General features: G+C 45.2%; 41 protein-coding genes, 1 tRNA gene, 1 pseudogene and 1 other annotated feature (1 of these 44 running past the window's edge). Of the genes and pseudogenes, 16 read left to right on the forward strand and 27 right to left on the reverse strand.

All coding sequences use genetic code 11. The annotated features are described in order from the left end of the window. Positions 1-578 (forward strand): annotated as a pseudogene (locus QUB44_RS00995) (CopG family transcriptional regulator); the annotation flags it as partial. 178 nt (positions 579-756) lie between these two features. Further along, a complete protein-coding gene (crtD, locus tag QUB44_RS01000) occupies positions 757-2373 on the forward strand; it encodes a C-3',4' desaturase CrtD (protein WP_333361986.1) in 1617 nt (538 codons plus the stop codon). Between the two features lie 263 nt (positions 2374-2636). Here the strand turns inward: crtD and rplL are convergent, their stop codons facing one another. The 9 genes from rplL to rplS form a co-directional block, all read right to left on the reverse strand. Next, complete coding sequence (rplL, locus tag QUB44_RS01005; protein ID WP_333361989.1) at positions 2637-3029, reverse strand: 50S ribosomal protein L7/L12; 393 nt, start codon at positions 3027-3029, stop codon at positions 2637-2639. 138 nt (positions 3030-3167) lie between these two features. Next, entirely contained in the window at positions 3168-3764 is a 597-nt protein-coding gene (gene rplJ / locus QUB44_RS01010) for a 50S ribosomal protein L10 (RefSeq protein ID WP_333361992.1), read from the reverse strand. A 29-nt stretch (positions 3765-3793) separates the two neighbouring features. Then, positions 3794-3966 (reverse strand) — a sequence feature (ribosomal protein L10 leader region). Positions 3967-4074: 108 nt separating this feature from the next. Further along, the gene (gene rplA, locus QUB44_RS01015; RefSeq protein WP_333361995.1) at positions 4075-4788 is read right to left on the reverse strand and encodes a 50S ribosomal protein L1; all 714 of its coding nucleotides are present in this window, start codon (positions 4786-4788) and stop codon (positions 4075-4077) included. Between the two features lie 220 nt (positions 4789-5008). Beyond that, positions 5009-5434: a 50S ribosomal protein L11 gene (gene rplK / locus QUB44_RS01020; RefSeq protein ID WP_006635588.1), complete on the reverse strand. Its 426-nt coding sequence runs from the start codon at positions 5432-5434 to the stop codon at positions 5009-5011. A gap of 3 nt (positions 5435-5437) precedes the next feature. Next, on the reverse strand, positions 5438-6076 hold the full coding sequence (nusG, locus tag QUB44_RS01025) for a transcription termination/antitermination protein NusG (RefSeq protein WP_015174942.1): 639 nt from the start codon (positions 6074-6076) through the stop codon (positions 5438-5440). Beyond that, on the reverse strand, positions 6073-6306 hold the full coding sequence (gene secE / locus QUB44_RS01030) for a preprotein translocase subunit SecE (RefSeq protein ID WP_333361998.1): 234 nt from the start codon (positions 6304-6306) through the stop codon (positions 6073-6075). Before secE ends, nusG begins: the two co-directional genes overlap by 4 nt. Positions 6307-6449: 143 nt before the next feature. Next, complete coding sequence (locus QUB44_RS01035) at positions 6450-6659, reverse strand: hypothetical protein (RefSeq protein ID WP_333362001.1); 210 nt, start codon at positions 6657-6659, stop codon at positions 6450-6452. Beyond that, positions 6630-6702, reverse strand: a tRNA-Trp gene (locus QUB44_RS01040). Before QUB44_RS01040 ends, QUB44_RS01035 begins: the two co-directional genes overlap by 30 nt. 134 nt (positions 6703-6836) lie before the next feature. Then, a complete protein-coding gene (gene rplS, locus QUB44_RS01045) occupies positions 6837-7220 on the reverse strand; it encodes a 50S ribosomal protein L19 (protein ID WP_333130053.1) in 384 nt (127 codons plus the stop codon). A gap of 40 nt (positions 7221-7260) precedes the next feature. Between rplS and QUB44_RS01050 the strand changes: the two genes are divergently transcribed. Then, positions 7261-8697, forward strand: a complete 1437-nt coding sequence (locus QUB44_RS01050) for an inorganic phosphate transporter (RefSeq protein ID WP_445299852.1) — start codon at positions 7261-7263, stop codon at positions 8695-8697. Between the two features lie 32 nt (positions 8698-8729). On the opposite strand, the gene QUB44_RS01055 is transcribed toward QUB44_RS01050, so the two are convergent. Next, a complete protein-coding gene (locus QUB44_RS01055) occupies positions 8730-12839 on the reverse strand; it encodes an amino acid adenylation domain-containing protein (RefSeq protein WP_333362006.1) in 4110 nt (1369 codons plus the stop codon). 2 nt (positions 12840-12841) lie between these two features. Continuing rightward, the gene (locus QUB44_RS01060; RefSeq protein ID WP_333362009.1) at positions 12842-17803 is read right to left on the reverse strand and encodes an amino acid adenylation domain-containing protein; all 4962 of its coding nucleotides are present in this window, start codon (positions 17801-17803) and stop codon (positions 12842-12844) included. A 310-nt stretch (positions 17804-18113) separates the two neighbouring features. On the opposite strand from QUB44_RS01060, the gene QUB44_RS01065 reads away from it, so the two are divergent. Together QUB44_RS01065 and QUB44_RS01070 are read left to right on the forward strand one after the other, a co-directional pair. Then, positions 18114-19223, forward strand: a complete 1110-nt coding sequence (locus QUB44_RS01065; protein ID WP_333362012.1) for an alpha/beta hydrolase — start codon at positions 18114-18116, stop codon at positions 19221-19223. A gap of 1194 nt (positions 19224-20417) precedes the next feature. Next, positions 20418-22028 (forward strand): AAA family ATPase, encoded by a 1611-nt coding sequence (locus QUB44_RS01070; protein WP_333362015.1) that lies wholly within the window; start codon positions 20418-20420, stop codon positions 22026-22028. Positions 22029-22551: 523 nt separating this feature from the next. Here the strand turns inward: QUB44_RS01070 and QUB44_RS01075 are convergent. The 3 genes from QUB44_RS01075 to QUB44_RS01085 form a co-directional block, all read right to left on the reverse strand. Next, positions 22552-23346, reverse strand: coding sequence for an SDR family oxidoreductase (locus QUB44_RS01075; RefSeq protein ID WP_333362018.1), 795 nt, complete (start codon positions 23344-23346; stop codon positions 22552-22554). 747 nt (positions 23347-24093) lie between these two features. Continuing rightward, entirely contained in the window at positions 24094-27429 is a 3336-nt protein-coding gene (locus QUB44_RS01080) for an amino acid adenylation domain-containing protein (RefSeq protein ID WP_333362021.1), read from the reverse strand. A gap of 519 nt (positions 27430-27948) precedes the next feature. Continuing rightward, complete coding sequence (locus QUB44_RS01085; RefSeq protein ID WP_333362024.1) at positions 27949-28227, reverse strand: hypothetical protein; 279 nt, start codon at positions 28225-28227, stop codon at positions 27949-27951. Positions 28228-28362: 135 nt separating this feature from the next. Here QUB44_RS01085 and QUB44_RS01090 point away from each other — a divergent pair, with 135 nt between their 5' ends. Next, a complete protein-coding gene (locus QUB44_RS01090) occupies positions 28363-30138 on the forward strand; it encodes an EamA family transporter (protein WP_333362029.1) in 1776 nt (591 codons plus the stop codon). A gap of 80 nt (positions 30139-30218) precedes the next feature. Here QUB44_RS01090 and QUB44_RS01095 read toward each other — a convergent pair whose 3' ends face one another. From QUB44_RS01095 to QUB44_RS01115, 4 genes are all read right to left on the reverse strand, one after another. Beyond that, positions 30219-32213: a bifunctional serine/threonine-protein kinase/formylglycine-generating enzyme family protein gene (locus tag QUB44_RS01095; RefSeq protein ID WP_333362032.1), complete on the reverse strand. Its 1995-nt coding sequence runs from the start codon at positions 32211-32213 to the stop codon at positions 30219-30221. A gap of 601 nt (positions 32214-32814) precedes the next feature. Beyond that, the gene (locus tag QUB44_RS01100) at positions 32815-33453 is read right to left on the reverse strand and encodes a retron system putative HNH endonuclease (RefSeq protein ID WP_333362035.1); all 639 of its coding nucleotides are present in this window, start codon (positions 33451-33453) and stop codon (positions 32815-32817) included. Further along, the gene (locus QUB44_RS01105) at positions 33450-34778 is read right to left on the reverse strand and encodes an AAA family ATPase (RefSeq protein ID WP_333362038.1); all 1329 of its coding nucleotides are present in this window, start codon (positions 34776-34778) and stop codon (positions 33450-33452) included. The genes QUB44_RS01100 and QUB44_RS01105 overlap by 4 nt, the downstream gene beginning before the upstream one ends. Positions 34779-34930: 152 nt before the next feature. Continuing rightward, the gene (locus tag QUB44_RS01115) at positions 34931-35740 is read right to left on the reverse strand and encodes a TetR family transcriptional regulator (protein ID WP_445299853.1); all 810 of its coding nucleotides are present in this window, start codon (positions 35738-35740) and stop codon (positions 34931-34933) included. Positions 35741-35792: 52 nt separating this feature from the next. Here QUB44_RS01115 and QUB44_RS01120 point away from each other — a divergent pair, with 52 nt between their 5' ends. Continuing rightward, the gene (locus tag QUB44_RS01120) at positions 35793-36785 is read left to right on the forward strand and encodes a Rieske 2Fe-2S domain-containing protein (protein WP_333362040.1); all 993 of its coding nucleotides are present in this window, start codon (positions 35793-35795) and stop codon (positions 36783-36785) included. A 225-nt stretch (positions 36786-37010) separates the two neighbouring features. Here the strand turns inward: QUB44_RS01120 and QUB44_RS01125 are convergent, their stop codons facing one another. Next, positions 37011-37439: an MAPEG family protein gene (locus QUB44_RS01125; protein WP_333362044.1), complete on the reverse strand. Its 429-nt coding sequence runs from the start codon at positions 37437-37439 to the stop codon at positions 37011-37013. A 35-nt stretch (positions 37440-37474) separates the two neighbouring features. Next, a complete protein-coding gene (locus tag QUB44_RS01130; RefSeq protein WP_333362047.1) occupies positions 37475-38308 on the reverse strand; it encodes a sulfurtransferase in 834 nt (277 codons plus the stop codon). A 181-nt stretch (positions 38309-38489) separates the two neighbouring features. On the opposite strand from QUB44_RS01130, the gene QUB44_RS01135 reads away from it, so the two are divergent. Next, positions 38490-39233 (forward strand): LuxR C-terminal-related transcriptional regulator, encoded by a 744-nt coding sequence (locus QUB44_RS01135; RefSeq protein ID WP_333362050.1) that lies wholly within the window; start codon positions 38490-38492, stop codon positions 39231-39233. 129 nt (positions 39234-39362) lie between these two features. Here QUB44_RS01135 and QUB44_RS01140 read toward each other — a convergent pair whose 3' ends face one another. From QUB44_RS01140 to QUB44_RS01150, 3 genes are all read right to left on the reverse strand, one after another. Continuing rightward, entirely contained in the window at positions 39363-39554 is a 192-nt protein-coding gene (locus QUB44_RS01140) for a hypothetical protein (RefSeq protein ID WP_333209441.1), read from the reverse strand. 706 nt (positions 39555-40260) lie between these two features. Further along, complete coding sequence (locus QUB44_RS01145; protein WP_333362053.1) at positions 40261-40533, reverse strand: hypothetical protein; 273 nt, start codon at positions 40531-40533, stop codon at positions 40261-40263. Positions 40534-40602: 69 nt separating this feature from the next. Then, positions 40603-40800, reverse strand: coding sequence for a hypothetical protein (locus QUB44_RS01150; protein WP_333362056.1), 198 nt, complete (start codon positions 40798-40800; stop codon positions 40603-40605). 511 nt (positions 40801-41311) lie between these two features. On the opposite strand from QUB44_RS01150, the gene QUB44_RS01155 reads away from it, so the two are divergent. After that, positions 41312-47002 (forward strand): AAA family ATPase, encoded by a 5691-nt coding sequence (locus tag QUB44_RS01155; RefSeq protein ID WP_333362059.1) that lies wholly within the window; start codon positions 41312-41314, stop codon positions 47000-47002. A 460-nt stretch (positions 47003-47462) separates the two neighbouring features. Next, complete coding sequence (locus tag QUB44_RS01160; RefSeq protein ID WP_333362062.1) at positions 47463-48653, forward strand: hypothetical protein; 1191 nt, start codon at positions 47463-47465, stop codon at positions 48651-48653. A gap of 529 nt (positions 48654-49182) precedes the next feature. Here the strand turns inward: QUB44_RS01160 and QUB44_RS01165 are convergent. The 4 genes from QUB44_RS01165 to cpeB form a co-directional block, all read right to left on the reverse strand. Further along, the gene (locus QUB44_RS01165) at positions 49183-49797 is read right to left on the reverse strand and encodes a HEAT repeat domain-containing protein (RefSeq protein WP_333159599.1); all 615 of its coding nucleotides are present in this window, start codon (positions 49795-49797) and stop codon (positions 49183-49185) included. 144 nt (positions 49798-49941) lie between these two features. Beyond that, positions 49942-51231, reverse strand: a complete 1290-nt coding sequence (locus QUB44_RS01170; protein ID WP_333362065.1) for a HEAT repeat domain-containing protein — start codon at positions 51229-51231, stop codon at positions 49942-49944. 171 nt (positions 51232-51402) lie between these two features. After that, positions 51403-51897, reverse strand: coding sequence for a bleomycin hydrolase (locus tag QUB44_RS01175; RefSeq protein ID WP_333173666.1), 495 nt, complete (start codon positions 51895-51897; stop codon positions 51403-51405). A gap of 79 nt (positions 51898-51976) precedes the next feature. Beyond that, the gene (gene cpeB / locus QUB44_RS01180) at positions 51977-52531 is read right to left on the reverse strand and encodes a C-phycoerythrin subunit beta (protein WP_015174916.1); all 555 of its coding nucleotides are present in this window, start codon (positions 52529-52531) and stop codon (positions 51977-51979) included. A 234-nt stretch (positions 52532-52765) separates the two neighbouring features. Between cpeB and QUB44_RS01185 the strand changes: the two genes are divergently transcribed. From QUB44_RS01185 to QUB44_RS01210, 6 genes are all read left to right on the forward strand, one after another. Then, positions 52766-53302: a phycobiliprotein lyase gene (locus tag QUB44_RS01185; protein ID WP_333362070.1), complete on the forward strand. Its 537-nt coding sequence runs from the start codon at positions 52766-52768 to the stop codon at positions 53300-53302. 50 nt (positions 53303-53352) lie between these two features. Beyond that, a complete protein-coding gene (locus QUB44_RS01190; protein ID WP_333255241.1) occupies positions 53353-53955 on the forward strand; it encodes a chromophore lyase CpcT/CpeT in 603 nt (200 codons plus the stop codon). Between the two features lie 226 nt (positions 53956-54181). Beyond that, entirely contained in the window at positions 54182-55066 is an 885-nt protein-coding gene (locus QUB44_RS01195; protein ID WP_333362073.1) for a phycobilisome linker polypeptide, read from the forward strand. A gap of 111 nt (positions 55067-55177) precedes the next feature. Beyond that, the gene (locus tag QUB44_RS01200) at positions 55178-55945 is read left to right on the forward strand and encodes a phycobilisome rod-core linker polypeptide (RefSeq protein ID WP_333362076.1); all 768 of its coding nucleotides are present in this window, start codon (positions 55178-55180) and stop codon (positions 55943-55945) included. 241 nt (positions 55946-56186) lie between these two features. Continuing rightward, positions 56187-56954 (forward strand): phycobilisome rod-core linker polypeptide, encoded by a 768-nt coding sequence (locus tag QUB44_RS01205; protein WP_333362078.1) that lies wholly within the window; start codon positions 56187-56189, stop codon positions 56952-56954. A gap of 555 nt (positions 56955-57509) precedes the next feature. Continuing rightward, positions 57510-57671, forward strand: the 5' end (the start) of a protein-coding gene (locus QUB44_RS01210) for a HEAT repeat domain-containing protein (RefSeq protein WP_333362081.1). Its footprint extends 495 nt past the window's final position; only the first 162 of its 657 coding nucleotides appear in the window; its start codon is at positions 57510-57512; the stop codon falls past the right edge of the window.

The following is a 57671-nucleotide window of genomic DNA, read 5'->3' on the forward strand; positions in this document are numbered from 1 at the left end:
CTTTACAGCAGCAATTCGCCGAAAAAGAACACCGGGAACACGAGTTTCAGCAGCAGCTAGCCGAAAAATCCAGTGCTCTGGAATCTTTACAGCAGCAATTCGCCGAAAAAGAACACCGGGAACACGAGTTTCAGCAGCAGCTAGCCGAAAAATCCAGTGCTTTGGAATCTTTGGAGCAGCAATTCGCCGAAAAAGAACACCGGGAACACGAGTTTCAGCAGCAGCTAGCCGAAAAATCCAGTGCTTTGGAATCTTTGGAGCAGCAATTAGCTACCGAAAAGCAAAATTTGGCACAGCAATTGCAGCAAACCGTGTCGCAGTCGAGTTACGAATCTTTGCAGCACGAGTTAGCAGAAAAGTCAAGTACGATCGGCGACTTCCAAGTTCAACGAAGCAAGTTGCAATCTCTAGAAAATCAATTGAGCCAGAGTGCGGCGATACAGCGAAATTACGACGCTTTGCAGCAACAGTCTCAAGAACAGCTAAGAACAATCAAAGCTTTACGGGAACAGCTAGCTCAAATGCAGGCTGTGGCTGGGATTGGCGAAGCTTATCTCAACAAGTGGCGCCGTCCCTGATTCTCTCATCAGCACGGCACAGTCTAACGCTCCGGGTGCGCCCGGAGCACTTTACCCCTCAAACGTCCTCTAAACTCGGACGACTGCTCTTGTAGCGATAGATTTCAAGCTGTCGCTACAAGAGCTTTTTATTGCAAAATATGAGCATACTATTAAGAAATATTACAAAAAATAAATTATGACAGGCGATCGCACCCCTTTTGGCAAATCCAGTCCAGCAGACACTAAGGGCCGCGTCACGGTAATTGGAGGCGGCATCGGCGGGCTCACAGCAGCCGCCCTGCTAGCCCGCAGAGGATACAAAGTGCTAGTCTTAGACCAGGCGATCGTCCCCGGAGGATGCGCTTCCACCTTCAAACGCAAAGGCTTTACCTTCGATGTCGGCGCCACGCAGGTTGCAGGATTGGAACCCGGAGGCATTCACCACCGCATTTTCTCAGAATTAGACATAGAACTTCCCGCCGCTACACCCTGCGATCCCGCTTGTGCGGTGTTTTTGCCGGGAGAAACTGCACCGATTAGCGTGTGGCGAGATCCGCAAAAATGGCAGCAAGAAAGGCAGCGGCAGTTTCCCGGAAGCGAACCTTTTTGGCAATTATTGTCTGCATTGTTCAAAGCTAGCTGGAAATTTCAAGGGCGCGATCCAGTTTTACCGCCCAGAAACTTCTGGGATTTCTGGCAATTAATTCAAGCAGTTCGCCCCGATACTCTAATTACTTTGCCTTTCACTTTTATGACAGTGGGAGATGCTTTGCGGCTTTGTGGGTTGGGCGACAATTTGCGCTTGAGAACTTTTCTGGATTTGCAGTTAAAATTGTATTCTCAAGTCGATACCGAAGAAACGGCGCTACTTTACGCGGCGACGGCTTTAGGAGTTTCGCAAGAGCCGCAGGGATTGTATCATCTAGAAGGAAGTATGCAGGTGTTGAGCGATCGACTGGTAGAGGCGATCGAACGAGACGGCGGCAAAGTCCTGTTGCGGCATACAGTTGAAAGCATTATCACAGCCAACGGCAAAGCCACCGGTACAGTCATTCGCAATCAAAAAACAGGCGAAGTTTGGACAGAAACAGCCGATCGCATTGTTGCCAACGTGACAGCGCAAAATCTAGTAAAATTGTTGTCAGGCGAGCCGATTGTCGAAAATTTAACAGATAAATTATCTGTTAAATCAGAGATTTCAGAGACAAAAAACCAGCTCCCAAATCAAATGGCAGGCTACAAATATCGAGTTGATAAACTGCCACCTGCATCCGGTGCATTTGTCATATATTTGGGAGTGCATGAAAGCGCAATTCCGGAAAATTGTCCGCCCCACCTTCAGTTTCTCTACGATTACGAAGGTGAGATTGGTGAGAATAATTCATTATTTGTTTCAGTCAGTCATCCGGGAGATGGCCGAGCACCGGAGGGAATGGCGACAATTATCGCTTCCTCATTTACTGATACTCGAATGTGGTGGAATTCGGTTGATTATGAAGGATTAAAGCAAAAATACAGCGCAGGGGCGATCGCCCGTTTGAGCGAATATTTCGATTTGATGCCAGAGTCGATCGTACACCAAGAAGCCGCCACACCCCGCACCTTTGCCCGCTACACGGCGAGAGATAGAGGCGTTGTGGGTGGCATCGGGCAGCGAATACCAACCTTCGGCCCCTTCGGATTTGCCAACCGCACACCAATTAAAAACTTGTGGTTAGTAGGCGACTCCACCCATCCCGGAGAAGGAACTGCTGGTGTTTCTTATTCTGCTTTAACAGTAGTGCGGCAAATGGAAGCCACCTCTAAAATCTAAGAGGACACGGCAATGCAGTTTCCCTAGCGCAAAAAATAATTAATCGCGCGAGAGATGTAACTATCGCGCGATTAAATTTAGGGAACAGTTACAGCAGATTGCAGGTTTATGAGGTACGCGGGGCAATCCCATGCCTCATGCCCCATGCCCCATGCCCGACCCCAGACTGTACCTATATTGCTGAAAACCGCTGTAACAGTCAACAGTCAACAGTCAACCATCATTCCGGTGTCACCGGAATTGATATCAACTACATTCTCTGACTACTTGATAGCAATCTTTGCGCCCACAGCTTCAAGCTGTTTCTTCATTTCTTCAGCAGCTTCCTTAGCAATAGCTTCCTTAACTGCTTTCGGTGCAGCTTCTACCAAGTCTTTCGCTTCCTTCAGACCCAGACCGGTAATCGCCCGGACTTCCTTCAGAATTGCGATTTTCTTGTCAGCAGGAACTTCTTCAAGAATCACGCTGAACTCAGTTTGTACTTCTACTTCAGTTTCAGCGGCCCCGCCACCCATACCGGGCATCATCATCATGCCGCCGACAGGAGCAGCAGCGCTCACGCCGAAAGCTTCTTCAATTTGCTTAACCAATTCAGAAGCTTCGAGCAAAGTCAGAGACTTAAGTTTTTCCAAGATTTCGTCAGTTGCAGTAGACATTCGTTAAACTCCTAGTTCGATTGTAGATTTGAGATTTCAGATTTGAGATTTGCTCATTCATCATTAGTTTTTCGTCTCCAGTCTTCTATCTATTGCTAAATACTAATGACTGAGGACTAATTACTAATTATTAATGAATTACACAGATGCGCTTTCTGCTTCTGCTTCTGGTTGCACTTCTGGTTGTGCTTCTGCTGCTACTTCTGCTGAATCGCCGTCTTTTTCAGCATAAGCTTTAAGACCGCGAGCGATCGAAGTAGGAACTTGATTGATACCCACAGCCAACTTGGTTGCGACACCGTTGATAGCGCCAGCAATTTGAGCCATGAGTTGTTCTTTCGACGGCAGATCGGCTAATGCTTTAACATCAGCTTCTTTCAGTACCCGTCCTTCCATCACGCCGCCGCGAAGTTCAGTCTTCTTAGAGACTTTTTGGAATTCTTGGTAAGCTTTAATCGCGCCGCCAATATCTTCTTGCACGAACAGAAACGCCGACGTACCGGTCAGCAATTCTTGTATCGGCTGCCAGGTTTCGTTGCCTTCAACAGCAATTCGCATCAGCGTGTTTTTTGCCACTTGGCAACTGCTGCCTTTAGGACGCAAACGCCGACGCAAATCTGTGATTTCCGCAACAGTTAAGCCCGTGTAGTCAATCACGATCGCCAATTGAGATTCGCTCAAGGTTTGCTTGAGGTCTGCAATAATCTCATTTTTTACCGCTAAAGTTTTGCCCATACTTATTTCACCTCCTTTTAGGATCGAAAATTGCCCGTCAAAAACCCCGACCTTCGAGCCGGGGCAGAGAATTAAAAATTAACAAGTCAGAATTAAAAATAGAAAATTTCTAATCTTTGAGTCTTGAGTTTTTATTTCTTCAGCCTCGGCAGGAAATTAAGCGATCGGCACCTGCGGTCTTCAGCTTATTGATTTTTGATTAGGCTATCACTAGAAGGCAGACATAGCAAGGCTATGACGCAAATCTTGTGAGAGATTTACACAGACAGCCGAAGCTGTCTTTTACCTTCTGCCGAATGCTTAATTCTTTCTACGCAGCATCAAGTTTGGTATCGCGCAGGGCACTGATATCGACTTCGATCGACGGGCCCATTGTTGCGGATACGTACAAACTGCGCCAGTAGCGACCTTTAGCACCAGAAGGACGGTTGCGATCGACAGTTTCTTGCAAAGCATGAAGGTTGACCAGCAAATCTTCCGCTGAGAAAGCGGCCTTGCCAAACATAACATGAACGATGCCAGTTTTATCGGCACGGAATTCCATCTTACCACCTTTGAACTCGTTGATCGCCTGAGCAATGTCAGTCGTCACCGTGCCACCTTTCGGAGAAGGCATCAAACCGCGCGGGCCCAACAACCGACCCAATTTTGCCACCAACGGCATCACGTCTGGGGTAGCAATCAGGCAATCAAAGTCCATCATGCCCTTCTGAATCTCATCTATCAACTCTTCAGAACCAGCAATATCTGCACCGGCATTCAGAGCTTCTTTAACTTTTTCGCCCTTAGCAATCACCGCAATTCTGACTACTTGACCAGTTCCTTTTGGCAGCGATACAGTTGTCCGCAACTGTTGGTCAGTATATTTCGGGTCAATTCCCAAACGGATGTGAGCTTCAGCAGATTCGCCAAACTTAGCGGTTGCTGTTTCTTTCAAAAGTTGCAGAGCTTCCAGCGGTAGGTAAGGTCTCTCTTCAACTTTCTTTTGAAGTTCTTGCAGTCTTCGCGATACTTTCTTTGCCATTGTTATCTCCTGGGGTCAGTCGATTTTATATTTTAGATTTTAGATTGAACCTATCGGACAATCTTAAAATCTACCAGTTTTCGGTTACTAGCGAAGCTTTGCTTCTCCCCCTGAACCGATCGATTTTGGATTTTGGATTTTGGATTTTGGATTGAAGATTTGAGCTTCAACACTGGGAATTACCGATTGCCAACTGTCAACTGACAACTGACAACTGACTTTAATCCGCGATCGCCACGCCCATATTTTTAGCCGTTCCTGCCACAATTTTCATAGCAGCCTCAACATCATTAGCATTGAGGTCAGGCATTTTCGTTTCAGCGATTTCTCGTAACTGAGCCTGTGTAATTGTCCCTACTTGCTTGCGGTTCGGTTCTCCCGATCCCTTAGCAATACCAGCCGCTTTTTGAATCAAAACCGACGCCGGCGGGGTTTTGAGAATAAAAGTAAAACTGCGGTCTTCAAAAACCGAAATTTCTACCGGAACCACCAGACCTGCTTGGTCTGCGGTTCTAGCATTGTACTCCTTGCAAAACATCATAATATTGACGCCGTGCTGACCCAAAGCCGGGCCGATCGGAGGAGCTGGGTTGGCTTTTCCCGCTGTAATCGCCAACTTAATTACTGCAACAACTTTCTTTGCCATTAGTTAGTTCTGTTTCTGAACCTGATTGAACTCTAATTCTACAGGCGTATCGCGCCCAAAAATCGAGAGTAAAACTTTGAGCTTGTTCCGTTCCGGGCTAACTTCAATCACATCACCTTCAAAATCCTTAAACGGCCCGGAAAGTACCACAACGTGGTCTCCAGCAGACATCGATACTTTGACAACCGGTTCTGATTCCTGAGCGTTTCTGAAGATCCGTTCTACTTCCGAATGACTCAGAGGTAGCGGTTTGACGTGACCCCTGCCGCGCCCGTAGCGGCGTTTCTGCTCTGCCCCGACAAAATTAATTACATTCGGGGTATTTTTAATCACCTGCCACGTATCCTCGTCCATAAACATACGGATGAGTACGTAGCCGGGAAAGATTTTTTCATCTGACTGTCGCCTGGAACCGTCTTTGCCGACTTTGATCGCCGGAGTTTGCGGAATTTCCACTTGAACGATGCGATCGGCAACATCCAAAGTTTGAATCCGCTGATCCAAGTTTGCCTTCACCCGCTTCTCGCAGCCAGAGGCAACTTGAACAGCATACCAGCGAGCGTCAATCTCCGGCACATCTGGCGATGCTGCCTGTCCCGTCGCTTCTGTGGAATACTCAGATTCTTCTGATGCAAAAGTCATGGCCTAAACACCTGTCCCGCGCCCCAGTTAAAGAAGTTATCCACCAAATAAATCAGGCTTGCTGAGAGGATTACCATCAAAAGCACGGCCAAAGACTCGCTGATCAGCTGCTGCCTGCTGGGCCACACCACTTTGTCGAGTTCTTCTCTAGTTTCCTTAAAAAAACCTGCAGGGTTAAACCCAGGCGCCGTTATTTCTTGAGTTTCTTGAGCTTCGTCTTTTTTCGCCACGATTCAATCCCCCTTGCGATTTTAGATTTTAGATTTTAGATGGTGTGAGTGGCTCGCGGCTCTCAGATTTTGTGACACTAACCACTTACGCCCAAGTCCCAAATTTCAAATCTAAAGCCACGACTTTTTACAAGCCCAACCAATCAACCGCGTAAATGCCGATCGCCGAAACCGACGATCAAGAAGCCACACCGAGGATTTGTTGATGGCATTTTTTGCGAACCGCCCACAAAAATTAATTCTACCCGAAAGTTTACGGTTTTGACTGTTGCCAGCCAATAATCCGGGCGCTTTCGGGCAGAATTTAAAGTTTGGTGATTCAGCGCGCCCTGGAGGACTTGAACCCCCGACATCAGGTTTTGGAGACCTGCGTTCTACCAACTGAACTAAGAGCGCACAGGTGAGGTTGCTGAAATTCGCTTAACCTCTAGATTTCTATTTTAACACAGTGCGCTCGTAAATGGGAAACTTTTTTTTGAAATTTCTCAATTTCCCATGAATCATGAACCAAGGGAAAGCTGGGTGCATTCCTACAGGGAGCGATCGAACCGCTGTTTGACGCGAGTTGCCTTGCCCACCCGATCGCGCAGGTAGTAAAGTTTTGCTCTGCGGACTTTCCCGCGGCGCATCACTTGGATCGTAGCGATGCGGGGCGAGTGAATCAAAAACACCCGTTCCACGCCGACGCCCTGAAACACGCGTCGGACGGTGATTGTTTCATTAATCCCGCCGTTACGCATGGCAATCACAGTCCCTTCGTAGGGCTGAACCCGTTCTTTAGAACCCTCTTTAATTCTTACGCCGACGCGCACTGTGTCGCCCACGTAAATTTCGGGGAGTTGTTTATTGAGTTCTTGCTTGACTCTATTTATTTCTTCCGTCTCGATCGAACGGATTATTTCTGCGCCTTTCATGGGATTTACCAAAACTCACAATCCCTTATCATATATCGCAATGCCCGTTTTATGTCAAAAAATTTCTATGTTAGATACCTCTGGGGTCGTATTTCTGCAACTGGGGGCAATGGCTGCACTCGCCTTCTACGTCGCCGCCAACTTGGGGGCCAACGATGTCGCTAACTCGATGGGGACATCCGTAGGCTCGAAGGCGCTAACGCTTCGGCAGGCAATAATTGTTGCAGGCATACTGGAATTTTCCGGCGCAGTGCTGTTCGGCCAAGGAGTTTCCGAAACTCTAGCAACAGGAGTTGTGAATGTAGATGTGTTTGCGGCCCAACCGCAGGTATTTTTAATCGGGATGGTGTCAGTGCTGATAGCTTGCGGGATATGGCTGCAAATCGCTACCAGTCGAGGTTTGCCAGTTTCTTCATCTCATGCGGTGGTAGGTGCGATCGCGGGTTTTAGCTGTGTTGCAGCCGGAATTAATGCAGTTGATTGGCGAACCATCGGCACCATCTCCCTAACGTGGGTGGCGACACCTGTTGCCAGCGGTGCTTTAGCCGCACTATTTTACAGTGTGGTGAAGTATTCGATTCTCGATCGGCCAGATCCTCTATCTCAAATGCGCGAGTGGATACCTTGGCTGAGTGCAGCAATGCTGAGCGTATTTGGGATTATTGTACTGCCGTCTATTGTGGATGTTGCTTTCGTGCAGACAGGAGCGATCGCCTTTGTGTACGATCGATTTGGCTGGAGTCTGCCAATTCACGATATTGTCATTGGTATCGGGGGAATTGGGGCGATCGGGCTTTCCCTCAATAGCTGGAAAAAATTAGAATCAGTTGAGAAGGAAGAAGGTTCGGCAGCGGATTTTGTAACGGATGTAACGGATGTAACGGATGCAAGGAATAAGAAAGAGGGAATATTTTCCCAATCTCCCCCTCTCCCCCTCTCCCCCTCTCCCCCTCCCCGCCACTCTCTCATCGAGCAACAAATGGCGAGATTCCAAGTATTGAGCGCTTGTTTTGTAGCATTTGCCCACGGTTCCAACGACGTAGGAAATGCCGTTGCGCCCCTAGCTGCGATCGCCTACATCCGGCGCACAGGTTCCTTTCCCTCCGGGGATTTCAGCGTACCCCTGTGGATTTTAGTCGTCGGAGGCGCAGGAATAGTCATCGGTTTAGCCATCTGGGGCAAAAATGTAATTGCCACAGTCGGCGAAAAAATCATCCAACTCCAACCAAGCGGCGGATTTTGCGCGGAATTAGCCACAGCCACCACAGTCTTGCTAGCATCCCGCTTCGGTTTGCCAGTTTCCACATCCCACGCTTTAGTCGGTGCAGTTGTCGGAGTCGGACTGATCAAAGCTTGGAAAACAGTACGCTGGGAAACTTTGCTGTCAATTGGTTCGGCTTGGCTGGTGACAATTCCGATCGCAGGCGCTTTGGGTGCTAGCATTTTTAGCATCGCCCAATGGATTTTAGCCAGATGAACGCAATTCGATCGATCGCGCCCAACGGCCGCTCAATCACTTAATTTCTGTTTCAAGCAAAGGTTTAGCTGTCTGGCCAGCACCTCAACACAGGGCTTTCTCAACATAGTAAGGTGATTGCCAGGAACTCGAATCACCTCTACTTGTGCCGCCGTTAAATCGCTCCAGCCAAGAGTCGGATCTTGATGGTTCGTGCTGAGCTTTTCCCCCGATCTAAACAGAGTAATTCGGTGCGGATAAATTTTCGGTACATAGCTGAGAGTTGCTTGACTGTTAGCTTGAAATACAGTAAACATTGAGGGAATTGCCAGCTCGCGCCAGCTTTTTTGTTTTGACTCCTGAGATAGGATACTAACCATAATCGCCTGTTTCCAATTCCAGCTATGCCAAAAATTAGTTACCCAATTAAGCAGCTTATTTAAATTAGGGAACCTGGCTGCAATTCCGCCAAATTGCACATTTTCCGCAGCAGCCACCAAGCGAAAATAATCGACCACAAAAGGCCAGATAGAGCGGGAAACAGTAGTCAGAATAAACTTGCAACCGTCCCAAACAGAAGGTTTGTTAACAGCAACCGGCGCCAAAGTATCGAGCACAGCCAGCAAAGCCACTTCATCCCCCGCTGCAAGCAACTGTTGAGCCATCTCAAAAGCTACCAAACCACCAAAAGACCAACCTCCTAAAAAATAAGGCCCTTTTGGTTGAACGGTACGCAAGGCTGCGATGTAGTCAGCCGCCATGTCTTCAATGCTAGTTAACGGAGAACTTTCGCCGTCAATTCCTTTGGGTTGCAGCCCGTAAAACGGTTGATTTTCTCCTAGCTGAAATGCTAACTCGACATAAGGAAATACCACGCCAAAGATGGGATGGACGCAGAAGAAAGGCGGATTTTTACCGCGAGACTTAATTGCCACTAACGGCGACCATTCCTCAGAATTTGTTCCTGAATCTAGCGAATCTGCTAAACCTTCAATTGTCGGATTTAAAAAAAGGGCAGACAGCGACAACTCGCGCTCAAATTGCTGGTTGATCTCATTTATGAGGCGGATTGCGAGCAGGGAATCTCCACCCAAATCGAAGAAGTTATCGCCAATGCCAACAGGCTCTGTGTTAAGGATTTTTGACCAAATTTGGGCGAGGGTTGACTCGGTTGGCGTGCGAGGTGCAATGCAGCTTTTATCTGTTGAATTGCTAGTGAGATTCTGCGGCGATCTTAGGCGGTTGCGATCGATTTTGCCATTGGGAGTTAGGGGCAGAAAGTCGATCGCCACAAAAGCACTGGGAATCATGTAATTGGGCAGTTGTTGTTTGAGGAAATTCCGCATTTCCACGGGATTAAGCGTCTGATTTTGATGGGGAACGACATAAGCAACTAAGCGCTTGTTTCCAGACAAATCATCTTCAGCCACCACCGCTGTTTCTTTGACTGCGGGATGCTGAAGCAGCAGCGCTTCAATCTCTCCCAATTCTATTCGATAACCGCGAATTTTTACCTGTTCGTCAGTGCGCCCTAAAAACTCAATATTGCCGTCGGGAAAATAGCGAGCTAAGTCACCTGTTTTGTAAATTCGTTCTCCCGCTTTCTCGCTAAACGGATTAGCAATAAATCGCTGGGCGGTTAATTCGGGGCGGTTGAGGTAGCCTCGCGCCAATCCGCTGCCGCCGATGTACAATTCACCGGGAATTCCGACGGGTACAGGTTGTAAATTTTCATCTAAAATATAGAGTTGAGTGTTGGCAATTGGGCGGCCGATTGGCGGTTTTTGCCGTGAAGCGAAGCTATCCCGCAGGGAATCGCCAATTTCGGCAAAACTCGACCAGACAGTCGCTTCTGTGGGGCCGTAAGCGTTAAAAAACCTGCGCCCAAAAGCCCAGCGTTTTACAACATCCGGGGAACAGGATTCGCCAGCACAGATGATTGTTTGCAGTGCGGGAAGTTCGGCGTTTGGAAGGACAGCTAGCAGCGAGGGCGGGAGGGTAGCGTGGGTAATAGCATTGTCCTGCAAAAATTGGATTAATGTTTGTCCGGGCAACAAAGATTCTTTCTTGGCACAGTAAAGTGTTGCTCCCGTCCCCAAGGCCATGACAATCTCAAAGATTGAGGCATCAAAACTCAGGGAGGCAAATTGCAAAATGCGGTGATTTGAGTTTAAGTTAAAAGCTTCTATTTGAGCTAGGGCTAAGTTGTAGAGTCCCCGATGTTCGATTAGAACGCCTTTGGGTTTTCCGGTTGAACCAGATGTGTAAATGACATAGGCTAGGTTTTCTGGTAGGATATTTGTAGTTGGATTTTCTGGGCTTTGTCGGGCGATAATTTCTCTGTCGGAGTCCAAACACACTACTGAAAAAACTCCGTAATTTTCCGGCTGCGTCAAGTTTTGGGCTAAGTGCTGCTGAGTTACCAAAATCGACACCTGAGCATCTTCTAACATGAAGTTAAGGCGCTCTTGAGGATAAGTTGGATCTAAAGGAAGGTAGGCTGCGCCTGCTTTGATAATGCCTAGCAATCCGACGATCGCGTCTAAGGAACGTTCTACACAAAGGCTCACTAAAACTTCTGGTGCTGCTCCCAATTGCTGCAAGTAATGTGCAAGTTGGTTGGCTTGGCTGTTGAGTTGGCGGTAGGTTAACTGCTGGTTTTCAAAGACGGCGGCTACAGCATGGGGATCACGCTCGACTCGCTCTTCAAATAGCTGATGGAAACACTGGTTTTGCGGATAATCTCTGTGAGTGTCATTCCAATCGATTAATAATTGCTGGTATTCTGGCGCTGTCAGCAAAGCCAAGTCGCTGAGGTGCTGTTTGGGATTGGCAACAATGGCTTCGAGCAGCGTTTGGAAATGTCCCGCCATGCGCGCAATTGTGCCGCTATCAAATAAGTCTGTGCTGTAGACAAATTGCCCTTGAATACTTCCTGCATTTTCCCACAAGTGGCACTCTAAATCTAGCTTGGCGGTTCCCGCGTCAAAGTCGATCGCCTCGAAAGCGATTCCCGGCAATTCTAGCGCTGCTACAGGAGTGTTTTGCAGGCTGAAACTAACTTGAAATAGGGGGTTGCGGCTCAACTCGCGATCGGGGTGCATTTCCTCAACCAACTTCTCGAAGGGCAAATCTTGGTGGGCGTAGGCTGCCATTGCGACGTTTTTTACCCGATGCAATAGTTCCCGAAAAGTTGGATTTCCTGATAAATCTGCACGCAGCACTAAACTGTTGACAAAAAAACCGATTAATGCTTCTATTTCGCTCAGGTTGCGATTGGCGATCGGCGTTCCTACTGCAATATCTACTTGTCCTGTATAGCGGTACAGCAAAGTTTGAAAAGCGGCTAGTAGAGTGATAAATAAAGTCGCGCTTTCTTGCTGGCTCAATGACTTTAGCGCCTCGCTCAAAGCAGGTGATAGTGTTATAAATTGTTTAGCGCCGCGGTAGGATGGAACGGCTGGTCTTTGCCTGTCTGTTGGTAGATTGAGTGTGGTAATTCCGTTTAACTGCTGCCGCCAATAAGCTAACTGGGTTTCTAATACTTCGCCCTGCAACCATTGGTGCTGCCACTCTGCAAAGTCGGCGTACTGCACGGGCAGTGCTGGTAAGTGCGATATCTCATTTTTTACAAATGCTGTGTAGAGCGTTCCCAGCTCTCGAATTAGCACTCCAATCGACCAACCATCAGCAACAATATGATGTAAATTCAGCAATAATATATGTTCTGTTTCACTGAGTTGTAACAGCGTTACTTTAAATAACGGCCCGGCGGCTAAATCGAAAGGGCATTGCGCTGCATCGGTTGCAAGTTGCAGCGCTGCGGTTTCCTGCTGAGTTGGCGAGAGATTTTGTAAGTCGATTGTGGGGAGGGATACGGTTAAAATGGGAGCAATAATTTGTACGAGTTCCCCTTCCAAAAGCGTAAAAGTGGTGCGTAAAGTTTCGTGCCGCTGCACAATTTCGTTGAAGGTTTTCTGTAAGGCGATGAAGTTGAGGGAACCTGTTAAGCGGAGCGCTGTTGAAACATTGTAGAAAGGATTGCCCGGTGCTAATTGATTGAGGAACCAAAGCCGCTGCTGGGCAAAGGATGCCGGGAAGACGAAAACATCTGTTTCTTGCTGCATATTTCTCGAAAGTGTACTCTGTTCAACAGCGCTCATTTTTATTTAATTTCTTGATTAAAAGATGATAGCTTCCTCCGCCGACTGTCCCGAGAAATCGCCACTAAAGCAGGAGCTTTAATATTAGCATCGCTCTCTTTTAAACTCTCCACAATCTTAGATAATTCTGCAATTGTCGGTGCTTCAAAAACCCGGCGCAAAGGCAACTCTACCCCGAAAGCATCTCGCACTCTCGAAACAAGCTGAGTCGCCAGCAGCGAATGGCCTCCCAATTCAAAGAAATTGTCGCGGATACCCACTCGCTTTATCCCCAAAACCTCAGCCCAAATTTTCACTAAAACTTCCTCAATAGAAGTATGAGGCGCAACATAACTGCCAGCCCATTCTAACTTAATTGGCTCCGGTGCAGGCAAAGCGAGGCGATCGACCTTTCCGTTAGCCGTCACAGGTAGCGACTCCAGCACCACAAAAGCCGACGGAACCATATATTCCGGCAGTTTTTCTGCTAGATAAGCCTGCAACTGTGGCACTAATTTCCGTGCTACTTTACCTTGTAAGGGATTGTTAGCATAAGAGCGCCAAGGACGCAAGTTATCGCTTCTGGTTTCTCGCACAAAATCTCTGGTTTCGCCCCGTGCAAACACTACATCGTAGCGCCCTTGACTGTCGGAATTAGACCAACTAATATTAACATTATACGGAACTTCCAAAGCATACCAATCTTCTGGATCTACTCCTAAATTCTCGACTTTTTCCACGGCTTTCTGCAACTGACCTGCTGTTAGAAATTTATCGACAACAGACAGCAACTCTGCCGCCTTAACTGCTGCAGTTACCCGCGCATTAGGCACATTAGCAATTCTTAAAACATCGAGTGGATTTGTCAATAATATTTGTTGCACCTTGGTAACAGTCAGATTCTGATTTTCATTCAACCAATCCAGCCGTTTCGATTCCCCCAACTCCCCTTGTGCCGGGGATTGGGGGGGATATGTTTCCGACGCAATATGCAGAATAGCATTGTACCGAAAATCAGTTAACTCATTGTGATAACTACCGCGAATTAATTGAATCTCTACGCCGCCAATCTGCGGAAAGCGCTGTTTTAATGCGCTAAAAAAATCTGGTTCAATAACTAACTCTGTTTCTTGAAAAATTTGCATTTGTACTCGCTGCTGCAACTGTTCGCCCGCGAGAGAAGGTTCGGCTTGATACAGTTGTACCGAAGCGTGAAAAGCTGCCAGCAACGGCAAGCTGCGGACATCTCCGATGAATATAAAGCCGCCGGGAGCAGTTGCTTTCACCGCACCTTCTAGCACCTGCACGAGATAGTCGATATTCGGGAAATATTGCACGACAGAGTTGAGAATTACTGTGTCAAAAGCTGCTGTCTCTACTCCTTCAAAGTCAGTCGCCATTTTCTGAAGCAGCGTTACATTAGCTAACTGTTGATTTGCCAAGTGCTGCCGAATATAGTTGAGCGAAATAGGTGAAAAGTCGGTGCCGCAATATTGAGTGCAGCGAGACGCAATTTGGAACAGCAACAAACCTGTGCCGCAGCCAATTTCTAACACTCGGCTAGGCTGCAAAGCTAAAATTTGGGCGGCTTGATTGTTCGCCCAGTCGCGCATCTGTTCTGCTGGGATTGGCTGATTAGTATAACTGCTATTCCAGCCGACAATATTAAATGTTGGATCTGAGTCAACGGCAGGTTGATTGTAAGTTTCATTGTAGAGCATTTGCCACTGCAAAACCTGTTCGTCCTGCAATTGCATTATTTGGTTTTTTTCGCGGGCAACGCTATATTCAGGATTGAGGGCAATATAAGCTACTAAACGTTTATCTCCCTGTCCATCTTCCGAAGCTATTGCTACAGTTTGCTGCACGGCCGGATGTTGAGTTAATACTGTCTCGATTTCTCCTAATTCGATGCGGAAACCGCGAATTTTTACTTGTTCGTCAATGCGTCCTAAAAATTCAAGGTTGCGATCGGCTCTGTAGCGCACTAAGTCGCCTGTTTTGTAAATTCGCTCTGCTGAATTTGGTTTAAACTCAGATGTTGCATCATTATCGAGAACAGGCATCCTGCCTGTTCCACAAGAGATTAATTTTCCTGTGGAACAGGCATCTTGCCTGTTCCTAAACAAGTCATTGAGAATGATGCCTGAATGTGGTTTAAAAGGATTGACAATAAAGCGTTGTGCGGTTAAATCGGGGCGGTTGAGGTAGCCGCGAGCGAGTCCGTTTCCGCCGATGTACAATTCGCCAACAACGCCGATCGCCACTGGCTGCAAATATTTGTCTAATATGTAGATTTGAGTGTTAGCAATGGGGCGGCCAATTGTCGGGGCGATGTCTGTTTGCTCTGTTACAGGAATATAACCGGAAGTTGTGACGACGGTGTTCTCGGTTGGGCCGTAATTATTTACTAGCTTAAATGGATGGGATTTTAAAGGATGTTGTTGCAGTTTTTCGCCGCCTGCGAGCAAGATTCGCAACGCTGTTGTTTGAGGCCAATCTAATAGCAAAACTTTCTCGGCTAAAGGTGTTGGCAAAAAGCTAATTGTAATGGCGTTTGATACTAACCAGTTTTGCAGTTTTTCAGGATCTCGCCTGATGTCATCTTCTGGAAAGTAGATGCTAGCTCCCGCAGCGAGATAAGGCCAAATTTCCCACCCGCAAGCATCAAAGCCGATCGCTGCAATTTGCGTTGCTCGATCGCCCGCTGACACCCCAAACTCTCTTTGATGCCAAAAAACGAGATTTAACAAGCTCCCGTGCTCAATTTCAACTCCTTTCGGCTTTCCCGTGGAGCCGGAGGTGTAAATCGCGTAAACCAGATTTTCGGCTGTAACTGCGCTGGTGGGATTGTCGGCGATTTCTTGGAAAATCATCTCCCAGTCTGTGTCTAAACAAACTATCTGTAAATTGGGCGATTCCCTGCGGGATAGCTTCGCTTCACGCAAATTCTCTACCCATTGCTGCTGAGTTAACACAACAGATAATTGAGCATCTTTTACCATAAAGCTCGATCGCTCAGCAGGATAGCTTGGATCTAAAATTAAGTAAGCTCCTCCCGCTTTCAGGATACCCAACATCCCCAGGATCAGATCGAGCGATCGCCCGCAGCAAAGCCCGACTAAAACTTCCGCCCCAACCCCCATTTTTTGCAGATAACGTGCTAGTTGGTTGCTGCGGAGATTTAGCTCTCGATAGGTGACTCGCTCCTCTCCAAATACCAGCGCCACCGCATCCGGTGTCCGATCGGCCTGCATTTCAAATAGCTGATGGATGCACAAATCTTGCGGATAATCTGCCTGAGTATTGTTGCATTCAACTAACAAATGATAGCGCTCTTGGGCGCTCAAATATTGCAAGTTTGCTATGCGCTGTTCGGGATTTGTCACAATGCTTTCTAACAAGGCTTGAAAATGCTCGATCAGGCGGGTAATCGTAGCTTCATCAAATAAATCGGCGCTGTAAATAACCATGCCGCTGATGCCTTCCGAGCTATCAACCCACAGCTTATTGCTGGGCGATTGGTTGCTTCCCGAACTGTTGGGCGATCGCTCCCACAAATGGAACTCCAAATCAAACCGCGCTGTACCCACATCTAACTGCTGCGGGCTGAGTGTTAATTCTGGCAATTCTAACCGATTCGCCGGGGCGTTTTGCAGCGCAAACGCCACCTGAAATAAGGGATTTTGGTTCAACGCGCGATCGGGGTGCAGTTCTTCTACTAACTTCTCAAACGGCAAATCTTGGTGAGCGTAAGCTCCTAATGCTACCTCTTTGACTCGGTTTAAAAGTTCCCGAAAAGTTGGATTTCCCGACAAATCTGTACGCAGCACCAAACTGTTGACAAAAAACCCGATTAATGCTTCAATTTCACTGCGGTTGCGATTGGCGATCGGCGAACCTACAACAATATCTTCTTGCTGCGCGTAATGGTAAAGCAACGTTTTAAAAGCTGCCAGCATTGTCATAAACAGCGTCACTCCTTCGCGCTGGCTCAACGTTTCTAAAGCCTCGCTCAGTAGTTTTGGCAGTTGCAAAAATTGCCTTTTGCCTCGGTAACTTTGAATTGCTGGTCTGGGCCGATCCGCAGGCAAATTTAGCATAGAAATGCCGTTTAACTGCTGCCGCCAGTAAGCAAGCTGCGTTTCTAAAACTTCCCCTTGCAGCCATTCGCGCTGCCATTTTGCAAAATCAGCATATTGGATCGACAAATCCGGTAAAGGCGAAGGTTTTTCGCTAGCAAATGCCGTGTAAAGTGCGCCTAATTCCTGAATTAGCACTCCGATAGACCAACCATCGGAGACAATGTGGTGCATATTCAGCATTAGTAAATATTCGGCATCATCTAGCTGCAATAATGTGACTCGCAGCAACAAGTCCTTGGACAAATTGAAAGAGCGTTGAGCTTCCTGGGCGGTGAGCCTGTTTGCTTCAGTTGGTCGAGATTCCTTTGGCAAATTTCGCAAGTCCACTACATTAATCGGAAGGTGGAAAGCAGCAGCTATTCTCTGAACGGGTTGCCCCGAAACTACTGCTAAAGTCGTGCGTAAAGCTTCGTGGCGGCGCACAATTTCATTGAAGGTTTGTTGCAGCGCCGAAAAATTGAGCGCACCTGTCAAACGCAATGCTGCGGGAACATTATAGAAGGGATTGTTCGGTACTAATTGGTCGAGGAACCACAAGCGCTGCTGTGCAAAGGAAAGCGGTAGATTTCCTTCCCGCCCCAGAGGAACAATCGGTGTAGGAGTGAAACTAGAAGTACGATTAGCTGCTTTTAAAAATGAAACAATTTCGGCTTTTTTCTGAGAAATTTCGGCGCGCAGTTTTGGTGTAAGAATTCCTTCGGGAGCGTTGCAGCGCAGGATCTCGCCCTCAACAAAAATATTAATATCTAGACTGCGAAGGTAAGATAAAAACTCAACTAACTCCACCGTGACAGAATCTCTGGAATTTGGCGATGAACTCGATATTTTTGGATCGGGCATTTTGAGTCATCCTATCAATCGATTTTAGATTTTAGATTTTAGATTTTAGATTGAAGCATTGACCCCACAGATAAATTCGGGGGTTCCTGTATCGGATACAGGTTTTTTATTTCTGGGTCCTGAGTCTCCGAAGGAATGAATCCGGGGGCTTTTATCCTGGATGCTTTCGGTCATTACTTGGGCAAATCAATAAATTAAATTCCACCAGCGCACAAATTAAGAGCTTAACTTACCGCTTGCTTACTGTGGCCTAACCTGAGTATGATTCTGTTTGAATTCGCAACCCAAATTCTACCCAAGGTTTCAGCTTATGCCGTTCATGCCCTTCAATTTCCTGTTCCTATGGCTGGTAGGACTGCTGTCGATCGGGGTACTTGGCGGAGGTATATACATTATTTACGAATGGTACATCGGCGCACTTGTAGGGATTTCCTACTTAGTCAGCGGAGTGTTGATGGTTCTTTGGTCTGTTGGCGGCCGCTTTATCAGTTTGCCGCTGTTCCGCCGCCCCGGTGCTGACGAACCGAAGCCGACGCGGACGGGTACAGTGCAGCGGGTAGAGAGACCTGATGGCACTATTTTACAAGTAGAATTCTACGGCCCAGAGGACGGGCAGCCGATTATTCTCTCCCATGGTTGGGGGCCGAACAGTATGGTTTGGTATTACGCGAAACGGCAACTAAGCGATCGCTTCCGAGTGATTGTTTGGGATCTTCCAGGTTTGGGAAAATCCACTCGACCAAAAAACAGCGACTACTCCCTAGAAAAATTTGCCCGCGATCTCGAAGCCGTCATTGCCATAGCAGGAACTAAACCTGTTATCCTACTCGGACACAGCATGGGCGGCATGATTTCTCTAACATTCAGTCGGCTTTTTCCCGAACTTCTCGGTAGTCGAGTAGCTGGTTTAATTTTGGTAGATACGACTTATACTAATCCTCTCAAAACCGCTATTTTTAGCGGTTTATTACGCGCTTTGCAAAAGCCGCTGCTCCAACCTCTGCTCTACCTCACCATAGCTCTTGAACCCATTATGTGGGGAATGACTTGGCTGAGCTATCTCAATGGTTCACTGTACATCAGTGTAGAAATATCGGGATTTAAAGGCACTGAAACGCGCGGTCAATTAGATTTTTCAGCTTTTTTATCAGCCTTGGGTTCTCCCGGCGTTCTTGCTCGCGGCACACTGGGAATGCTCAAATTTGAGGAAACAAAAACTTTGCCATCAATTGACATTCCAGTGTTGGTGATCTGCGGCGATTCAGATATCGCCACTACCCCCCCAGCTAGCCTGCGAATGAAAGCAGAATTACCTCAAGCAGAGCTAGTTACTATACAGAAAGGAGGACACATGGCATTAATCGAGCATAACCAGCAGTTTGCAGATGCTGTCAGGGCATTCTGCACAGAAATTTCGTGATTTTTAGCTGCCGTCAACCTCACTGGTAAAACCTGCCCCACCCAATCCAAAATACAGCAAATAATTCATTCTCCGGGGTGGGTTTTACCAACAATAACAGCCAACAATTAACAATAGACCTCTTGCAAAAGTCTGGAGGCAAAAGAAGCTGCACCAATAAACTCAGCTTAGAATATCAGGTCTTGATAACACTGGAATAGCTGGACTTTATAATTTTGAAATCAATCAAGTTCAAAAGATTCATAATTTTTGGATCGGGCATTTTGAGTCATCCTGTCATTACTTGGGCAAATCAATAAAAGAAATTCCACCGGCGCACAAATTAAGAGCCAGGACTTACGGAAGTGTCACAATTAGTAAGGTGCGTCAGATCCGAAACCCTTGATAATCCGTTTATAATCAAAGTTTGACGCACCCTACAAGTCGATTCGAGCGTGCTATTGCAACTAAGTAGGCTGCGATCGCACCCATCGGGCGGTTACGCGATCGTAAGAAGGCGGCGCGGAGGATCGTCGCAAAAAAAGTGAGGCTATCCTACCTGAACTTCCTGCTCAGTTTGAACCTTTGCTAAAGCCGCTTTGAGATTTGCTTCAATCGACTCCACCTCACCCCAATGCTGGCAGTAAACTAGCAGCTTGCTACCTCTCTGAAGAATGAGATTTTGATTCTAGGTAGCTAGACATCAGGCATTGCTTTCTAAATCTTGGCTTTGAAAAATAGCAGGTGTGTCAAACTGTGTCCAGGAAAGATAGCAGCGCGATCGGCAAGGAGTAGTAGCGGAACATCGCCCCTCGTTCCATAAATTGCTCCATCACCAGCAATCTTTACTGATTACTTTCAAGTATTGCCTTCGCCTGCAAAAGTCCTTGATATTGATCGCTATTGTGAGATTTTGGTTCTCAGTTGGGGGCGATCGCGCAAGCACTGACCAAAGGTACGGCTTACCGCTCAATTTTTACTTCATAGGTAAAAAATATATATAAATAATCCCCCTTCATGGCTGGATTATACCGAAAAATTTCGTATAACACGCCAATAGTTATATTATAAAGAAAATTTCTGCATGAGTTGACAAGACTTGCCTGTTATGATTACTATATAATTGTATATAAAGGTGTTATGTAGAAAATTCATGTATAATGCCTAGTTAGCACCCCAAACAATCCATCATAAACAGAACGAATGAGTTGTTAGATGAGAATAAAGAAACTTCAGCTTAATAATGGCTACAAAAGATTTTTTGACCTTACTATTGATCTAGGTGAAAATCCCAAAAGGATAGTTGCATTGGTGGGTCCTAATGGTTGCGGAAAAAGTAGTGTGCTAGATGGGATGCTTTTTCACAACAATGCATATAATCCGTTAGGAAACAAAGGTGGTAAAGATCATCAATATCATTCGATGAACAGAATTCCAAATTACAATTATCAAAATGTTTCTATTCACTTTTTGGAAGGAACATTTGAGGAAATTAGAAACGAAAAGCTAAAGTCTGGCAAACAAAATACAATATTCTCATTTCGTAGCCCCTATAGGTACAACAGCAGCCTTATGGTCAAAGAATCAATGGCGACTTCTGATATAACATTCAATCAATATGGGGCAACTACGACCTCAGATATTGATGACAAAATAGAGGAAAACTACAGGCGACTTTATATCAAATATAACAAATATATGAATGATGTTGACTGCAGACCAAGTGAGGCAAAAGCAAAAATAATTGGAGATTTGAACTCTTCTATTAGAAAGTGTCTTGATTTAGAGATATCAAGTATTGGAAATATTGAAGCTTCTCAAGGTAGTCTTTACTTTAAGAAGTCGGATCACCAAAGTGAATTTGAATTTAATGTTCTTTCTTCAGGAGAAAAAGAAGTAATTGATATACTTTTGGATCTCTATCTAAGGCAAGATGAATATTGCGATACTATATTTTTATTAGACGAACCAGAGCTGCACATAAATACATCAATACAGAAAAATCTTTTAATAGAAATTGATCGTTTAGTTGGAGAGAACTGCCAAATATGGCTTACAACCCATAGCATAGGCTTTTTACGCGCTCTACAAGATGAGATGAAGGACAAGTGTCAAATTATTCAATTTAAGTCCAACTATAAACTCGCTTCAGAGGCTTATAACCTGACTCCGATGAAGGCGTTAAGAGCAAATTGGAGTGATATTTTTTCAATTGCGCTTGATGACTTAGCTAATCTTGTTAGCCCTAAGCGTATAGTCTACTGTGAAGGCCGCGACCAACCAGGTAGGGGTGGGGTCGAGAGAGGATTAGATGCCGAGGTTTTTAATCATATATTTTCGGAAAGTTATCACGATACACTCTTTGTTTCGAGTGGAGGTAATACTGAATTAGATAAGCGAAGTGATATTGCAATTGCGATTCTAAGCAAGGTCTTTTCTAACTTGGAAATATTAGTCTTAAAGGATAGAGATATGGCATCAGGGCGAGATACTACTGAGCAGGACAGGCAATCATATCTCGCTCTTAATCTAGCCAATCACAGAGTCCTGAAAAGATGGGAAATTGAAAACTATTTGTATGACAAAGAAGTTCTTGTCAAATACTGTGAAGAAAATAAGTTAAAATTTAGTGAAAATGAATACGATCTATTAGTGACAGATATAGACAATCAGAACTTAAAAGATGTCACTGGATCAATAAAAAATATTTGTGGAATTATTGTCAGCGTTAATCCTAAAACATTTAAGTTGAATCTTTCTAAGTGTATCTCGGAAGAAATGAATGTTTATAAGGAATTAATTTCCTGTATCTTTGATCGTTGTTAGACTAAAGATACTAAAGATGCTAACAAGTGCAATGCACCTGAAATTTAAAGTTTACTATTTCTAGCAAAAGTTATCTGAGTCCGTTGATTTGAGCCGTTAGTACAGTGCGAGCTACGATCTTGTAGGGTGCGTTAATGAAATATAACGCAATTTTTGCTTTAACACAAGCAATTTTTTCGGAGTAACTTCTGGTCAGCTATAATGTCAGATAAGCTAGTAAAAATAATTAGCTTCGTTGTTTAGTCCAGAGAGGTTATCGGCGATGCCTGCGGTGAGCGAAGCGATCGCCAAGTATAAGTAATTGTGAAGCGATCGCTGTATAACAAATCATTGGATTTGGGGGCGATCGCAAAGACAAATAATTACTAAACGATCGCCTAAAAATCACGACTCACAGGAATAGCGATCGCTTTAGGGTGAGTTAATGAAATGTAACGCTCCTTATTTTTGTTTGAACGAAAGCATTCTGTTCGGAAATGTAGGGAGTGAGAGATTTTCCAAGCACATCAAGGTAAAAACTTCGCTACACAATCGATCGCACCACTCCGCCCTCAACTCGCAGGGCTGCACCATTAATCGCAGAAGCTAAGGGACTGGCAACAAACGCAACTAACGCAGCAACTTCAGACGTTGAAGCAAATCGCTGAATTAGCGAAGATGGACGCATCTTGGTAAAAAACTCTTTCTCAACTTGTTCAATCGAAATATTTTGCTCCTTAGATAATCCCTCGATGAAGTCTTCCACGCCTTCGGAACGGGTTGGACCCGGCAATACCGTATTGACAGTCACATGGCTGCCCGCAGTTGTTTCCGCCAAACCGCGACTCAATGCCAATTGTGCAGTTTTAGTCACGCCATAGTGAATCATTTCGGCGGGAATATTCAAGCCAGATTCACTAGAGATGAAAATAATTCGTCCCCAATCTTGCTTCAGCATCAGCGGCAAATAATGGCGCGAGAGGCGAACACCGCTCATCACATTCACTTCCAGAATATTCATCCACGCTTCATCGGAGATATCTTCAAATGCTTTGGAGCCATAAATTCCTAAGTTATTCACCAAAATGTTGACGAATGGCACTTTTTGAAGTAACAATTCAACGCCTGCTTGCGTTCCCAAATCGGCGGCAATTCCCTGAAGTTTGGCATTAGGGACTGTTTGCTGAATGCGGTCGATCGCATTGTTGACGCGCTCTTGCGTTCTGCCATTGACAATGACCGTCGCTCCTTCTTCAGCAAGTGCGGTAACGATTGCCAGTCCAATTCCACCTGTTGAACCACTGACCAATGCCACCTTTCCTGATAGTTTGAGATCCATACTTTAGTTAAACCAAATATAGCAGTTGACAGTTGACAGTTGACAGTTGACAGTTATGGTGCAATACGGTTCAGTTAACACTGCTAATTCCCCGGAGAGCCCCCTAAATCCCCCTTAAGAAGGGGGACTTTGAGCAATTTATTGTCCCCCCCTTTTTAAGGGGGGCTAGGGGGGATCTGTCTTATCTGAACCGTATTGAGTTATGGTGCCCGAATTAAACCGTCGATCTAGCCCTCCTTTGAGACTCTATTCATTAGGTTATTGATGCCCTAACCGATGTGGCGATTGCTATAACGTCAAATAATTATCTACGACTATGGCCTAATCAATTGGTCGCCACCTAATCCAATTTCACCACCATTTTGCCAAGATTTTTGCCTTCAAAAAGACCGATAAATGCGCCCACAGCCTGGTCAATTCCTACTACCACAGTTTCTTGATTTTTCAATTTTCCAGCGAGGATTCAGTCTCCAAATTAGCTCAACATTTAGATGCCAAAGATTACATCTGTTGGAGTTCTATTCCTCTGGTTTCCTGCCACCAATTTGATTGCACTTAGACACACACTTTTTGGGAGCATCTCATATTTGTAAAAACACTTTTTCTGGCTCCTTCCTTCTTCCTCTTTCCTCCTGCCTCCTGCCTCAAAACTCCAATTTCTAGCTTGCCTGCAAAAGTGAGATGCTCCCCACTTTTGGACGGTCATTCCACAAAACAATCAAAATCATCCCGCAATTATGTAAGCCCTTAAAATTCCACATCTTCGCGCTCATTTTCGTCGGTTCTGGGAGTATCCAAACCTTTCGCAGCCCAGCGCATTGTTTCAATGTATTTTGCCAGACTCGCCACAGTCGGAGCCTCAAACAAATTGCTGACCGATAACTCGACTTGCAAAGCGTCTCGGATGCGAGAAATCAACTGAGTTGCTAGCAGGGAATGCCCGCCTAGTTCAAAGAAATTATCGTAGATACTAACCTGCTGTTTTCCCAAAACTTTAGCCCAAATTTTCCCGATCGCCTTTTCGAGTTCAGTCCTAGGCGCTACATAATTTTCTGTTATATCCTCGCTGTCTGTATCTATATCAGGCAAGGCGCGGCGGTCTACTTTGCCATTAGGCGTCAGTGGCATATTCTCCAACACTGCATAAGTTGCAGGAACCATATATCCTGGTAACTTTTCTTTCAAAAATTGGCGCAAGTCACTTGATTTTAGATTTGAGATTTCCGATTTTTCATTGATGCCGTCAGGAATAACATAAGCTACCAAATGTTTATCGTCGGGGATGTCTTCCCTCACAATTACTACTGCTTCGCGCACTTGTGGATGCTGGCACAAAGCCGCTTCAATTTCTCCCAATTCGATGCGGTAGCCGCGAATTTTTACTTGGTCGTCAACGCGACCTAAAAACTCGATGTTTCCGTCAACCCAATAGCGACCTAAATCACCTGTTTTATAAAGCCTAGAACCAGATTTATTGCTAAAAGGATTGGGAATGAATGCAGCAGCAGTTAAATCAGGCTGGTTGAGGTAGCCTTTCGCCAATCCGTCACCGCCGACGTACAATTGACCTATAACACCGATCGCCACCGGCTGCAAATCCGCATCCAGGAGATAAATTTGCGTGTTGGCGATCGGGCGGCCGATGGGGATAGATGTTGCGGTTTCGGGTACGTCTTGCACGCAATAATAAGCCGAAAATGTGGTATTTTCTGTAGGCCCGTAAACGTGAATTAATTTAGTGCTTGGCTTTTGTTGGAGAAGTTTTTTAACCCATCTCATATCGACCGCTTCTCCGCCAAACAGCAAGCAGCGCAGCGAATCAAAAGCTTGCGGTAAAACTCTAGAAATTTGTTGAAATAAGGCAGTTGTTAAAAACAAGACGGTGATGCCTTCTTGGCGCAGTTCTAAGGCTAAATCGTGAGGCGAAAGGGTAATATTTGTGCTAATTCCCACGAGTTGAGCGCCGTTAAGCAAGGCTCCCCAAATCTCGAAGGTGGCTGCATCGAATGAAGCGTTTGATGCTTGGGCAATTTTATCGGTAGGTTCTATTTTTATATAGTTGGTGTTGAGTACCAGGCGATTTACTGCTTTGTGGGTGACAGCAACTCCCTTGGGTTTTCCTGTTGAGCCAGATGTGTAAATAACGTAAGCTAGGCTGTTTGCTGTGACGGTGTTGGCGGGATTTTCGGCGCTTTCTTTGGCTATGTCTTCCCAGTCGCGATCGAAGTAAATCACCGAGTTTGAGAAGTCTCGGAAATTCTCAATCAATTTATCCTGAATTAGCAAGACTTTAACTCGAGCATCTTCCAGCATCAAGTTTAGCCGATCGCGCGGATAGCTCGGATCTAACGGTAGGTAAGCCCCTCCCGCTTTCAGTATAGCCAACATCCCCACAATTAGGTCGATCGATCGCTCTGCACAAAGCCCCACTAAAACCTCCGCCCCCACGCCCAGTTTTTGTAGGTAGCGCGCCAGTTGGTTGCTGCGACTGTTGAGTTCTCTGTAAGTGAGGTGTTGGCTGTCGAAAGTTAGGGCGACATCCTCCAGATGCTGCCGGGCCTGCTCTTCAAATAACTGATGAATGCACTTATTTTGAGGATAATCTGTCCGAGTATCGTTCCATTCTTTGAATAATTGATTCACTTCATCCTCGCTCAATAAAGGTAAGTTAGCGATTCTTTGTTCGGGATTAGCAACAATGCTTTCCAGCAGCGTTTTAAAATGCCTCAGCATTCGGGCGATCGTAACTTCATCAAATAAATCCGTATTGTACACAGCTAAGCCTCGGAGGCCTTCCGAATCTTCCCAATGTTCGCCGTATCTGCTCCTAAAATTATCGGAAGCTTCCCACAAATACAGCTCTAAATCAAAGCGCGTTGTTTGAGTCTCCAAAGGAAAAGAACTCAACTTTAATCCTGGCAATTCTAGCTCGTCCAGCGGCGCATTTTGCAGCCCGAATACCACCTGAAACAGCGGGTGACGATTCAACGATCGCTCTGGGTGCAATTCCTCGACGAGCTTCTCAAAAGGCAAATCTTGGTGAGCATAAGCTCCCAGGGTTACTTCCCGCACCCGGCCCAAAAAATCTCGAAATGTCGGGTTTCCCGAACAGTCTGTTCGCAGCACTAAAGTGTTGACAAAAAAACCGATTAATGTTTCAATTTCGCTGCGGTTGCGATTGGCGATCGGCGAACCGACAACAATATCATCTTGTTGCGAGTAGCGGTAAAACAAAGTTTGAAATGCTGCGAGCAATGTCATAAATAAAGTCGCTCCTTCTCGCTGCGAGAGCGCTATAAGTGCGTTTTTCAGCTTTTTCGGCAGTTCTAAATATTGAGTTTTTCCCCGATAATTTTGCCTAGCTGGTGCAGGGCGATCTGTGGGCAAATTTAACACAGAAATCCCGTGCAATTGCTGCCGCCAATAAGCTAGCTGAGTTTCTAATACTTCACCTTGCAACCATTCGCGCTGCCACTCGGCAAAGTCTGCATATTGAAGTGATAATTCTGGTAGGGGAGATGGCTGTTGATTTATCAAAGCTGTATAGATAGCCTGCACTTCTCTAATTAGCACACCTATAGACCAATCATCGGAGGCTATGTGGTGCATATTTAGCAAGAGAATATGCTCTGTTTCTGTCAGCCGCAGGATGGTGACTCGTATCAGCGGCCCCGTGGATAAATTGAAAGGGCGAAGAGATTCGGCTGCGGTGAGTTTATTTGCTTCTGTTTCCCGTAGTTCGGGTGGCCAATGTTGCAGTTCTAATAGTTGTAAATTAGTCTTAAAAGCAGGAGATATTATCTGCACTGGTTGCCCTGATACTACGGCAAAAGTCGTTCGCAAAGTTTCGTGTCGCTGCACTATTTCGTTGAAGGTTTGCTCTAAAGCTGTTAAGTTGAGGGAACCAGTTAAGCGCAGTGCTGTTACTACATTATAGAAAGGGTTTTCCGGTGCGAATTGGTCGAGAAACCACAAGCGCTGCTGGGCAAATGATGCCGGAAAGACAAACACTTCGGCTTCTGAGGAAATATTCAGTTTTTCTATATCGTTTGTAAAGGAATCGTCAAAAATTTCGGATGCCATATCTGTTGCTCTTCGGGATAGGATGTGTTAATTTTTTGATGGCGCGGGGTGGCTTTTTGATGGTGCGATCGCCTCTTAAAACTTTCGCGAGCAAAAGATCGGAACTTTTAAAATCATAAATCTGGGTGCGGGAGTGCGGGAGAGACGCGGGGAATAGAAACGGGGTTTCTGCCTGCAGGATCAAGTTATCCATTGAGGGGCTAGGAGTGCCACCCCCCAATCAAATTTAGTCACAGAACGGGCTCTTAGGTTTGTGAGTCGGGTGCAATCGGGTGAGTTATATGCGAGAATTACCGGGAGCAATTCGTGGAGAGGTCAAGCTGTAGTCAGGAACCTCAGCCTAAAGGCATGAGGCTTGAAGGAAAAATCTAACAAGCCGTTCTGACGGGCCTAAGTCTTAACTGGCTACGTTTTTTGAGTCACGACACCGGGAGAATGCGAAGCTAGTTCCCTGCTCTGTCGCTGGTAGTTAAACAGTCTTAAGGTCACTGAGACAGTGCTACGGGCCTAACAAGCTCATTAAACCTTGGCGAAGCTAACTTTACCCCGCAAGGGAGGCTCGAAAGAGCAAAACACTATGCGTACAGGGCTGGGAAGTTTGAGACGGTAATTGTCCCGTTGAAAGTGCAACACAAAAGCACACCGAGCCAACCAGTCCCAAGGCGGTAGTAAATCAAAAATGTAAAGCCGTCCTAAAAGGACGGGGTTTCTAGCCATTTTTCTGATGATTTCTAATTGCACAAAGTGTTCTTGGGGCGATTCCCTTCGGGATAGCTTTGCTTCACGCAATTTTTTCACATTTGTACCTTAGCGACTACTATTGATTAAACAGTGTTCGCAATTTCTTAGATCAACTCACTAGAACTTGCGGCCTGATTTGGCAAAATACTTAAGAACAGTGAACGTGCAGTTTAAATTAGAGGTTATAGGCTAATGGCGCAGCGGAACGTATACTCGTCAAAGGACGAGCCAGAAGAAGTACAATCAGCAGAAGAAGTCCTCCACTCAGTAATGCAAGAACTGGACGCTTTGCATCAAAATGTCAAAGGCCAGTTAAATCAGGACATTACTCGGCTGCAAACTGAAAAAAATCACCTGATTGAGGATATTGAAGACCTCAGAGAGCAATATCGCAAATTGCAGTCTCAGCAAATGGAATCTCTGTCGGGGCGATACATTCAGCAGCAGCAATTGTGGCTGAAGCAGTTGGCTCAAGTTTTGGCTCACAATTTGCAGGATTTGTTGGTGCAGCGGTTCAACGAACTCAGCGCTAACTCGGGACATTCTCTCAGCAGCCCTATTCCCAGCGGTGAGTTCCCGATACCGATGCCGCCGAGCAACTACGACGAACGGGCCTCTGAGTTGCTGGCGGCGCTGGATGAAAGGATCGATCGCAGTTTCCAGATGCTGGAACAAGATTTAACCAGTTACGAAAGCGAGCTTTCCGTGCGGCTCAACAACATGAAAACCCTGGAACTGCAAGGGGAAGAGCTGTTACAAAATCTCGTAAACCGCATCAGGGAAGAACTCGAAGAAGAAGAAGAATATCTTGAGAATCCTTTCGATGCTCAAGATTCCTATGTCGAGGAATCAACTAATTCTCTTAATTCTGTCCGCCCGCAATTTCTGCAGCCAACACCTGTGGAAACGCCGCGAAAACCCGTGCCACAGCCTTCTTCAGCGCCTGCTGCAACTGTTAAAGCATCTTCTCAAGTGCAGACAGGTTTGGTGCTGGCTTTGTCTTCGGCGGTGGTATTGTCGCTGTTTAATGTTTGTTTGAGAATTCTGATTAAAAGCAAAAATCCTCGGATGGTTTTTGGGTGGTTTGAATTTCCGGGGGTAGTAACTCCGGGTTTTGGAAATTCTTTGTTGATTTTGTTGATGCGGCTGATCGTGGTGATGGCTTTGATGCCGATATTGGCCACATTTCTGTATCCTTCTGTGTGGAAAGATATTAGACGGTTGTTCGAGTCGGGCGATCGAGCTTTGTGGAGTAAGGTTTTAGGAAGCGCATTTTTTCTGTTTTTGTCTCAGGTTTTGATTTATTTGGCGATCGGCAATATTCCAGCGGGGATTGCGATTACGATTTTCTTTATTTACCCGATCGTCACCGTACTGGGTTCTTGGATCTTGTTTGGTTCTCGCCCCAGCAGAGTCGGCTTTTTCGCGATACTGGGGATTACCGCAGGTCTGATTTTAGCTGGGTGGCCGAGTTTTGCGGCTCAAGCTCCAGGCGGTGGCAATGTCGGGGTGGGAGTCGCTGCTGCACTGGCTTCTGGGATTACCTTTGCAGGTTACGTATTGCTGACGCAAATGGCCGCAGGCAAGCTGCACCCAATTCCTTTTAGTTTAGTTAATTTCGCCGCGATTTTTGTATTTTCCTCCCTGAGTTTGTGGGTGCCACTGTCGGAAAATTTTTCTCCTAAAATCGACCAAAATGTTTGGCCTGGTTTGATTTTGGGAGGTGTTATTTTAGGGGTGCTGACGCTGTTTAGCTATCTTTTGAATAATTTTGCCATCCGCTTTGCGGGGGCAGCCTTAGCGTCAGTAATTGGCACTTTGGGGCCGGCAATGACCGCACTCTTCGGTTTTCTAATTATCAATGAAAAGTTGCAGCCGGTGGCAATTCTCGGCATGGCTGTGGTGACATTGAGCGTGGCTGCTATGAGTGTGGAACGCATAGTCGCTCCTCAAAAGAAGGCTAGTTAAGGCTTGAATTTGGGCGATCGATCGTCCATTCAGAAACCCGGTTTCTTCAAGAAACCGGGTTTCTCTGTGCGGACACAAGATCAAACAACAGAAACCACCACTCGAAAACCCACAATACTAGCCTTACAATCCGGCTGATATCTGAGGCGGCAGGCGCTGCGACAATTCGGAGGATGATCGTTCCAAGAACCCCCCCGCAACAACCTCAGCGAAGAGTCCCCGTCAGACTCCCAAACGCTACCATCAGCAGGCGCACCGTTATAATTATTGTGCCAAGAATCCGCGCACCATTCCCAAACATTTCCGTGGAAATCGTACAATCCGAAAGCATTGGGTTTAAAACTACCAACATCTGTCGTTTGAAAGCGATAAACTCCCTTCGGCGCCTCAGCGTAATTAGAATTTCCGTTGTAATTTGCTAACTCGCTGGTAATCGTTTCCCCAAAGTGAAACGGCCCCGTAGTTTGCCCCCGGCAAGCATATTCCCATTGGGCTTCGCTAGGCAAGCGATAATTCTTACCAGTTTTGCGAGAAAGTCGATCGCAAAACTCCACAGCCTCGTACCAAGATACATTTTCTACAGGTCGATTTGCACCTTTAAAACGGGCAGTATCGGGATTGAGAAATATTTTAATTTCCGGCAGCGCTGCAACTGCTGTCCACTGTGCCTGAGTGACGGGAAATTTGCCCATATAAAAAGATGCTAAAGTTACTGGATGCTGCGGTTTTTCGTCGCTGTCACCCCGATCGTTTGGGGAACCCATGAGGAAAGTACCGCCACGAACAGATACCATTTCCAGGACTGTACTGCTACCGAGATGTTCTTCAAAAAAACGCGCTTTGCCGCTGTTAACATTAGTTTGCTTCCCGCGCTTGTCTACTGTCACCACCTGAAATTCAAAAGTGCTTTTGACAACAGCAATTCTCTGCGATGCCTTGTTCACTGGCGGATTGGTGTTGGATTTTTTCCTCGGATTGACAGAGATATTGCTGTTGATTTGCCCGCTTTGATTGAGCGGGGTATTGATGGCAAGTTGTCCTCCCTTTATCATAAAAGAATTTAGAGCAAGTTGTCCTCCATTGGCACAATGGGGTTGGGGAGGTAAAGAATAGAGATTTAAAGCTTTGATTACTTCATCAGCAGATTGATATCTATTTTTGAGATAATCTTGAATTAATTTGTCTAAAACATTTGCCAACTCGCTGCTGATTTTTGTGCCGGCTGACAACCGTTCTCTCCAAATCCAGCCGCCGTTTATCGGGTCGTAAAGGTCATCGGAACCGTCAATTTTTGGCAAACATTGAGTTAGCAGTCTCAGGCAAGTTATTCCCAAACTGTACAAATCGCTTCCGGGGAAAACTTGACCGCGCATTTGTTCTACCGGCGAATATCCGGGCGTTCCTACCGTTGTGCCTACTTGGCTCATCAGCGAGCCCGTCACTTGTTTGGAAATACCGAAATCTATCAAAACTAACTCTCCCCGCCCTCCCCTTCGGAAAGCTGAATTGCGAAAATTGCCCACCTTTGGCAGGGATGATCTAACAGAGGTGCGGCGGCGGATGATATTCTCAAGTTTGATGTCTCGGTGAATGACATTGCGATCGTGCACAAATTTCAGAATCGGCAAAATATCTGCCAACAACTGCCAAATTTTTTCTTCGCTAAAAACACCCTGCTGAGTTAATTCTGCTAGTAAAGTTTGCCCCTCAATCAACTCTTGTACTAAATAAAGTCGCTTGTCTTGTTCAAAATAAGCAATTAATCGAGGAATTTGGGGATGTTCGCCGAGTTCGTAAAGTCGTTTCGCTTCTTGCTTAAACAATTCTGCGGCTTTTTCAAGTGCTGAGGTTCCTTGAAATTGGGGTACAAACTGCTTGATTACGCAGGGATCGTCCATGCGATCCGTATCTACCGCTTCATAAGTTCTGCCAAATCCCCCTTCGCCCAACAGTCGAATCACGCGGTAGCGGTTTCTAAAGAGATGGTTGAGGCCTTGCGATCCGCAACTTTGACAAAATTTAGAGTTGTCGGGATTGAAAGGATGAGAACACGTGGGATTAGAACAGTAGAACATATCTGGGAAGAAATGATCCGGTTAAGGTTATGATATATCTTTTTGGCGCCCTTATGGAATACTAACAATTAATAATTGGTTATTGACAATTGACGGTAGGGAGGGCCTTACCCGCCGCTTGTGTCGCCCCAAGGGAGAAAGTAGAAGGCAGAATTTAAAACGCCAATTAATCCAAAGAAAGCGATTTGAGGGCAGAAAATGCCAGCGCGATCGACCGATTTTCGCAACGCACTCACTGCAATTAGCAACCAACTTGACCCGCAGCTTATAATTTGAGGGATGCCTGACAAAATGTTCGTTGATATTTGGATTGCCATCTGGCACATATTCATTACGATCGTTCAGAATCTGTATCGACTCATCTAGAGGCGTACCTGATGTTACTGAGAACTGCTATAGCTTCAGTCTAATCATTCTCATCAAACACAAGAAAATTTCTTTAACATTCTGCAACGATTTGGCAAAGCCAACGTGTAGCATCTGTTTGGTCTCTCCCTCGGTGCCATGCTGACAGAAGGATGCGTCCTCCTCCCTCTAATGGCGATCGGTCTTGGGAGGATATCTTCGATCGCATTTTGAAAAGCTCATTCAGAAGTTATTTTCATTTCATTCTCGCAATTTTTTTACGAAGATAATAAACAACAACCTGGCAAAATGGTTCGAGCTCTGCTCCATTTTTTCCTTCCCAAGTTGCTAAGTATTTTGGAATGTCTACATCACGCACTTTTTTAAGTCGCAGTATTTGAGTAAATGAATCAATCACTGCTTTACGATTATTTACCAAAATGGAGTGATTTAAATTTAATACATCATCAATCTCACTCTGTAATTGTAAATCGTTAGCTTCAATGCGACCTGAACCAGGGAATTTAAATAGCCTTTCTACATCATGCTTTGAATTGGCTGGATTAAATGATATGTCATCATCACCTTTTCTTGTATCACAATGCTGATCGCGTCTAGGTTTTCCCGATCCACCAAGGCAAGCACCTAATAGATTGGTATAATCAAGTTGTTTCTCAGGAAATTTATTTGGAGATTGGCTTTGGCAGTGCTCGATCTTCATCTTTTCTAATGTCGGATAAATTCGTTGCATACAATAACAGCAAATCCCCCGTTGCTCACTCACAAGGCTTGTGCGTAGATCGTCTTTTTCTGCATAGTTATCATAGTCAGAATGGCTGCTGCACCGATGTCGTATTAACGATATTGGTTCGGGTTGTTTTTGGATATTTCTCATTCATTACCTTCTAAAAATTTAATTAGCGTTCGAGCGCGGGTAATCTCTGGCTCGGATGCGCCGAGTTTTTCAGTCAGATTTATAATAGATTGATGTGCCGCATCAAAATCTTCGTCATCGATGAGCTTAAAAAGAGCGTGAAGTTTATCGGCTACCTCTTTGTTCCGCTCTGATACTCTCATCAATTCGTGTAATACTCGGTTGGCATCAAGACCATAAGATTCTGATGGAATGGTAGCAATAATGCTGCTAGTTTCTTCGTCGTGTTCGAGGACTCTAATCCGCTTGGCTTCAACTTCACCGATAATAAGTGGTGAATGGGAAGTGCAAACAAACTGGATTGAAGGAAAGGTTTTGGTGAGGTCATTCACAACTTGACGTTGCCATTTAGGATGAAGATGAACGTCTATTTCATCAATTAGAACTAGCCCTGATGTTTTTTGCAAAACAAGAGGCAATTCTTGACTAGACATATCCGATTGTTCGGTTAGGAAAGAGGCATTTTGAGTGACGATTTTGATGGCAATATCGGCAATTAGACCTACCATCATTTTTTGACCAGCACTAAGGTTACTAAAGGGTTGGGGGTTGCCTTGGATGGAAACAACAATTTCCGATCGCTCTGGGTCAAACCATAGGTCATCTGCGTTAGGAATACAACGCAAAATAGCAAACTTTACAACCTTGTAACCAGGGCGCATTTGTCCCTGTCGATTGACCGAAGCGATCGCTTCTTTCTGGAACCAAGTATGGAGATCGGCGATTCTAATCCGTTCTTCAAAGCAGTCATAGAAGGCATCCCAACGGCGGGCGGGGCTGGTGTGGGTTGTTGCTTTGGGATCGCGTTGGTTGGAGGGTAGCCAAGCTCGACCTGCGCCGTAGTAGGCGACGATGGGTAGCCAGATTTTTTCGCCTGCTTCAACCTGTTGAAATAAAGTGGAGATAATTTCTAGAGCTTGTTTGGCTTCAGTGTTAGAGGTTCTAGAGCCGTTAGTTTTGATTTGTCTGAGCCATTGGACTGGCTGACTGTTAATCGTGCCGATCGCTTTAATCTGAACCGGTTTTCGTTCTATAAATTGGGTGATGGTGTCGGATTCGATCGCTTCTAAGCGGATTTCTGAGGGAAGAATGTTACGGCGGCTATTGTTGAGGGTTGTGTCGGGGGAGTTGACCAGCCAAATTCCAGCCGCGATCGCCAAAGCATCGAGGATCGTAGTTTTACCTGTGCCATTGTCCCCAACCAGCAAGGTAAATTGGGGATGCAAGTCAAGAGTATAGTCTGAAAATTTCTTGAAGTTTTCGATTTCTAGTCGGTCAATTCTCATGGTAATGTCCCACTGTAGATCGGTATTCAGCTTGTAATTTGTAGCATAGAAATCATCGTATAGCAGTTGAGAGTTGACAGTTGACAGTTACATAGTACCCGAATCAAACCGTTTCTCGATCGAGGGATCGCGGGATCTATTCATTAAGTTATTTATGTCAAGATCGATGTGGCGGTTGCTATAGTAGATCGCTGGGAATTCTCTACAAACTGTTTGCCACATTCCTTACAGCGATAGCACTGCTTCCCCCGTCGATAACCGTTTTTGGACAACTGCTCCGATTGACAATGAAGACATTTCATTACTTTCATTACATTTCTTGACCGACCTTCCCCCACATACGACTCTAAATACGACACCAACAAATCCTCAATCTGCTGTACCAGTTGTTGGCGATGCAGTCGATCGGGGTTGCGAAGTGCCGACAGAATGACAGCATTACTGCTGTGAACGCAAACCTCCGCTAACAAGCTACATTGCGCCTCACTCAAGCTGGGATTTCTTTGCTGCAAAAGACTCGCCATAAAGTCGATCGCTTCGTGAGTCATACTTTCATCGATCGACTGGAAAATCTCGCGCGCTATATAAAACTGCACAAACACCACCCGTGATACAGGCTGTTCAAACATCTCTGCAACAGCAGTAACCAGGGTATGAATCATTTCGCGCAGCGGTAACTGAACGATTTCCGACGTGTTCGCCTGCGCCCACATCGCCTTAACCCGATCGGCATGACGCAGCTCCATTGCATTAAAAATGGCAGCTTTATCAGGAAAAAACTGATACAGAGAACCGATGGCCGTCCCTGCTTTTGCTGCAATTAGATGGGTAGTCGCCTCCCAATAGCCCACCTCGTCAAACACTGCTGCTGCTGCATCCAAGATTTTTTCGACTCTTTCTTTACCACGCTGCTGTTTCGGTTGACGGCGCAAACTGCTTGACAAATGTGAATATTCTGTCATATTCTAGAAAAGCGACAAATCTCTCACAATTTTATGTCTAAAGGAGAACACCATGCAGTCTATGCTTCCCGGTGCGCCTTGGCTGTTGGCACATAAGTCAATGCTGGCAGCGAACCAGCCTCGCAAAATTTCCTTGTATGGCACCGACTATGTGATGTGGAAAGATATTGCCGGAACCATCCATGCCTTGCCCAATGCCTGTCCGCACATGGGAGCAATGCTGTCGGAAGGATGGTGCGAAGCCGAAAGCGATCGCCCAAGCGGTGTCGTCTGCCCCTTCCATGCCCTGAAGTTTGATGCTGAAGGCTGCACCGTATTACCCGGATCGAATCAGAAAACGTTGCCCTTACTCAAACCGTTAGATTTGATTGTTCAAGATGACTTCATTTGGTCTTATGGGGGATACGAGCCACAAGTCCCCATTCCCAATGTACTCAAGGAAATCGCAGAAACTTACTACTTCATCGGGCATACCGCCGATCGCAGTATCCAGACGGATTTGCTGACTATGCTGCTAAATATGCACGACTATAATCATCAAAACGGTACTCACCGGGACTTGTTTAGGATTACCGATGTGGAATTTCATCAATTCATTGATGAAGGACATCAATCCCATGCGTTTTACGATATGCCTACTGCCCCTTACAGTTTGGCAGAAAAGCTCAGAAAGCCTGATTTATTACTACTGCCCAGCACAATAAAAGCGCACCTAGAAAATCATTTCCCATCCCTAGTAATTTTTCATGGAGAAATGCCATTCGGCAAAGCTGCACAGTGTCATATATTCGTACCAGAAGCCGAGAATCGAACACGGACTTATATTTTGCTGTTCGGTCAAGCAAAGCATCCTCTATTTAAGCTGTTGGGGGGGACGTATCTCAATTTTGGCAAAGTTGTCGTGGATCAAGATGCGGATATTTTAGGAAAAATTTATCCCGATACGCCTCAGAAAATTAAACTCAATAATGAAGTGGGGATGGACTGGGTACGACGCAATTTTGAAAGCTTTCCAAATGTGAGGGAGCCTAATCTTTCAAGGTAGATACTGAAGATGGCTTCAGCCTCATGCCAGACCGATAGCTTAAGCAGTCAAATTGGGAAGTAAATTTGGATTGCTGAGAATTCTGTGAAGCAAAGTTTGAAGCGAATGTTCCGTTAGTATTCTCTTGTATTCTACCAAGTATAGAAACAAGAAAAATTAAGACTAAAAACTAAAAGGGCGATCGCACGCTCATTGAAGGGCGATCGACCCACGGTAATAGCGTACCTACGTGCCAAAGTGGATAAGTGCTGCGCGGATCGCGATGAACCACACCGCGAGCGTGGCAAATAGGTAGAGGTAGAACCGAAGTATGATGAGATTGAATGTGCAATGAACAGCACTATGCAATGTGCGAAACACAACGAAGACCCACGCGGCGTTCACATACACTGTATCCACCTGCTTTGTGATGAACAGATATAAGACAAGCGCATAGAAAAGTACCGGAATCTCGAACAGGTTTTTTAGGTTATCCGATGGATTGGATACGCTTGGTGGCGAAATTTGTGCCAGTGCGCCCGGTACAGCAAGTTCCTCCGGGGTGAGCTTTCTACTGGTGATAAAACTGATACGGCGAATGTACATATACACCCAGACGAGGAATGTGAGAAACACTGTTGCAAAGAAGGGGCTGAAGATTGTATCTTGCGTCATTTTTACCTCGATCTTAACTTAGTAGAACATTGTAGTTAATGCTCGATCGACACATTTGCTAGACGGCTCCACTCATTCCACGAGCCGTCGTAATTTCGCACATTGGGATAACCTAGTAAATACTTTAAAACAAACCAGGTACACGCCGATCGTCCTCCAATTGCACAGTAAGGAAACACTTCTTTATCAGCCGTAATGCCCTGGCTGTCATAGAGGGTATGTAACAATTCTGGTGATTGAAAAGTTCCATCTTCATTCAGAGCTAGGATGTGTTCGAGATTTACTGCCCCTGGAATATGACCCGCGTGTTCCGTTCCTTCTGGCGGCTTCATCATGAATAATTCGCCACGATATTCTTCAGGGGTGCGAACATCTAGCAACACGCAATCCGTCCGATTCAAAGATGCGTGAACCTCTGGTTGTAACACCCGCAAATTAGCATCGGGGGATTTCGCATGATACTGTGCGGGTGCGAAGTTGGATAACTCCGATACCAGTGGGCGACTTTCTGCAACCCATTTCTGATATCCACCGTTGAGAACATACACTTTGTCATGTCCAAAGGTTTTCAAAAGCCAGAAAATCCAGGCTCCTGTGTTAGGATAGCTTCCATAGGCGATCGCAGTTGTTTCAGAGGAAATTCCCGATCGCGAAAGCAATTTTTCGATCGCATTTGGATCGAGATTAATGCTGAAATTTGGTATTAGCAAATCTGTAAAAATATTCCAGAACACAGCACCAGGAATATGAGCATTTTTGTACGGTTCGGGACTCATATCAACTTCAATCACCCGCACGGTTGGATCGTTAAGATGATCCATGAGCCATTGCGTATCGACCAAAACTTCAGGATGAGCATATTGGGACATTGGTTTTCTCCGATCTTTGGCACGCTTAGCTAAGATTAGGATAGGTAGATTGGCTTGCCCAGTCCTCGATCGGGTACTCTTTTTGACAATCAAGCAATTTCGTTACAAGCCCCCGGATTCATCCGTGGGGTCAATTCTAAAATCTAAAATCTAAAATCTAAAATCGGTTGACACCATCACCATGAAAAGCCCCTTGCAGCTTTTATTTGAAGCGATCGACCACGTAAAGAACGAACAAGATTTGCGATCGCAAGTCGTGCCCAAAATCGGTGAGTATTTTGCAGCTAAGCGATCGGGAATCTTTTTCTTCGATCGACTGCCCTTGGTAGATAGCAATCTTCAGAAAACACTGCAAATTGGACTATCAATCGAACATAATCCTGTTGTGCGTTATCTAGTGGAGCGTCACTCTCCTGTCCATGAAGCATTGGTGGCATCTCCCAAGGTTTGGACAATAATTTGTCCCCGACCCGATCATTGGCACGTGATGGCGGGACCGATCGTAAATAGCGGTAAATTAGCGGGTGTAGTGGGTTGTACGCGCGATCGGTCAATGCCCGCCTTCGATACAGAAAATCTAGCGGATTTGAGTGCGATCTGTTTGCACTTGTCTGTTTGGGCTGCAACCGTGCGCGAAGCGAAGCTATCCCGTAGAGAATCGCAACACCAACCTTTCAAGACCTCACGCATAACGCCTCGTGAATTGCAAATTGCCGAATTGGTTGCTTTGGGGCGAACCAACGCAGAAATCGGAAGGGAACTTTGGATTACTGAGAATTCAGTGAAGCAAGCTTTGAAGCGAATGTTCCGTAAGCTTGAGGTTTCGTCTCGTGCAGAAATGGTCGCACAGCTTTCCGCGACAAAATATAATTTGCCAAGCGTAAAAAGCTCTCCATCCAACTTGATGCAGAACATCCACCAATAAACTTAACGCTAGAAACCCCAAGAGCGATGGCACTTAATTGAAGAGCGATCGCACTACTGATAATTTGGAAGTATCGGGTATTGCGATCGAGTGTGGGAAACTACAATTCATCAAATGAATGATTACATATTAATTTGTAGTTTTGGGCAACAATTGATTTAGCGCACCGCACAAGTATCGCTTCACGGTATCCCTACTGGCGCCCACGCCGCTGGGAATGGTAAAGATCATCTCGACAGTTAATAGATTTCCGTCGGGTGAGGCAAAAACATCGATCGGCAAAGCACGCTGAAATGCTGTTGCGGGATTTTCGGCTTTCATGACACCTGTGCTCACATCGGTGCTGATCGTTCTGATGCTCTCGCGGGCTAAAATGGGTCGTAATTGGGAAAATGCTCTCTCTATCGATAACCCCTCAACCTGAACACGTGCAGAAAAGGCGGCACCATTCAAAAAGTCCCCCTTTTTTTGAAAGCTTTCCTCGCAGGTTGTGGCCACAGCGGGGGTGGCTAAACATATGAGAGCTAGAGTCAATACAAGCGATCGCATATTAACTGATTTATAAGAGTGAAACAATCATCAAGATCATGATGCACCATCATAGGATTATTTGGCAAGTGATGCAAATGCCTTCGATGGTTTTTAGCATGAGTTGCATTCCGGTTAGTATTCGCTGCTATCCTAGCAACTAGAGAAACTAGAATAATTAAGGGTAAAGACTAAAAGGGCGAGCTATCGTATTTAATAGAAGCTCGTACTGAATAGAAGGTCGATTTAATGCTGGATTCTCATTTTTTAACAACTTTTCACTCGCTTCACGTAAGTTCGCTTGTAGGCTGCCTAAAGTTTCTCATTGAGAATGCGCTCTCTTAGAAACCGGAAACATAGACTACATATAAATCAGTGTCAAGGTCTTTCGGGATCACCGCAGTAAACTTTCTCATAAATTTAAACTCAAACAGCTTGACTTTCAAGCAATATCCAATAAAATTAAGTTGAGCATATTTGTCACCTAGCCTACGTGAAATCACTTATAAAAACGCTCAATAACACTACCTAGAGATGCCGCAAGTTTATATCCAGTACGGAGATGCAAGAGTCTAGCATTTGGATGTTTCGCACTCAGGTAATCAGCAGCGTGTAAACCATTTTCATCAACTTTATAGTCGCCTGTTTCTATATCAATGATGACCATCTTACCAACATTCTCTTCTAAGTCAATTTTTGAGCGGATTCTGCTCTCATACAAATGTTTGGCACGAGGCAGGACTTCTTCACGATTCCAAAGGATGGTTTGCATACATTCCCCCTTTTTTGTAACTTTTGATCCTGTTACGGACGTGGGCTGTATTACGCGAATTCACCATGTTTATCGAGCGAGTTCTTGGGTTTTACCTGCGTGATACTCAGCCCGTGGCGCAGCAAGTTTGGTAAGAGGGTCGGGAGAACGAGCATTTGGTGGTTCCCCACTGGGATCATCTTCAAGCTCTTCCATAATCGTATCTTGCTCACTTACAAACCAGGTTTTCAACTTAGCGATAATCGCGCCCTCAAGTAACTCAGTCATGGTTAGCACACTCTTACAATATACCTCTAAAAAAAGTAGGCAAGGCGATCGCGAATTGTACACTTTTAAGAGCAACGATCGCGCCCGGTCGAATCGCTACAAATATGTTGTAGTACGATGTAGAATCCTAAGTTGGAATAATTCAGGCTGAGACAGATAATGAGCTACTGGGATGTAAAAAACCTGAGCTATGGAAACTTTAAACGTCTGTGGGGAGTACGTCCAGAGACATTTAAACAGACGGTGGATTTAGTGCGATCGCATAATTTATCTGGATGCGCTTGTCCAAACGCCAATTCTTGGTTTTCCAACTCCAGCACAGGTATTATAGTTATAGTTAAAGATTAGACCATAATGCACTTTAGCATTGAATGAGCGGACAAAATATTGGCACTTGCTAACAAGCTGATGCTCTGCTCGTTTAAATTTTCCCAACAGGCGATCGAATATCGCTGTCTCAGGTTCCCATCAATTCCACACCCGAATAATCGAAATAATCGAAATAACGAATATGAAAACCACGCTGCCCGGTTACAAACTCTTATCGTTGCCCCTTCACGAAGGAGTCAATACAGTTATTTATCGCGGGGTTAGGGAGTTCGAGCCAACTCCGGTTATAGTAAAAACCCTTAAAGCCGAGTATCCCACAATAGAAGAAATCGCGCGGTTGAGACATGAATATAAAATCCTCAAAACTCTGGACATGGCAGGGATTGTCAAAGCTCACTCTTTGGAAAAGCATAATAACGGTCTGGCGCTAATATTAGAAGATTTTGGGGGAAAATCTTTGAAAAACCTAATGGCAGCTAAACACCTTGAAATAAGCGAATTCCTAAGTCTGGCAATTCATTTGGCAGAGACCCTAGCTCAACTGCATGAAAATAAGATTATCCATAAAGATATTAAACCGCAGAATATCATTATCAACTCCAAAACAGATAAAATTAAAATCATAGATTTTAGCATTTCCACTTACCTAGAGCGAGAAAACCAGAGCCTCAGCAATCCCAACTTGCTAGAAGGCACCCCCGCCTATATGTCTCCAGAGCAAACCGGGCGGATGAATCGCTCAATTGACTACCGCACCGACTTTTACTCATTAGGTGTCACCTTTTATGAAATTCTGACTGGAAAGCTGCCGCATCAAGCCAGCGACCTCCTGGAATTAATTCACTGCCATATCGCTAAAAGACCAGTGCCACCCCATGAACAAATCCCTGAGATTCCCAAAGCGCTTTCTGACATCGTAATGAAATTATTAGCCAAAACCGCTGAAGACCGATACCAAAGCGCCCTAGGGCTAAAAGCTGACCTAGAAATGTGCGGTCATCAACTGCAAACCCATGGGAAAATTAGCAACTTCTCAATCGGTAAGAGGGATAAATGTGGACAATTTCTCATCCCGCAAAAACTCTATGGCCGCGAGCAAGAAGTAGCCACTTTGATGACAGCCTTTGAGCGAGTCTCCGGCGGAAACAGCGAAATGATGCTAGTGAGCGGTTACTCAGGGATTGGCAAATCTTCCTTAGTGAATGAAGTTCAAAAACCCATTCTCCGGCAGCGCGGCTATTTTATCTCCGGTAAATTTGACCAATTAAAGCGAAATATTCCTTATGCTTCTTTGATTCAAGCTTTCGCCGGCTTGATGCGGCATCTGTTAACAGAAAGTTCGGAAAAACTAGCCATTTGGAAAGAGCAACTCTTAGAAGCTTTAGGCTCAAATGGCCAAGTCATAGTAGATGTCATTCCCGAAGTCGAACTGATTGTGGGCCCTCAAGAAGCTGTTCCGCAAGTGGGGGCATCTGAATCCCAGAATCGCTTTAATCGCGTCTTTAAAGAATTCATTCATGTATTTACTAAACCCTCACACCCGCTCGTCGTCTTTTTGGATGACTTACAGTGGGCAGATTCGGCATCCCTCAAGTTGATTCATCTGCTTATTTGTGACCCGGACAGCCAATATTTACTGCTGATGGGAGCCTATCGAGATAACGAAGTCAGTCCGACGCATCCATTGATGCTGACGTTAGATGAGATTCAAAAGAATGGGGCGGTTGTAAATAATATCACCCTCCGTCCTTTGGATATTGGCAACGTCAGCTTGCTGGTAGCCGATACACTGAATGAGTCTTCCGCTCCGAGAAACCGGGTTTCTGAATTGTCCGAGCTACTTTTTAATAAAACCCAGGGCAATCCTTTCTTCTTGACTCAGATGTTCGCTACTCTGCATCAAGAAAAGCTATTCACCTTTGATTTCAGTGCCGGGTGCTGGCATTGGTCATTGAACCAAATTCAAGCGGTAGGCATCACAGATTATAATGTCGTCGAACTGATTGCCAGAAACATTCAAAAACTCCCGGAGGAGACGCAAAAAGTCTTAAAGTTAGCCGCCTGTATAGGAGACAAATTTCATTTAGAAGTTCTAGCAATTGTCACTGAAAAATCTCAGTCGGAAACGGCGACTGATTTGTGGGAAGCACTTCAGGCTGGCTTGGTTTTGCCCCTGAGCGAAGCATACAAAATCCCTCTCGTTTTTACCTCCGATGAAATGAGCAGGGAAGTAAATCAGAGAATAGCTCCAGATTCTCCTCTGCTATCATCCTCACCTGCCTCTTTGCCTTACAGCCATAATGCGCCTATCGCTTACAAATTTCTCCATGACAGGGTGCAGCAAGCGGCGTATTCTCTTATTCCAGAATCTCAGAAACAACAGACCCACTTGAAAATTGGTGAACTGCTACTAGAGCATACTCCAGCAGAGGAGATTGAAGAAAATATCTTTGAAATTGTCAATCAATTAAATGTTGGGGCTGATTTTATCACCGACCAGGCAAAAAAAGATCGCCTAGCCCGATTAAATTTGATAGCAGGCAAAAAAGCTAAGGCAGCAACAGCTTATGAAACTGCCGCCAGACAACTAAGGTTGGGGCTAGAACTCCTCAGAGAAGATAGCTGGGAAACCCAGTATGACCTGACGTTTCCTCTGTATGCGGAAGCGGCGGCGGTGGAATTTCTAAATATCAACTTCGAGAGAGCAAAAATGCTGTCTGAGGAGGGTCTAAAACACGCGAAAACTCTGCTTGAAAAAGTAAAAGTTTATGAAATCCAAATGCAGTTTTATACCCAGCAAAATCAGATGCAGGTCGCGTTCGATATTGCGCTGCAAGTTCTGGGTATGCTGGGCGTCTCCCTTTGTCCAGAACCTCCACAAGAGATGAATACCGAGGCGTTAGCTTCTCTGCCCGAAATGACGGATCTCAATAAGCGAGTGGCTATGGGGATATTATTGAAATCCGCTCCTCTTGCTTTTCATGTGGCTCCTGCCTTACTTCCACAAGTTCCATTTACAATGATTCATCTGTGTATTCAATATGGTAATTCACCCCAAGCTGCTTCCGGGTATGCGGTTTATGGCCTGATTTTGTGCGGGCATCTGGGTGAAATTGAGGCGGGATATCGCTTTGGACAACTAGGTTTAAATTTGTTGGATCGATTTGATGCCAAAGAACTGAAATCTTACCTATATGTAGTTTTTAATGCTCACATTAGACACTGGAAAGAGCATGGGAAAGAAACTTTAGTACCATTAATTGAAGGTATCAAAAGTGGTCTAGAAACTGGAGATTTAGACGATGTGGGTTATAGTTGTATTTACTATTGCGATCATATATTTTTTACAGGTCAACCGCTGGAGTTTGTGGATCAGAAGCAGGCGCAGTATCTTGATTTACTGCTGAAGCTTCAACAAGATTCGCATATTCCTTATTTGAAACTATGGAGAGTAATGGTATTACAATTACTCGCAGCCCCTGAAGAAAGATATACGATCAAGGGCGAAGCTTTGAATGAAGATGAACTCCTGCAACAGTCAATTGCTGACAATCAACATATGTTTGTTTTTGTTGCTCACCTGACAAAACTGATTCGATTCTACTTGTTGAAAGATTACGCTCAGTCAGTGAAAAGCGCCAGCGAAGCAGAAAAATATAAAGAAGGTGCACCGGCGCTGATGAGTGGTGCGGAACACAATTTCTACTATTCTCTGGCCCTCCTGGGTCAATATCCCCAAGTTTCCAGCAGCGACCAAGAAGAATTCTTGAAGCAAGTGGCGAAAAATCAAAAACAAATGCAGCAATGGGCAGTTCACGCTCCTGCAAATTATCAACACAAGTACGAGTTAGTGGAGGCGGAGAAAGCGCGGGTATTGGGAAAAATTGGCAAAGCGATGGAGTATTATGACGCCAGCATTCAAGGAGCCAGAGAACAGGGATACATTCAGGAAGAAGCCCTAGCTAATGAACGGGCCGCCGAGTTTTATTTTTCTCGCGGCCGGGAGAAGATAGCAGAGATTTATTTGACGGATGCTTACTATGGCTATGTTCGCTGGGGAGCGAAAGCAAAAGTGCAGGATTTATCAAAAGAATATCCTGAATTCTTCTCGCGAATACTGACTAAAGAAGTCCCCAACTTCGACATATCACGGACGACCAGCTCGACGACTACGGGGAGTTTTGCAGCACTGGATTTCGCCTCTGTGATGAAATCTTCTCAAGCTATTTCTGGCGAAATTGTTCTGGAAAGTCTGCTTTCTAAGTTATTGAAAATTGCGATAGAGAATGCTGGGGCTGAAAAAAGTTACTTAATTTTAGAAAAAGATGGTCAACTGGTGGTAGAAGGGACGGCAAGCATAGATAATAATGAGGTCGTAGTGCTGCAATCCACACCGATAGAAACGAGTCATAAATTGCCGTTTTCTATCCTCAACTATGTGGCTAGAACTCAGGAAAATCTGGTTTTAAATGATGCAAGTCGGGAGGGAATTTTTACGAGGGATAGCTATATCGTCAACGCCAAACCGAAGTCCATTTTATGTATGCCGATCGTCCATAAAGGAAAGCTCATTGGTCTGCTTTACTTGGAAAATAATCTGACAAGGAGTGCGTTTACTCCCGATCGCCTGGAAGTTTTAACCGCGATCTGTTCTCAAGCGGCGATTTCTCTGGAAAATGCCCGACTCTATGCCAATTTGTCTGAGGCGACTGACAGCCTGAAACAAGCCAATGAGCAATTAGAAGATTACAGCCGAACTTTAGAACATAAAGTGGAAGAGAGGACGCAGGAATTAAAGGAAAAAAATCTGCTCCTGAGCCAGGAAATTCGCGATCGCGTGCAGATAGAGCAAGCTCTGCGACTATCAGAAGCGCAATTAAAAAAACAAGCCGAACAACTAGAGCTTTCTTTCCAAGAACTCAAGCGCACCCAGACCCAGCTAATTCAGACTGAGAAAATGTCCTCACTGGGACAGATGGTGGCCGGGGTAGCCCACGAAATCAATAACCCGATTAACTTCATATATGGCAACCTGAGTCACGTCAGGACTTACTGTGAAGACATACTAGGACTGGTGAAACTCTATCAAGAACAATACCCCCACCCCACAGCAGCGATTGTTGAGGATATGGACGCAATCGAATTAGATTTCTTGATGGAAGACTTACCCAAAGTGCTGGATTCGATGAAGGTGGGGGCAGACCGAATTCGCGAAATTGTCCTCTCCCTGCGAAACTTCTCGCGACTGGATGAAGCGGAAATGAAAGAGGTCGATATCCATGAGGGCATCGATAACACCCTACTGATTTTGCAGCACCGACTGCAAGCTAAACTAGACCAGCCTGCTATTCAAATCATTAAAGAGTACGGCCCGCTGCCGATGGTGGAGTGCTATGCCGGCCAACTTAACCAGGTGTTTGTAAATTTACTCGCGAATGCGATTGACACTCTCAATGACCAAAGGGGGCCGCGGGCGATCGCAATTCGCACCTCAGTGGGATATGGGGAAGAAGAAAAATCCCCGATTTCCAATCTCCCCCTTGCGGAAAGCTCTACATTTTCTTCGGCTGAGGTGGATTCCCAGAACCTCGCCCCGACCCGGAAAGGTCCCCAATTTGTTGTGATTCGCATTTGCGACAATGGCCCCGGTATGACAGAGGAAGTGAACCGGCGGCTGTTCGACCCGTTCTTCACGACGAAACCCGTAGGGAAGGGCACGGGTCTGGGGCTGTCAATCAGCTACCAGATTGTGGTAGAAAAACACCGCGGACAGTTGAAGTGTGTTTCTCATCCCGGTCAGGGGGCAGAGTTCATTATTCAGATTCCTATTCGACAGAACTCTCAAAAATTGGCTTTGCAAAGCCAAACCTGATGAGTAGTTGTTATTGGTATTTCCAGGGATTCGATGGCGGGAATTGTGTCGGGATTTGTGCGAGCAAAAGCCTGAAACAAGCTTGCCTTAGCGCTTAACAGCAAGACTGAAACGACAAGGGCGATGATCTAGAAGCCCAGAACGATCGAGCGATCGCGGTGCTGATACTCCATCCATATTGGTTCTCACCCAACATGGGTACATCGAATTTACCACAATCACTGCCGGGTGCTTCCGGCTCAGCAAAGCTATTCGTGAAGCAGAGACGTTAAGCCCATCGGCTCAAGGCTCATCCCGGCGTGGAGGTGTTGTCCGGCGCTCGATCGCAAGCATACAAACAAGGAATGACAAAGGGTGCGCCGGATGTGACCTAAGTACCAGATCGGCTTCACCCTCCTCTTATATTTGTACTCATTTCGAGTATAATAGTTCAAAATGAGTACAAATATAAGAGGTTATTATGATGGCACTTTCACGCCCTCGCTTACAGGTTGTGCAGAATGACGAGATTGCCAAGGCAATTGAGACAATTCGCAAACACCGTCCCGGACTCATCAATGATTCGATGGTGGTTACATCAGCCTTGGTGGAATATGCGCTGGCTTTAGAGTCAGACAAGCCCCGACAAGCTAACTATCAAACCCCCTACGGCATGACAATCGTGAAAACAGGTGATGTAACCTGTGAAACCGGAATCTTCCAGTTTCTGATTCGGAACTTTAACCGCATCGCCGCCATTTTCGCGCATATTGACAATGAAGATGATATGTTCATGGATTACATTTCACGGGGGGAAAAGCCTGTCTATACCTTTGTTTTCAAGGGAAAGGGATTTACTGATTTTGAGTTTGTCCATATCGCAACTAATGGATCGTTCTTTGAGGAGTGTCTGACGCTGCTTGTATTAGATTTCCAACATCATCGCGATGATATTCGCTTTAATGTTATTTACGCTAACCAGTTTGAGGAGAGATGGGGGAAGAAATCCGTTAGTGATTATGTTCCATCCCTCGATGAAATGGCTAGAGCGTTTTTTCAGGATGAGAGCTACTTGTTTGGCGGCGGCGGTGGGAAAACTTCATGTACCTGGGATTTAGACTGGCAAGCTGATACCACTCCATATCAAGGGTTTGAGATGAGGGATACACGGTATGTTGACTATTCACGTGCACTCGTAGGATTGAAACCGTCTTCCCTTGGAAGAGAAAAATATGACGTAGCAGACTTAGCCTGTTCTGGTGTGTTAACTGTCGATCGAGATTTACTACATCTTCGGTTTCGATGTATGTGTGATGGGTGGACCGAGGAACAACAAGATCTAGATTTTTACGAACTGGGGCTTATCTTTGGTCAACACTTCGGGTATAAGGCTATTTTTTCACCTGCAAGATTTCTTAGCAATATCTCTACCCTCACGGACGACACCGCAACTAACGCGACTGTGTATGTTGAGAAGGGTAAGCGAATAGAAGTATTGCCAATGAAGTGGGAAGATTCATGGTTTACCTGCACTGTTGACGGGAAAGCCAGCAATCATGGATGGAGTCACTTATATAATAACCCTAACCCTTTTAGACTCTACGATATGAATGATTTTTTCCCTGATCATTTAGAGCGGTACAAGCAAAAGAAAAAGAACCCCAAACAATAATCGGCGGGACGCTTAACTCGACTTTATCCAAATGCTAGAACCTTTACTTAGCAATGACTCTGGCGTACCAGATTTTCTCTAGACTTTTCTGGACAATGGATAAAGTCGAGCTTAGGCTGTGTTGACTGCAACATTGCGATCGCCCCTCACTGTAGGTTGGATTAAGCTTGTCACGTCCTTACTTGTGAATCAGCCGGGAACGTGAAACCAAACATGACTCGATCGGTCGATCGCAATTAACTAGCTATAGAAAAAAGTAAACCTTGAGACTTAACATCTGCACTTAGAGCTTCTTGAAGTATCTGGCGACTCGGAATAGCTCGAAGCCCACCTTTTCATAGGTGTGACGGGCTCTTTGATGACCAGGATCGGGCGTTGCTGAATAGAAGTATGAATTCAAGATTTCCCAATAGCTATAAGCGAAAAGTTGATTCATACCGTGAATCAGCAAGCCCCAAAGTTTTATCATAGCTTAGTCGGCTACAAGTGCTGTGTGCGATCGAGAGTAGTGCTAAAAATCTCACTAAACCTAACTATCTGCACGCTTATAATTCATCACCAAATCCAACCGCGATAAAGAACTTGTCGCTGATTCCCGCACATAAGAATCCACGGCTTCATCATTCGCAAATGTGGTGAGAACTTCTACACAACGTCGATCGCCCACAGAAGCAAGAGCATTCACGATCGCCACTTGTACCGCCACATTATCCGTTGTATTCAGCGACTCCACCAAAATCTCAAAAGCAGAGGAACCCATCTGCCCTAAAGCCATCACAGAAGCAATATTAACCACAGGATTCGGATCGTCGATCGCCTTTTTTAATCCCTGCAAGCCCGCTTCAGGAAACGGCAACTCTGGATAATTAATCGCAATTTGTGCCAATACCTTCGCCGCACTCCCTCGCACAGTCACATTATCACTGTTTAACAATGCCTCCACCACCGATGGCACGGCATCTTCACCAATCACGCCCAAGGCTTTTACCGCCGCCCGACGATAGGTGACATCTTCTTCATCTAAAATGCCCACCAGTCGAGAAATTGTATTTTCATCGCGGGAATCGGCAATTTCAAACATTGCCCGATCGCGCAGATGAGGGTTCGGGTGTTTTAGTTGTTCAAACAAAGCATCTGTTGTCATGGTTTTTGTGGTTTTATAGCAGTTGACGGTTGACTGTTGACTGTTGACTGTTGATAGTTGATAGTTGACAGTTTTATGGCGGTTCTCAAGCGTGGTGAGGTATGCCCTATGCCCTATGCCCTATGCCCTATGCCCTATGCCCTATTAAGATAGTTCGGATGTTACACAAGTATGAGCATCTACTTTAGCTCTAACCAACCAATCTTGGTCGGCCGCAGCGATTTCATAACCCGTGAGATCACCAAGTTTTTCTAGTGCCATTAATGCAGCATACTTCAAATCCCAAATTTTAGTTTCCAGGCAGGCTTTCAATTCTGGAATAGCACGTTGTTCTCCCAGTTCCCCCAGGGCGATCGCCGCCGCTGCACGGGATTTCTGAAACTGGGGTTGGGAGTGATGCAAAGCTTCCAATAACAAATCGTAGGCTGGAGAATGTTTTAACCAACCAAACAATTTTACCACATGAAAATGCGCTCCATAGTCATTATTTGCTTCTTCAGCAAAGGTAGCAAACAGGGCTGCTGGTGCATCCTCTGAGTAATTTTCAAGTATCGTTTTAGCGGCTAAATAGCAACGTCCAAAATCTGTTTCGTATAATTGGCGAATCAAAAACGGTAAGTCGGGGAATTTTTCATAACTATGCACTAAATCTAAATCCCCTGGATAGTCTCTTAATGTTTGTTCCAAATATGGTTTAATGGTAGCAAAGGTCAGGATTTTTTCAGCAATGCCTGCTTCTGCTAACATCCTAATCCCTCTGAGCCGAAAGACTAAAGATACCGGACACCTGGCAATATTTGGAATTGCATCGTAGTAACGCGCATCTATCAAATCCTGAATAGATAATCTGCGCCCAAGGACATTTTTGTTTTGCAACATCGCGACAACTTTTCCCATTTGAGAAAAGTCTCTGGTTAAGCGACAAATTGCGGCGATCGCAGCACTAGCAGTCGGCGGGTCAATATCATCGACAAATCTGCGAATTCTGGCTACGGCTGGCTGATAATCTAATTTAGTCAGGGTGTGGATAATTACCCGGTAGGTTTGTCCCGGTTTGTCCAGCAATTGAGCAACTTCTGCTAAAATATCGGGATCTTGAGTGCCAATTTCGCCGATCGCCCAAACGGCATTTTCCACCGTGTAACAGTCATCATCCGCCAGACAGGTGCGAATCACCGGCAATGCTTGCACAGCTTGCAGTCTTCCTAATGTTTCCACCGATTTGCGGCGCACAATCCGGTTTTCCAGCACCGGATCGGTTTGTTGTACTGCTCGCATCAGTGCTGCGATTGATCGATCTGTGGAGAAATTGATCAAGTGGGAAGCAGCTATGTAGCGGGAATCCTCTTCACCGATTTCAGCTTGCGGCGTATCTAAAAGGGCGATCGCCTGGTCTTCCGTTAAATTAAAAAAACTAAAAAAGCGTTTATCCATAAAATTAGCAGTCGGCAATAATTATAATATGATATGCCTATTAAAACACAATAACAAGCCTAGGAATTCTTTACCCTTACTTTACCGAAATTGGTAAAGCAATGAGCCAAGAGTTCCTAGACTTGTCGGGTAGAAACTACCCAGTCACGACATTACAAACCTGCCAATTAATTAGGACAGGGAGTTGATCGCGTAGTCAAGAAGAGCATTGTACTCAGTCAAAGCTTGAGCAGACAAATCGCGAGGAGCGCAACCGCGGTTACGAGCAAAGCTCAATGCTTCAACGTAAGGAGCAGTAGGCAAGCCCAAAGCGCGATAAACTTCGCGTTGACCAGCAATACCCCATTCGTCCAGAGGGCCTGTGCCGCCAACAACTAAGCAGTATTGGACCAAGCGCAGGTAGTGCTTGATGTCACGATGGCATTTTGCTTTGAAAGTATCGGTGGAGTTAGCTTGACCGGATTCGTTCAAGTAAGGATACTTTTTGATGCAAGCATCATAAGCTTCTTTAGCAACTGCGTCGAGGTTGTTGCCTAGTTTTTCTGCAGCTTCTAAACGAGCAGCAGAGCGTTGGATAGAACCTTGAACTGATTCTAAATCTGAGGTGCTAGGGAAGCGGCCTGCTGCATCAGCAGAGGCAATAGCGGTGGTGAGAACTGATTTCATTTCCTAAAACTCCTAAAGTGATTTTGACGACAGTGAGCGTAGTTTCAATTTTGCTGAGCGAATTGCGATTAGCAACTGACTAGCTCAGTGCAGAAATGATGCGATCGAAGTAGCTGGAAGCTTCAGCAACGAGGCTAGCACAACGATCTTCTACTACAGGACTGCCCATTTTGCGGAGCTTAGCACCAGCAAATTTTTCGCTAGGATTGTCTTGGATGTGAGCAGCGGCTTGAGCCTTCATGATTTGAACGGCACGCACGGTGGAGGTGGTGGGCACGCCCAAAGCTGCGTAGGTTTCTTTCAAACCATTCAAGCAACGGTCATCAAGAACTGAAGCATCACCAGCCAACAAAGCGTAGGTTACATAGCGCAAAATGATTTCTGCATCGCGCAAGCAAGCAGCCATGCGGCGGTTAGGATAGCAGTTACCACCAGCTTGAATCAAGCCTTGGTTTTCGCAGATCATACCGGCAACAGCATCAGAAACCATGCAGCTAGCGTTGCTGGCGATCGCGTTTACAGCGTCCAAGCGTCGGTTGCCGCTGGCAACGAAAGCTCTCAGAGCACTAATATCACCGACGGTGGAGGTGCTGGCATCGGCTGAAACTACAGCTCTTGAAAAAGCGTCAAGCATTGAGTTCTCCTTAACTTAGAAAAATTATTTCTGAACTTGAGTTGGTCAACTTGGTGACTAACTTAATGGTTTTGAATATATCTCTGGGGTGTTTCCTCTGTCTCATTCCTGAGAAACAAAGTAACAATTTGTTACTTTTGTGGCTAAAAGCACTTTTTTTCGTGGACAGGCGCGCAAAAAGTGGAGTTCTGAAGACAAGAATATTTTGGCTCTTGCCCCTGTACAATGTTTTCCATGAACAATATTAAGCAGTTTGTTGAAAATTCTCTAGGACGGTGGCGATCGCAGCGCAGCGCCCATCATTTGACTTTCAGACACTTTGAAGCTGTGCAGTCAGTCATTGATATCGTTGCTATCTCACCGGACGATCGGGCAGTAATGGAACTCTGTCAATTGTATAATGTTGACCCATCCCAAGCAGTAATGCCTTTTCAAATGAGTTGGGAGGGTGAGTCAGATTGGGATGAAAATTCTGAGGTTAAGGGGAGTTGTATTCTTGTACCAATCCCCGATCCAAATGTACCTAATCGTGGTAAGTTATTACGAGATCAAGGTTATGCTGAAACTATTGCCGCAGCAGGTGACTATCATATCACAGAGGATGGAACTTTTGTGCTTTTGACTAGCTACGAACACGCCGCAGCGGAAGAAAAAATCTGGTTTGCTAATCCTAATTTACGGTTTCGTGTTTCCCTAATTAAAACCAGTGCCGGAAGTGGGGTAGTAACGGCATCATTTTCCTCAGAGATTCGTTCGCTGTCAGGAAATTAGTGAATTACCAATTGCTATTCATAAACTTTCTTCTACCTTCTTTTTAGCATATGAATTCAGTTAAAAGCAATGATTTAATCACTTTAGCTCAGTGGATGGCTGGGGATTTTAGTAACTATCAACAATCCTTTGAACACCCACAACAATTTGCCCATATTCGGATATTTTTTCGTCCCTTACCCTTTGAATTTTTCAATGCCATTGGCTTTTACTCTGAACAGGTTTACGACCACGATCTGTGGACTCCCTATCGTCAGGGAGTTCATCGCTTAATTGACCAGGGAGATCAGATTTATATTGAAAATTATAGCCTCGAAGACCCAATACAGTACGCCGGAGCCGCACGAGAATTAAGCATTCTCAAAACTATTAAACCAGATAGTCTGCAACGACGCTATCACTGTTCCATGATTTTTAAAAGAGACGGCAAAATGTTTCGAGGCAGTGTGGAACCTGGAAACCTTTGTCTCATTGAAAAAAGAGGTTGTTCAACCTACCTAGTTAGTGATGTCGAGATTACAGAAACAACTTGGAGTAGCCTCGATCAAGGTCTGGATGTGAATACCCATCAACAGGTTTGGGGGTCGGCTTTTGGCTCTCTACATTTTGAAAAGCGTCAAAGTTTTGCCAATGAGTTACCTCACATATTATAACTTATCGGCTTAATAATTTCAACTCACATTCGCCATATATTACAACTCTTCAGGGCGTATTACAGAGAAAATATTGCAATAAAAGAGTCATAACCAATATATTAACCTCTTTGTGTAGTACAAATAAGCTCACCGATCAGATTTAATGTTAAGTTATGTAAAGTTTTCTAATATAACGTCTAAATATGGTAGTTTCTCATGTAATACAATTGTGGAGATTTTTTCAATGGTTTTTGGACCTGCATCTCGACTTGGAGTCAGTTTATTTGAAGAAACACCCCGTTTAGAACTAATTTCAGGACGTTCACAAGAAGAAGTAGAAACCATCATTCGTGCCGTTTATCGGCAAGTTTTGGGTAATGCTTACGTCATGGAAAGTGAACGAGCGACGATTCCTGAATCCCAATTCAAAAGTGGTGAATTCAGTGTGCGCGAATTTGTCCGCGCTCTGGCAAAATCAGACGCTTACCGCTCTCGCTTTTTCGATACTTGTCCTCGCTATCGGTTTATTGAGCTCAATTTCAAACATCTTTTAGGTCGGGCTCCTGATGGCTTAGAAGAAATGAGAGAACATAGCACCATTCTAGATACTGAAGGCTTCGAGGCAGAAATTGATTCTTACCTCGACAGTGATGAATACCAAAATGCCTACGGGGAAAATATCGTTCCCTATTACCGAGGCTACAAAACCCAGCCAGGACAAAATATGGTTGAGTTTACTCATATGTTTGCTCTGTTGCGGGGAGCTTCCAGTAGCGACCTCAAGGGCAGTCTTTCTGGAAAAACCCCTGTTCTGAATAAATTCGTGATTCAGCAAACCCCCCTACCCATAGTTCCCCCTTCAGGTGGTGCAGTTGGAGATGGTTGGGCATTCCAAGAGTCTGGTATCAATTCACGTACTCGTGCTGGATTAGGCGCCTCAGCAGAAGGCAAAGTTTATCGCATTACTGTGACTGGATATCGTTCTTCAGCAACGACTGTGATGAACCGAGTCTCTAAATTTCGCTCTAGCAATCAAGCCTATCTCGTACCATTTGATAGGCTCTCGCAAGAATATCAACGCATCCACAAACAAGGCGGCGTAATTTCCAGCATCACTGCTGTCAACTAACAACCGCTCAAACTTCTGCCTTAACGACTTGGGGAATTATCTCCCTGAGCGTGTCTTTCACAATCCCTAATTCTCTGTTTTGAAGCGTTATTTATTCTTAGGAGAAACTCAATGAGTGTCGTTTTAGATGCGCCAGTAGAACTTTGGCCTACCAGCAGCTCCGATGATAAACAGGCGGTAATTCGCGCTGTTTACAAGCAAGTATTGGGCAATCCCCATGTCATGGAAAGTGAACGCCTGACGATTGCAGAATCCAAGTTGTGCGATGGCACGATAACGGTACGAGAATTTGTCCGCGCTGTGGCTAAATCTGACTTTTATCGCAGTCGGTATTTTGAATCCTGCGCTCCTTACCGCTTTGTCGAGCTAAACTTCAAACATTTGTTGGGTCGCGCTCCTTTAGCTCAAGAGGAACTTTCTGAGCATATTTGTCGGTGTACCCAAGAAGGCTACGAGGCAGAAATTGATTCTTATCTCGATAGTCCAGAATATCAGGAAAAATTTGGCGAGAATACAGTCCCTTATTATCAAGGGGCAAAAAGTCAAGTCGGACAAAAGCAAGTCGGCTACAATCGCACCCTTTCCCTGTATCAAGGTTATGCAGGAGTTGATAGTGCTTTTACCGCTTCTCGCTTAGTAGATTTTGTGGCTGGCAATAGCGGTAACAAGATTACTTTACCAACAACAGGCGGTCGGATCAGCGCTTACAAAGATGCCACAGAAAAGACATTCAAGATTTTAGTCAAGGGGTCTAAATTTGATAGTCCTCGCCGACTAAGTAACACTGAATATCTGGTATCCGGTGCGAATATGACTCCGCAAATTCAGCGAATTCATCGTGCAGGTGGCAAAATTGTCAGCATCACAGAAGTTGCTTAAGGCATAGAGTGACTAGCGGGTAGAGAAGTAAAAATTTACTTCTCTATCCCTCTCAGAAACAATCGCGATTTTTATCTTATCACCCTCGCAATTATGAAAGCGAGAACGATAGAAACAGAGAGTTTTTGTGTGCCTAAATAACAGATGCGTTCGCTTTGTCAAGCTATTTCAAGCAACAGTAACATCTTTTGACAGTCTCAATCAAACTTTAATTAACGTTAATTAACGTTAGGAAAAAACAATGTCCAGTTTAACAGCCTCTTTCGTCAGTGACCCCGTAGAACTTCGAGCCAATGCAACCGAAGACGATTTACAAGTCGTCATTCGTGCTGCTTACCGACAGGTGTTAGGAAATGCTCACCTGATGGAAAGTCAGCGTCTCACCAGTGCTGAATCTTTGCTTCGCAATGGTGATATTACGGTGCGTGAATTTGTCAGACAAGTGGCAAAATCCGACCTGTATCAGTCTCTATTTTTTAACACCAATTCTGCCTATCGGTTCATCGAGTTAAACTGCAAACATTTGCTTGGTCGGGCTCCTTTAGAACAAACGGAGATTTCTGAGCACGTCCAAATTTGTAACGGTCAAGGCTATGAAGCCGAAATCGATTCTTATATCGATAGTGACGATTACAGCCAGAACTTTGGCGAGAATATTGTGCCTTATCCTCGGAACATTCGCAGCCAAACTGGTATCAAGAATGTCGGGTTTAATCGGATGCTTTCTTTGCTGGGAGGAGCAGCTACTAGCGATAGTAGTAATCAAGCTCAATTAATTGCTACAGTTGCTAGCAATCTGCCTCAGAAAATTAAACTTTCTAGCGTTGGTAACAGTGGAGCCTCTAGCACAACTGGTAAACGTTTTCGGATTACTGCTGCTAAGTCTGGTGGTGCTAAGGTCAGAGTGAGCAATATCAGCTATGAAGTCAGCTATGCTCAAATGTCTAAGCAAATTAAAAATATTCAGAAAATGGGAGGCAAGATTCTCAGTATTACTGAAGTTGGCTAAAATTACCTATACTTCACCTTTGTCTTCATTAAAGTTTGGTATCTCCTGCTTTCTATAGAGCGAGTTTATTATTCGCTCTTTTTCTTCTATGCAACAGTTGAGAATAAAAATAAATGACTCAGTTTTCAAGCTGAGGATCTGAAAGATGCTACCCCCAATAGCTTGTAAAAAAATTCAGGCTTGGATCAGAAGTCGTCACCTAATTTTTTGCGGTCAATTGCTAGTTTTTGAAACTTTAGACTATCCAGCAGTTGAGCGATTTGAGGAATGTGTTAACAGTCTAGGAGGGTGCTTAATTTCTGTTGAACCAGCCAAACGACTTTGGATGGGAAATCATCGACAAGTGATTCTCTATCAGGCTAAAGCCAGTTTGCATACACCTCATCATGAACTGCGACAATATTGGTTCAAGTACGGCTGTTTTCAGACTCGATTTGATCAAAGAGCTTAGCTATAACAACCGCCCAGGTTATTAATTATTAAAATATCTTTGATTATTTGCATAATTAGGAACTTTTTGGTTAAAATAAAGAAAAATTATACTTTGTTGTGGCTATGGATATTCACGAAATTGAAACGTCTCTGAACAATCCTGATTTTCAGTATCGACTCAAGGCCGTCGCGGCTCTCAAGGATTATCAACCAGAGATTGCTGTTCCCTTGCTCAAGGGCAAACTCGATGACCCGGAATTCTTAGTACGTTCCTTTGTCAGCAGG

It is taken from the genome of Microcoleus sp. AT3-D2 (assembly GCF_036705715.1).
Classification (GTDB): Bacteria; Cyanobacteriota; Cyanobacteriia; order Cyanobacteriales; family Microcoleaceae; genus Microcoleus.

Coding starts and splice junctions, on each gene's coding strand:
- crtD (WP_333361986.1), top strand. CDS start 757: ATGACAGGCGATCGCACCCCTTTTGGCAAATCCAGTCCAGCAGACACT.
- QUB44_RS01145 (WP_333362053.1), bottom strand. CDS start 40,533: ATGCAAACCATCCTTTGGAATCGTGAAGAAGTCCTGCCTCGTGCCAAA.
- QUB44_RS01120 (WP_333362040.1), top strand. CDS start 35,793: ATGCAGTCTATGCTTCCCGGTGCGCCTTGGCTGTTGGCACATAAGTCA.
- QUB44_RS01130 (WP_333362047.1), bottom strand. CDS start 38,308: ATGTCCCAATATGCTCATCCTGAAGTTTTGGTCGATACGCAATGGCTC.
- QUB44_RS01075 (WP_333362018.1), bottom strand. CDS start 23,346: ATGGATCTCAAACTATCAGGAAAGGTGGCATTGGTCAGTGGTTCAACA.
- QUB44_RS01090 (WP_333362029.1), top strand. CDS start 28,363: ATGGCGCAGCGGAACGTATACTCGTCAAAGGACGAGCCAGAAGAAGTA.
- QUB44_RS01105 (WP_333362038.1), bottom strand. CDS start 34,778: ATGAGAATTGACCGACTAGAAATCGAAAACTTCAAGAAATTTTCAGAC.
- QUB44_RS01190 (WP_333255241.1), top strand. CDS start 53,353: ATGAATTCAGTTAAAAGCAATGATTTAATCACTTTAGCTCAGTGGATG.
- QUB44_RS01205 (WP_333362078.1), top strand. CDS start 56,187: ATGTCCAGTTTAACAGCCTCTTTCGTCAGTGACCCCGTAGAACTTCGA.
- cpeB (WP_015174916.1), bottom strand. CDS start 52,531: ATGCTTGACGCTTTTTCAAGAGCTGTAGTTTCAGCCGATGCCAGCACC.
- rplS (WP_333130053.1), bottom strand. CDS start 7,220: ATGAAAGGCGCAGAAATAATCCGTTCGATCGAGACGGAAGAAATAAAT.
- QUB44_RS01050 (WP_445299852.1), top strand. CDS start 7,261: ATGCCCGTTTTATGTCAAAAAATTTCTATGTTAGATACCTCTGGGGTC.
- rplJ (WP_333361992.1), bottom strand. CDS start 3,764: ATGGGCAAAACTTTAGCGGTAAAAAATGAGATTATTGCAGACCTCAAG.
- QUB44_RS01035 (WP_333362001.1), bottom strand. CDS start 6,659: ATGTCGGGGGTTCAAGTCCTCCAGGGCGCGCTGAATCACCAAACTTTA.
- QUB44_RS01095 (WP_333362032.1), bottom strand. CDS start 32,213: ATGTTCTACTGTTCTAATCCCACGTGTTCTCATCCTTTCAATCCCGAC.
- QUB44_RS01065 (WP_333362012.1), top strand. CDS start 18,114: ATGCCGTTCATGCCCTTCAATTTCCTGTTCCTATGGCTGGTAGGACTG.
- QUB44_RS01150 (WP_333362056.1), bottom strand. CDS start 40,800: ATGACTGAGTTACTTGAGGGCGCGATTATCGCTAAGTTGAAAACCTGG.
- QUB44_RS01135 (WP_333362050.1), top strand. CDS start 38,490: ATGAAAAGCCCCTTGCAGCTTTTATTTGAAGCGATCGACCACGTAAAG.
- rplA (WP_333361995.1), bottom strand. CDS start 4,788: ATGGCAAAGAAAGTATCGCGAAGACTGCAAGAACTTCAAAAGAAAGTT.
- QUB44_RS01060 (WP_333362009.1), bottom strand. CDS start 17,803: ATGCCCGATCCAAAAATATCGAGTTCATCGCCAAATTCCAGAGATTCT.
- QUB44_RS01160 (WP_333362062.1), top strand. CDS start 47,463: ATGATGGCACTTTCACGCCCTCGCTTACAGGTTGTGCAGAATGACGAG.
- QUB44_RS01170 (WP_333362065.1), bottom strand. CDS start 51,231: ATGGATAAACGCTTTTTTAGTTTTTTTAATTTAACGGAAGACCAGGCG.
- QUB44_RS01155 (WP_333362059.1), top strand. CDS start 41,312: ATGAAAACCACGCTGCCCGGTTACAAACTCTTATCGTTGCCCCTTCAC.
- QUB44_RS01185 (WP_333362070.1), top strand. CDS start 52,766: ATGAACAATATTAAGCAGTTTGTTGAAAATTCTCTAGGACGGTGGCGA.
- QUB44_RS01070 (WP_333362015.1), top strand. CDS start 20,418: ATGAGAATAAAGAAACTTCAGCTTAATAATGGCTACAAAAGATTTTTT.
- QUB44_RS01125 (WP_333362044.1), bottom strand. CDS start 37,439: ATGACGCAAGATACAATCTTCAGCCCCTTCTTTGCAACAGTGTTTCTC.
- QUB44_RS01080 (WP_333362021.1), bottom strand. CDS start 27,429: ATGGCATCCGAAATTTTTGACGATTCCTTTACAAACGATATAGAAAAA.
- QUB44_RS01195 (WP_333362073.1), top strand. CDS start 54,182: ATGGTTTTTGGACCTGCATCTCGACTTGGAGTCAGTTTATTTGAAGAA.
- QUB44_RS01115 (WP_445299853.1), bottom strand. CDS start 35,740: ATGACAGAATATTCACATTTGTCAAGCAGTTTGCGCCGTCAACCGAAA.
- nusG (WP_015174942.1), bottom strand. CDS start 6,076: ATGACTTTTGCATCAGAAGAATCTGAGTATTCCACAGAAGCGACGGGA.
- QUB44_RS01055 (WP_333362006.1), bottom strand. CDS start 12,839: ATGAGCGCTGTTGAACAGAGTACACTTTCGAGAAATATGCAGCAAGAA.
- QUB44_RS01175 (WP_333173666.1), bottom strand. CDS start 51,897: ATGAAATCAGTTCTCACCACCGCTATTGCCTCTGCTGATGCAGCAGGC.
- QUB44_RS01200 (WP_333362076.1), top strand. CDS start 55,178: ATGAGTGTCGTTTTAGATGCGCCAGTAGAACTTTGGCCTACCAGCAGC.
- QUB44_RS01140 (WP_333209441.1), bottom strand. CDS start 39,554: ATGAAAGCCGAAAATCCCGCAACAGCATTTCAGCGTGCTTTGCCGATC.
- rplL (WP_333361989.1), bottom strand. CDS start 3,029: ATGTCTACTGCAACTGACGAAATCTTGGAAAAACTTAAGTCTCTGACT.
- rplK (WP_006635588.1), bottom strand. CDS start 5,434: ATGGCAAAGAAAGTTGTTGCAGTAATTAAGTTGGCGATTACAGCGGGA.
- QUB44_RS01165 (WP_333159599.1), bottom strand. CDS start 49,797: ATGACAACAGATGCTTTGTTTGAACAACTAAAACACCCGAACCCTCAT.
- QUB44_RS01100 (WP_333362035.1), bottom strand. CDS start 33,453: ATGAGAAATATCCAAAAACAACCCGAACCAATATCGTTAATACGACAT.